44 protein-coding genes are annotated in these 51,290 nt (G+C 62.9%); 15 read left to right on the forward strand and 29 right to left on the reverse strand.

Annotation, left to right across the window (positions count from 1 at the left end; all coding sequences use genetic code 11):
• Nucleotides 1-13 precede the first annotated feature (13 nt).
• A complete protein-coding gene (locus tag EN943_RS05105) occupies nucleotides 14-532 on the forward strand; it encodes a GcrA family cell cycle regulator (RefSeq protein ID WP_023811342.1) in 519 nt (172 codons plus the stop codon).
• A 117-nt stretch (nucleotides 533-649) separates the two neighbouring features.
• Here EN943_RS05105 and EN943_RS05110 read toward each other — a convergent pair whose 3' ends face one another.
• The 3 genes from EN943_RS05110 to EN943_RS05120 all read right to left on the reverse strand — a co-directional run bounded on the left by EN943_RS05110 (nucleotide 650) and on the right by EN943_RS05120 (nucleotide 3,854).
• On the reverse strand, nucleotides 650-1,660 hold the full coding sequence (locus EN943_RS05110) for a magnesium and cobalt transport protein CorA (protein ID WP_127411750.1): 1,011 nt from the start codon (nucleotides 1,658-1,660) through the stop codon (nucleotides 650-652).
• Nucleotides 1,661-1,749: 89 nt separating this feature from the next.
• Nucleotides 1,750-2,475 (reverse strand): phosphate signaling complex protein PhoU, encoded by a 726-nt coding sequence (gene phoU / locus EN943_RS05115; RefSeq protein WP_013533646.1) that lies wholly within the window; start codon nucleotides 2,473-2,475, stop codon nucleotides 1,750-1,752.
• 113 nt (nucleotides 2,476-2,588) lie between these two features.
• Entirely contained in the window at nucleotides 2,589-3,854 is a 1,266-nt protein-coding gene (locus tag EN943_RS05120; RefSeq protein WP_127411751.1) for an ATP-binding protein, read from the reverse strand.
• A 222-nt stretch (nucleotides 3,855-4,076) separates the two neighbouring features.
• Here EN943_RS05120 and ppk2 point away from each other — a divergent pair, with 222 nt between their 5' ends.
• Nucleotides 4,077-4,985 (forward strand): polyphosphate kinase 2, encoded by a 909-nt coding sequence (gene ppk2 / locus EN943_RS05125; RefSeq protein WP_127411752.1) that lies wholly within the window; start codon nucleotides 4,077-4,079, stop codon nucleotides 4,983-4,985.
• A 53-nt stretch (nucleotides 4,986-5,038) separates the two neighbouring features.
• Here ppk2 and EN943_RS05130 read toward each other — a convergent pair whose 3' ends face one another.
• From EN943_RS05130 to EN943_RS05140, 3 genes are all read right to left on the reverse strand, one after another.
• Complete coding sequence (locus EN943_RS05130; RefSeq protein ID WP_127411753.1) at nucleotides 5,039-5,788, reverse strand: enoyl-CoA hydratase-related protein; 750 nt, start codon at nucleotides 5,786-5,788, stop codon at nucleotides 5,039-5,041.
• Between the two features lie 14 nt (nucleotides 5,789-5,802).
• A complete protein-coding gene (locus EN943_RS05135; protein WP_013533650.1) occupies nucleotides 5,803-6,441 on the reverse strand; it encodes an acyl-homoserine-lactone synthase in 639 nt (212 codons plus the stop codon).
• Between the two features lie 96 nt (nucleotides 6,442-6,537).
• Nucleotides 6,538-7,269 carry a LuxR family transcriptional regulator gene (locus EN943_RS05140; protein WP_127411754.1) on the reverse strand — a complete coding sequence of 244 codons (732 nt, stop codon included), beginning with the start codon at nucleotides 7,267-7,269 and terminating at the stop codon, nucleotides 6,538-6,540.
• Between the two features lie 248 nt (nucleotides 7,270-7,517).
• Here EN943_RS05140 and EN943_RS05145 point away from each other — a divergent pair, with 248 nt between their 5' ends.
• Nucleotides 7,518-8,366 (forward strand): transporter substrate-binding domain-containing protein, encoded by an 849-nt coding sequence (locus EN943_RS05145; RefSeq protein WP_127411755.1) that lies wholly within the window; start codon nucleotides 7,518-7,520, stop codon nucleotides 8,364-8,366.
• Between the two features lie 61 nt (nucleotides 8,367-8,427).
• On the opposite strand, the gene EN943_RS05150 is transcribed toward EN943_RS05145, so the two are convergent.
• Nucleotides 8,428-8,835, reverse strand: coding sequence for a tellurite resistance TerB family protein (locus tag EN943_RS05150; RefSeq protein ID WP_281060843.1), 408 nt, complete (start codon nucleotides 8,833-8,835; stop codon nucleotides 8,428-8,430).
• 165 nt (nucleotides 8,836-9,000) lie between these two features.
• Between EN943_RS05150 and EN943_RS05155 the strand changes: the two genes are divergently transcribed.
• Nucleotides 9,001-10,647, forward strand: coding sequence for a lysine--tRNA ligase (locus tag EN943_RS05155; RefSeq protein ID WP_127411757.1), 1,647 nt, complete (start codon nucleotides 9,001-9,003; stop codon nucleotides 10,645-10,647).
• Here EN943_RS05155 and EN943_RS05160 read toward each other — a convergent pair.
• The 7 genes from EN943_RS05160 to EN943_RS05190 form a co-directional block, all read right to left on the reverse strand.
• Nucleotides 10,613-11,464, reverse strand: coding sequence for a thermonuclease family protein (locus tag EN943_RS05160; RefSeq protein WP_348630102.1), 852 nt, complete (start codon nucleotides 11,462-11,464; stop codon nucleotides 10,613-10,615). The genes EN943_RS05155 and EN943_RS05160 overlap by 35 nt on opposite strands.
• Before the next feature lie 9 nt (nucleotides 11,465-11,473).
• Complete coding sequence (locus tag EN943_RS05165; protein ID WP_127411758.1) at nucleotides 11,474-12,124, reverse strand: helix-turn-helix transcriptional regulator; 651 nt, start codon at nucleotides 12,122-12,124, stop codon at nucleotides 11,474-11,476.
• Nucleotides 12,125-12,206: 82 nt separating this feature from the next.
• Nucleotides 12,207-14,426, reverse strand: a complete 2,220-nt coding sequence (locus EN943_RS05170) for a 3-hydroxyacyl-CoA dehydrogenase NAD-binding domain-containing protein (protein ID WP_127411759.1) — start codon at nucleotides 14,424-14,426, stop codon at nucleotides 12,207-12,209.
• Between the two features lie 14 nt (nucleotides 14,427-14,440).
• Nucleotides 14,441-15,649 carry an acetyl-CoA C-acetyltransferase gene (locus EN943_RS05175; RefSeq protein WP_127411760.1) on the reverse strand — a complete coding sequence of 403 codons (1,209 nt, stop codon included), beginning with the start codon at nucleotides 15,647-15,649 and terminating at the stop codon, nucleotides 14,441-14,443.
• 33 nt (nucleotides 15,650-15,682) lie between these two features.
• Nucleotides 15,683-16,852 carry an acyl-CoA dehydrogenase family protein gene (locus EN943_RS05180; RefSeq protein WP_127411761.1) on the reverse strand — a complete coding sequence of 390 codons (1,170 nt, stop codon included), beginning with the start codon at nucleotides 16,850-16,852 and terminating at the stop codon, nucleotides 15,683-15,685.
• A gap of 120 nt (nucleotides 16,853-16,972) precedes the next feature.
• A complete protein-coding gene (locus EN943_RS05185; RefSeq protein ID WP_127411762.1) occupies nucleotides 16,973-18,784 on the reverse strand; it encodes an acyl-CoA dehydrogenase in 1,812 nt (603 codons plus the stop codon).
• A 307-nt stretch (nucleotides 18,785-19,091) separates the two neighbouring features.
• Nucleotides 19,092-19,550: a MerR family DNA-binding transcriptional regulator gene (locus tag EN943_RS05190; protein ID WP_013533661.1), complete on the reverse strand. Its 459-nt coding sequence runs from the start codon at nucleotides 19,548-19,550 to the stop codon at nucleotides 19,092-19,094.
• 452 nt (nucleotides 19,551-20,002) lie between these two features.
• On the opposite strand from EN943_RS05190, the gene EN943_RS05195 reads away from it, so the two are divergent.
• The 4 genes from EN943_RS05195 to EN943_RS05210 all read left to right on the forward strand — a co-directional run bounded on the left by EN943_RS05195 (nucleotide 20,003) and on the right by EN943_RS05210 (nucleotide 27,487).
• A complete protein-coding gene (locus tag EN943_RS05195) occupies nucleotides 20,003-24,052 on the forward strand; it encodes a peptidoglycan-binding protein (RefSeq protein ID WP_127411763.1) in 4,050 nt (1,349 codons plus the stop codon).
• A gap of 192 nt (nucleotides 24,053-24,244) precedes the next feature.
• Nucleotides 24,245-25,168 (forward strand): sulfite exporter TauE/SafE family protein, encoded by a 924-nt coding sequence (locus tag EN943_RS05200; protein ID WP_023811359.1) that lies wholly within the window; start codon nucleotides 24,245-24,247, stop codon nucleotides 25,166-25,168.
• A complete protein-coding gene (locus EN943_RS05205; RefSeq protein WP_127411764.1) occupies nucleotides 25,168-25,959 on the forward strand; it encodes a TIGR02186 family protein in 792 nt (263 codons plus the stop codon). Before EN943_RS05200 ends, EN943_RS05205 begins: the two co-directional genes overlap by 1 nt.
• Nucleotides 25,960-26,230: 271 nt before the next feature.
• On the forward strand, nucleotides 26,231-27,487 hold the full coding sequence (locus tag EN943_RS05210) for an Hsp70 family protein (RefSeq protein WP_127411765.1): 1,257 nt from the start codon (nucleotides 26,231-26,233) through the stop codon (nucleotides 27,485-27,487).
• A 122-nt stretch (nucleotides 27,488-27,609) separates the two neighbouring features.
• Here the strand turns inward: EN943_RS05210 and EN943_RS05215 are convergent, their stop codons facing one another.
• Nucleotides 27,610-28,512 (reverse strand): LysR family transcriptional regulator, encoded by a 903-nt coding sequence (locus EN943_RS05215; RefSeq protein WP_127411766.1) that lies wholly within the window; start codon nucleotides 28,510-28,512, stop codon nucleotides 27,610-27,612.
• A 278-nt stretch (nucleotides 28,513-28,790) separates the two neighbouring features.
• Here EN943_RS05215 and EN943_RS05220 point away from each other — a divergent pair, with 278 nt between their 5' ends.
• Genes EN943_RS05220 through EN943_RS05230 form a run of 3 tightly spaced genes read left to right on the forward strand, consistent with a single transcriptional unit; the run spans nucleotide 28,791 to nucleotide 33,391 of the window.
• Nucleotides 28,791-31,721, forward strand: coding sequence for a molybdopterin oxidoreductase family protein (locus EN943_RS05220; protein ID WP_164778078.1), 2,931 nt, complete (start codon nucleotides 28,791-28,793; stop codon nucleotides 31,719-31,721).
• Complete coding sequence (locus tag EN943_RS05225) at nucleotides 31,718-32,452, forward strand: 4Fe-4S dicluster domain-containing protein (protein ID WP_127411767.1); 735 nt, start codon at nucleotides 31,718-31,720, stop codon at nucleotides 32,450-32,452. Before EN943_RS05220 ends, EN943_RS05225 begins: the two co-directional genes overlap by 4 nt.
• Before the next feature lie 3 nt (nucleotides 32,453-32,455).
• Complete coding sequence (locus EN943_RS05230; RefSeq protein ID WP_127411768.1) at nucleotides 32,456-33,391, forward strand: DmsC/YnfH family molybdoenzyme membrane anchor subunit; 936 nt, start codon at nucleotides 32,456-32,458, stop codon at nucleotides 33,389-33,391.
• 7 nt (nucleotides 33,392-33,398) lie between these two features.
• Here EN943_RS05230 and pdeM read toward each other — a convergent pair whose 3' ends face one another.
• From pdeM to EN943_RS05255, 5 genes are all read right to left on the reverse strand, one after another.
• Nucleotides 33,399-34,115, reverse strand: a complete 717-nt coding sequence (pdeM, locus tag EN943_RS05235; RefSeq protein ID WP_127411769.1) for a ligase-associated DNA damage response endonuclease PdeM — start codon at nucleotides 34,113-34,115, stop codon at nucleotides 33,399-33,401.
• Nucleotides 34,112-36,661, reverse strand: coding sequence for a ligase-associated DNA damage response DEXH box helicase (locus EN943_RS05240; RefSeq protein ID WP_127411770.1), 2,550 nt, complete (start codon nucleotides 36,659-36,661; stop codon nucleotides 34,112-34,114). Before EN943_RS05240 ends, pdeM begins: the two co-directional genes overlap by 4 nt.
• A gap of 67 nt (nucleotides 36,662-36,728) precedes the next feature.
• Nucleotides 36,729-37,589: an NlpC/P60 family protein gene (locus EN943_RS05245; protein WP_127411771.1), complete on the reverse strand. Its 861-nt coding sequence runs from the start codon at nucleotides 37,587-37,589 to the stop codon at nucleotides 36,729-36,731.
• A gap of 30 nt (nucleotides 37,590-37,619) precedes the next feature.
• Nucleotides 37,620-37,970, reverse strand: coding sequence for a MarR family winged helix-turn-helix transcriptional regulator (locus tag EN943_RS05250; protein WP_013533675.1), 351 nt, complete (start codon nucleotides 37,968-37,970; stop codon nucleotides 37,620-37,622).
• A gap of 72 nt (nucleotides 37,971-38,042) precedes the next feature.
• Nucleotides 38,043-39,407 (reverse strand): leucyl aminopeptidase family protein, encoded by a 1,365-nt coding sequence (locus EN943_RS05255; RefSeq protein ID WP_127411772.1) that lies wholly within the window; start codon nucleotides 39,405-39,407, stop codon nucleotides 38,043-38,045.
• 116 nt (nucleotides 39,408-39,523) lie between these two features.
• Here EN943_RS05255 and EN943_RS05260 point away from each other — a divergent pair, with 116 nt between their 5' ends.
• The gene (locus EN943_RS05260; RefSeq protein ID WP_127411773.1) at nucleotides 39,524-40,345 is read left to right on the forward strand and encodes a tetratricopeptide repeat protein; all 822 of its coding nucleotides are present in this window, start codon (nucleotides 39,524-39,526) and stop codon (nucleotides 40,343-40,345) included.
• 92 nt (nucleotides 40,346-40,437) lie between these two features.
• Here EN943_RS05260 and EN943_RS05265 read toward each other — a convergent pair whose 3' ends face one another.
• The 9 genes from EN943_RS05265 to EN943_RS05305 form a co-directional block, all read right to left on the reverse strand.
• Nucleotides 40,438-41,460 (reverse strand): type II secretion system F family protein, encoded by a 1,023-nt coding sequence (locus EN943_RS05265; protein WP_027039544.1) that lies wholly within the window; start codon nucleotides 41,458-41,460, stop codon nucleotides 40,438-40,440.
• 9 nt (nucleotides 41,461-41,469) lie between these two features.
• Nucleotides 41,470-42,483, reverse strand: a complete 1,014-nt coding sequence (locus EN943_RS05270; protein ID WP_127411774.1) for a type II secretion system F family protein — start codon at nucleotides 42,481-42,483, stop codon at nucleotides 41,470-41,472.
• Between the two features lie 29 nt (nucleotides 42,484-42,512).
• Nucleotides 42,513-44,015, reverse strand: coding sequence for a CpaF family protein (locus EN943_RS05275; RefSeq protein ID WP_127411775.1), 1,503 nt, complete (start codon nucleotides 44,013-44,015; stop codon nucleotides 42,513-42,515).
• A 29-nt stretch (nucleotides 44,016-44,044) separates the two neighbouring features.
• The gene (locus tag EN943_RS05280; protein WP_127411776.1) at nucleotides 44,045-45,328 is read right to left on the reverse strand and encodes a CpaE family protein; all 1,284 of its coding nucleotides are present in this window, start codon (nucleotides 45,326-45,328) and stop codon (nucleotides 44,045-44,047) included.
• 26 nt (nucleotides 45,329-45,354) lie between these two features.
• A complete protein-coding gene (locus tag EN943_RS05285; protein WP_127411777.1) occupies nucleotides 45,355-46,089 on the reverse strand; it encodes a CpaD family pilus assembly protein in 735 nt (244 codons plus the stop codon).
• A 14-nt stretch (nucleotides 46,090-46,103) separates the two neighbouring features.
• The gene (locus EN943_RS05290) at nucleotides 46,104-47,624 is read right to left on the reverse strand and encodes a type II and III secretion system protein family protein (protein ID WP_127411778.1); all 1,521 of its coding nucleotides are present in this window, start codon (nucleotides 47,622-47,624) and stop codon (nucleotides 46,104-46,106) included.
• Complete coding sequence (gene cpaB, locus EN943_RS05295) at nucleotides 47,621-48,433, reverse strand: Flp pilus assembly protein CpaB (protein ID WP_127411779.1); 813 nt, start codon at nucleotides 48,431-48,433, stop codon at nucleotides 47,621-47,623. Before cpaB ends, EN943_RS05290 begins: the two co-directional genes overlap by 4 nt.
• A 214-nt stretch (nucleotides 48,434-48,647) precedes the next feature.
• Nucleotides 48,648-49,166, reverse strand: coding sequence for a prepilin peptidase (locus tag EN943_RS05300; protein ID WP_127411780.1), 519 nt, complete (start codon nucleotides 49,164-49,166; stop codon nucleotides 48,648-48,650).
• A gap of 172 nt (nucleotides 49,167-49,338) precedes the next feature.
• The gene (locus EN943_RS05305) at nucleotides 49,339-49,521 is read right to left on the reverse strand and encodes a Flp family type IVb pilin (RefSeq protein WP_127256708.1); all 183 of its coding nucleotides are present in this window, start codon (nucleotides 49,519-49,521) and stop codon (nucleotides 49,339-49,341) included.
• Between the two features lie 333 nt (nucleotides 49,522-49,854).
• Here EN943_RS05305 and EN943_RS05310 point away from each other — a divergent pair, with 333 nt between their 5' ends.
• The 3 genes from EN943_RS05310 to EN943_RS05320 form a co-directional block, all read left to right on the forward strand.
• Entirely contained in the window at nucleotides 49,855-50,277 is a 423-nt protein-coding gene (locus tag EN943_RS05310; protein ID WP_127411781.1) for a pilus assembly protein N-terminal domain-containing protein, read from the forward strand.
• Nucleotides 50,278-50,414: 137 nt separating this feature from the next.
• Entirely contained in the window at nucleotides 50,415-50,996 is a 582-nt protein-coding gene (locus EN943_RS05315; protein ID WP_127411782.1) for a TadE/TadG family type IV pilus assembly protein, read from the forward strand.
• 38 nt (nucleotides 50,997-51,034) lie between these two features.
• Nucleotides 51,035-51,290 (forward strand): TadE/TadG family type IV pilus assembly protein (locus EN943_RS05320; RefSeq protein ID WP_164778080.1); only part of this gene is annotated, 256 nt, incomplete at its 3' end.

Consider the following 51,290-nt stretch of genomic DNA (forward strand, 5'->3'; position numbering starts at 1 on the left):
GGAGCGCGGTCTCATGAACTGGACTGACGAGCGGGTAGAACTCTTGAGAAAACTGTGGTCGGAGGGTCTGAGCGCAAGCCAGATTGCTGCGCAGCTTGGAGGGGTCAGCCGCAATGCGGTCATCGGGAAGGTGCATCGGCTGAAACTGTCGGGCCGCGGTCGCTCGACCGCCACGCCGGCACGCCAGAAGAAGGCAGCGCAAGGATCTACCGTCCAGAAATCGGTATCACGCGCAGCAACCACGGCACGCCATGTCACGACATCGATCGGCGCGACCGCTTTGCAGACGCAGTTCGACGCCGAACCCGTGGCACGCCATTACATCCGCCCGGTCGAAAATGTCGTGCTGCCGATCTCGCGGCATCTGCAGCTGGTCGAGCTGACCGAGCGGACCTGCAAATGGCCGAATGGCGACCCGCTTTCAGAGGACTTCCATTTCTGCGGCAACGATGCCGCCGAAACCGGTCCCTACTGCAAGTACCACGCCCGCGTGGCATTCCAGCCGGCATCGGAGCGGCGGCGGAGTCGCTGAGCGAATAGCGAATAGCGAATAGCGAATAGCGAATAGAAACGGCTTGCCTTCCGTGACAGGAAGCAAGCCGTTTTTGTGTTCGCTATTCGCTACTCCCTATTCGCTATTCGCTCTCTTTCACAGCCAGCCGTTCTTCCTGAACCGCCAGTAGAGAAACGTGCAGATCAGCACGATGGCGCCCAGAACCACCGGATAGCCGTATTCCATCTTCAGTTCCGGCATGTCGCTGAAGTTCATGCCGTAGATGCCGGCGAGCGCCGTCGGCACCGCCAGGATTGCGGCCCAGGAGGCGAGCTTCTTGGTGTTGGCCGTTTCCTGACTCTGGCCGACCAGCAAGCTCGCCTCGAAAGCGAATGCCAGCACCTCGCGCAGGCTGTCGATCTTCTCCTGGACGGTGCGGATGTGATCGGTGACGTCGCGGAACAGCGGATGCATGGCGGTATGGATCTGCGGCAGTTCGGCGCTGGTCAGCCGTCGGCAGACTTCGACCAGCGGAAGCGCGGCATTGCGCAGGCGCAAGAGATCGCGGCGCAGCATGTAGAGCCGCTCGATGTCGGGAGCGGTCATCGGCTTCAGCAGAACCTTGTCCTCGATCGCCTCGACCTCGTCCTCGATCTGCTCGAGCACCGGCATGTAATTGTCGACGATGAAATCGAGAATGGCATAGAGGACGAAATCCTCGCCCTTGGCCAGCGAGTGCGGGCAGCTTTCCCAGTGCTGACGAACGGCGGCATAGGACGTCGAGGGACCGTGCCTGACGCTGACGATGTAGCCTGAGCCGACGAACAAATGGGTCTCGCCGAAGGTGACCCGGCCGTCGATCAGCTGCGCGGTGCGGGCGACGATGAACAAGGCGTCGCCATATTGCTCGATCTTCGGCCGCTGGTGCGGGTGCTCGGCGTCCTCGATCGCCAGCTCATGCAGGTGAAACTGGGCCTGGACGCGCAGCAACAGGTTACGGTCGGGCTCCAACAGCCCGATCCAGACGACATGACCGGATTTTTTTGCCCATTCGCCGGCTTCCTCGATGGGAATGTCGGCGATGCGGCGCCCGGCCGTGTAGACGCCGCAAGCGATAATGCCGGATATCGGCCCAGGCACCGGGGTCAGGTTCCGAACATTTTCCATCACGACCCCCCGGAGCAAATCCACGGACGAGGATAGAGGCAAAGCCCGGAAAGCTTAGCGTAAATCGGATGGCGGTTCGAGAGGCGCGTTCACTTCACCGGCTGCGTCTCGGAAAGGCTGATTTTGTCGGTCTTGTCGCCCTTGGGCCGCTCAGCCGGCAACTGATCGCCGGTGACGATGTAGTAGATGGTCTCGGCTATGTTGGTGGCGTGATCACCGATACGCTCGATGTTCTTGGCGCAAAACAGCAGATGCGTGCAGGGCGTGATGTTGCGCGGATCTTCCATCATGTAGGTCAGCAATTCGCGAAACAGCGATGTGTACATGGCGTCGATCTGGTCGTCACGATCGCGCACGAAGCCGATTTTCTCCACCGAGCGAGACGCGTAGACGTCGAGCACTTCCTTGAGCTGGGTCAACGCCAAGTTGGACAGGGCCTCGAGGCCGCGGAACAGGCTGGTCGGCTGGCGTCCGTCGGTGACGGCGACCACCCGCTTGGCAACGTTCTTGGCGAGATCGCCAACCCGTTCGAGGTCGGCGGAGATGCGAATGGTCCCGACGATCTCGCGCAAATCCGCCGCCATCGGCTGACGCTTGGCAATGATGATGATCGCCTTGTCGTCGATTTCGCGCTGGCCCTCGTCCAGTACGGTGTCGTCGCGGATGACCTTCTGGGCAAGGCCTGGGTCGGCATTGACGAGAGCGGTGACCGCCTGTTCGACCATGCGCTCGGCATGGCCGCCCATCGCGGCGATGCGCTTCGACAGATATTTCAACTCCTCGTCATAAGCGCTGACGATGTGCACGGACTGCATGGCAAAATGCCTTCCCACGGGGTGTTTTGATTTTGAGTCGTTTCCTCGAATCCCCGCTGATACGCTAGCCGGATGACAGAAAAAAGAAACAGTTCCCTTGAATTAGGGCGATATCAGTGCGTCGGCAAATGAACCGAGAATGCCGCGCCGTTGCCGACTTCGGACTTGATCGAAAGCCGGGCGTTGTGGCGCGTCAGGATATGCTTGACGATCGACAGGCCGAGGCCGGTACCCTTCTGGGTCCGGCTGGTCTCGACGTCGACGCGGTAGAAGCGCTCGGTAATGCGCGGAATGTGCTCCTCGGGAATGCCAGGGCCAAAGTCCCTGATCGTCACGTCGATGCCCGGCTCTGATCCGGCATCGCTATGCGCTATGGATACAACCACACGCCCACCCGACTGCCCGTATTTGCAGGCGTTTTCCAGGAGGTTCTCGAAAACCTGGAAAAGCTCATCGCGATCGCCAGGCACATGAAGCGGCCCGTCGGCGTAGTGCCGCTCGATGGCAACGGCGTTTTCGCTGGCCAGCGGTCCGAGTGAGTCGATGACGCTGTCGACGGTCTGGCGCAGGTCCACTTCGGTTCCCGGCCTCAGATAGGGTTTCATCTCGAGCCGCGACAGCGACAACAAATCGTCGATCAGACGCGCCATGCGACCGGTCTGGCTCTGCATGATCTGCAGAAACTGGTCGCGAGCCGCCGGGTCGTTGCGGGCTGGTCCGCGCAGCGTTTCGATAAAGCCGGAGATGGAGGCGAGCGGCGTGCGCAGTTCGTGGCTGGCATTGGCGATGAAATCGGCACGCATGCGATCGATCCTGCGCGTTTCGCTCTGGTCCTTGAACACCAGCACATAGAGATCGGTGGCGTGACCGACCGAGGACACGCTCACCCGGTAAGCCCGTTCGACCGGCAGCTTCTCCATGTAGTCGACGACATCGGAGGCGATATCGCCCGACAGCACCCCATCCAGCAGGGTCTGCATTTCCGGCGCCCGGAATTTCAGCGACAGCGACATGCCTGGCGCGATGCCACCGAAAGCGGCGAAGGCGGCGGCATTGGCATGGACGATGGTGGCAGCCCGGTCGAAGATGATCAGCGGATCGGCGACGGCGGCGGCCAGATATTCGCCCGAGAGCCGCTGCAGGCCAATAGCCTCGATGGCAGCGCCGCTGCTGGTGGATTGGCGCGCGCCGGTGGCCGGCAGCATTGCCGCTGCAAGCAGCAACAGCAGCGCCGCGAGGACGACATAGGCTGAAATCCCGGCCAAGGCATAAACGGCGACGACCGCGACGACGCCGGCCGCAAGCAGCCAGCGGCTATTCCACAGCCGTGCGGCCATGGTTTGCGTGATGCCTCTCTGCTCTGTGTCCAGGTCAGCCATTCGCTCGTGGACCTGCCCCCATGTCTTCGCACCCGTCGCAGGGTGGCGGAAAACTTCCACTAGACCGCTTGCCGCATGACCCGGAAAAACGGGAATCGATTTTCGGAAAGGATCATGCGCAAATTAAAAGTGCTACAGCGTCCTTTGCGTATCCAAACGGACGCGCGGCGCTGCAGTGGCTCCCCATAGCATGAGTCCGGAAGCTGGAAAGGGTTCGTCTCGATGAAAAAAGCCAAGGAAAGTCCCGCCGCGCCAACTTCGGGGCCGCTGAAGATCAGGATCGGCGGCAAGGAGCGGGAGTTCGACATCGAAAATCCCGTGCTTCCCGCCTGGGTCGAGGACAACAAGCTGACCGCCGGCGGCTATCCCTACGACAAGAAGATGAAAAGCGACGAGTATGACGAGACGCTCGAGAAGTTGCAGATCGAGCTGGTCAAGGCGCAGGCCTGGCTGCAGTCGACCGGCAAACGGGTGATGGCGCTGTTCGAGGGCCGCGATGCTGCCGGCAAGGGCGGCACGATCTTCGTGGTGCGCCAGTACCTCAATCCGCGCACGGCACGCAACGTGGCGCTGACCAAGCCGACCCCGACCGAGCTTGGACAATGGTACTACCAGCGCTATGTCGACCACTTCCCGACTTCAGGCGAATTCGTCACCTTCGACCGCTCCTGGTACAACCGCGCCGGTGTCGAGCCGGTGATGGGTTTCTGCACGCCGCAGCAGCACGAGCAGTTTCTCGACGAGACGCCGCATTTCGAGCGGATGATCTCAAACGAGGGCATCCACTTTTTCAAATTCTGGCTGAACATCGGCCGGGAAACGCAGCTCGAGCGCTTCCATGACCGCCGCTACAGCCCGCTGAAGAGCTGGAAGTTTTCGCCCATCGACGTTGCAGGCATCACCAAGTGGGACGACTACACCAAGGTTCGCGACACAATGTTCGAGCGCACCCACAAGGAATTCGCGCCGTGGATCATCGTACGGGCCAATGACAAGCGGCGCGCGCGGTTGGCGGTCATGCGGCGCATCCTGTTGTCTTTGCCCTATGAGGGGCGCGATCTTGAAATCATCGGCAAGGAAGACAAGAAGATCATCGGCGAAGGGCCGTCATTCCTCGGCAAGCAGGATTGACGCTTCCGCGCCGCGCGGCCTTGGCCGCGCGGCGCGTTCCTTGATCCTTTCGCTCAGGCCGCGAGCCGGGCGATGCGCTGCAATCGCCGCAGCGTGGTGTCGTCCTGCAGCGCCTGCTGGAAAAGCGAAATCTCCTGATCGATGCGGTCGCAGAGGGCCTCGGTGTTCCCCTTCAGCAGGCCGCGCGTCTGCAGCAAGGCGGCGACCGGCTTCTTGACGAGCTGTCTTGCCCGACCAAGGGTTGCCTCCTCGACGGTGCCCCCCGGCACGATCTCCGCGACCAGGCCGAGCGCCCTGGCATCTTCGGCGCGAAGCGTGTCGCCAAGGCAGAAGAAGCGGAAGGCGCCAGCATAGCCAAGCTTCTGCGGCGCCAGGATGCTGGTCGCCGCGTCCGGCACCAGGCCGAAATCGACGAACGGCACCCTGAACGTGCTCTCATCGGACGCGATCACCATGTCGCAGTGGAACAGGATGGTGCAGCCGACACCGACGGCATCGCCATCGACGCAGGCAAGGATGGGCTTTGGAAACGTCGCCAGCGTGCGGAACAGGTCGGTGACGGCGGCGATCAGTTTCTGGTGCTTGGTGGCGTCGAGGAATTCGGAGAAGTCGCCGCCCAGACAGAAACAGCCTGCCAGGCCGCGCAGCACGACGACGCGAACCTCCTCATTGTCGGCGGCTTCATGGAAGGTCCTTGCCAGGCTTTCATAGGCCCTCCTGTCCAGCACCGGCCGGCCGTCACTCGACGACACGGTGACCACCAGCGTGTGGTTGCGAAGTTCAGGTTGCGGGTGTGTGCTCATGACTGTCCCCGATCTCATGACGCACGCCTTTGCCCGAGCATGTCGGGATATCCCCTGGCCAGCACGGGAGCAAAGTGATTGCGGCGCGACCGCACCACATCGAGGGTGTGCTCGTTGAAGGTCAGCAAGGTGGCGACCACCTGCTGGTTGCCATAGGTGCGCTGATAACCCAGCGGGGTCGCCAGGAAATGCAGTTGCAAGGCGCGCAGCACCCACATCGGCTCGAACTCGATGATCACCTTGTCGACGCCGCGCTTCAGCCCCCACTCGACGAAACCGGCAATCAGTTCGGTGCCGACAGTCGAAACGCCGCGACGACCATCACGAAAACCGGGAGCCACCGCGTAGCGGGTCAATTCCCAGATGTTTGGACCCGATGGCGGCGTTCCTTCGGAAAGATCGGTCAAGACCTCGGTCAGCAGATGTGGCCGCGTCGTCGGCAACATCCTCTGATAACCCGCCACTTCACCGCCCCTGATGACGATCTGATGGACCGCCTCGTCGTGATCGAACTGGTCGAGTTCGAGCCCGTCGGGGCGCCTGAGGTCATCCCACCCCATCTCCTCGACGAATATCTTGTAGCGCAAACGATGGACGGCCTCCCAAAGGTCGGGACGTTCCATCAATTCCTGGGTTGTAAGGGAAAAAAGCATTCCGCCGTCTCCTGCGTTCAGAGGAAGATACGGCCGTGCTTTGATGAGAAAATTGCGTGATCGCGTAGGCAAAAATTCCAGGTCGGCACGGCCGACCTAACTAATGTAGCCGCGCCGTATCGCTTCCGCGACGGCCTGCACCCTGTTGACGGCACCTAGTTTGCTTTTGGCGTTAAGAAGATGTTTCTCCGAGGTGTGTTCGGAAATGCCGAGGATTTGCGAAATCTCCCATTCGGACTTGCCGACGGCGGCCCATTGCAGGCATTCGCGCTCGCGCGGCGTCAGCACGATATGATCGATGGTCTTGTCCGCCATGGTGTGGAGTTGCATGGCGCGGCCGACCGCGTAGGTCGACACCAGCGACACCTGGCCGAATTCGGCGACGGACAATTCCACGGCCTCGCCGCCAAGCGACACCATGACGATCTGGCCGTCGAGCGTGATCAACGGAAAGGCCAACCCATCACGCAGTTTGAAGGCGCCGGCATCGCCCATCACCTCGCCGCTGCTCTTGTCTATGCGGATGCCCTGCGACGCCTCGTGCCACTGGAAGGGCGCCTGCAATTGTTTCATGTGGCTGACGACCGGGTCGTGGTCGACATAGTTGCGCGCGACATAGCGCTCCAGCCACTCGCCCGGCCAATCGCAGAGAAGCACATGCTGCTTTTGCTGGCCGGCCGGCGTGCCTGGCTGCGGTACGGTTCCCGCCATCAGTGCGGTGAGACCGAAATCCGATGTTATGCCCAGCAGCCTTTCACAGACCGCCGCCGCCGTCGCGGCGTGCTGCAGTTGGTCTATGTATTCCAGCGTGCGATCGAACTGACCCATCGCAACATCAACCCCATGTTGCCTCGTGCATTGCGGCCAATGATGCGTGCCTGATTTACACTTCGCCACCGACCACGGATTGCAAATCGCATACTTATTCTGTGGCTCCCCTCACCGAGGCGGCCGAAGCTGATTTGCAAACCGGCTAAATCATATCCTGAAATCCGCGTGTTGAAATCAAAAACCATTGTGCCTGTACCATTTTCGTACCAAAACCGGTTTGAGCACGACTGTGGCGGAGTTTTATCTTGGCGTTCCGTTGGAGGTCCTTCGCCTTTGCGATGCTGATCGGCTTGCTGTCGTTCGCCGACGGTGCGCGCGCCGCGGCGCCCCAGGTTCCGGTGCTGTGGGATGCCAAGGAGCGGCTGCCCAAGCCAGACCTTTCGACGCTGCCCCGGCTGAGATTCCTGACCACCACGGACTTCCCGCCCTTCAACTTCCTCGACGGTGCGGGAAAGCTGTCCGGCTTCCACATCGATCTGGCACGCGCCATCTGCGCCGAGCTTGGCATTGTCGAAAAATGCCAGATCCAGGCCCTGCCCTGGGCCGAGTTGGAAGGCGCACTGCGGAAAGGCGAAGGCGAGGCGATCATCGCCGGCATCGCCGCAACACCGGAATCGCGCGCGACCTACGCCTTCTCACGCTCCTATCTGCAGTTTCCGGCGCGCTTCATCATGCCGAAGAGCAAGGCGCTGACCGAACCCGTCTTTGACAAATTGCACGGCAAGCGTGTCGGCGTGATATCAGGCTCGGCGCATGAGCGCATGCTGCGCGAATATTTCAACACGGTTCAGGTCGTCCCTTTCGACGGGCCGGAAGACCTCTATGCCGACCTCAAGGCCGGCAAGGTCGACGCCGCCTTCGGCGACGGCATGCGCCTGGCTTTCTGGCTGGGCGGCTCGGACGCGGCGGGCTGCTGCCGCTTTGCCGGCGGGCCCTATCTGGCGCCGGAATATCTGGGCTCGGGCATGGCCATCGCCACCAAAGCGGACAATCCGGCGCTGGCCGCCGCGATCGATTACGCGCTACAGGAGATTTCGATGAAAGGCACGTTCGCCGAATTTTATCTGCGCTATTTCCCGGTCAGCTTTTTCTGATCCGGTTCCGGTCAGCTTTTGCCGGCCTGACCTGAATCTCAACAGCGTCCGGCCAAGGACTTCAGGTCAGCGTGCGCAGCCGGGCCTTGGCCGCGCGGCCTATGGCAGCGACCGTCAGCGTGTCGAGATCGAGCTGACGACGGATCAGCTGCAGCACCCGCACTTCTTCCATGCGCATTTCGAGATCGACGGCGGCAACCTCGAAGGTGGCGGCATAGGCGGTGTCGCGCAACCGCTCAGGGAGAACCTCAGCGACTTCAGCCAGCACGCCCTCCAGCCCATCCTTTTCGTGCAGGCGCTTCTGGCAGTCCTGGGCAACGCCGACCAGCCTGTCGTGGTTGAAGTCCTCGAACACCGGCCAGGAGCGGACGACCTCGCCGATCCGCGCCAGTTCGACATCGGTCATGTCGCGGTCGGAGGCCGAGGTGATGACCATCAGATAGATCAGGGCTTCATGAGGTGTCGGCAATTTTTTCTCCTTGAACCGGGCCTCGAAGTTAGGAACGCCCATTCTGCACCGCAAGGAAAAAGCGCCGCACGCGTTGACGCTCCGGCGCTGCACGCCTAGAGACCGGTTGAAAAACCCTTGCTGCGGCCCGCCTTCGGGCCGGCAAATGATTTGGAAAACTGTGACATGGCGGGATCAAACATCATCGATCTCAACCCCGAGCTGCTGGCGGCCGCGACCGAAAGCAAGGCGTGGCCCTTCGAGGAAGCCAAAAAGATCATCGAGCGCTACAAAGGCGCCGACTTCCCGCAAACAGTCCTGTTCGAGACTGGTTACGGACCGTCCGGCCTGCCGCATATCGGCACGTTCGGCGAGGTGGCGCGCACCTCGATGGTGCGCCATGCCTTCCGCGTCCTGACGCAGGACAAGGTCGCGACCAAGCTGCTGTGCTTTTCCGACGATATGGACGGCATGCGCAAGATACCTGACAGCGTGCCGGACCGCGCCGCACTCGAGCCGCATCTGCACAAGCCGCTGTCGTCGGTCCCCAACCCCTTCGGCGGCGACTATGCGAGCTTCGCCGACCACAACAATGCGATGCTTTGCCGCTTCCTCGACACGTTCGGCTTCGACTACGAGTTTGCCAGCGCGACGCAATACTACAAGTCCGGCCGCTTCGATGCGATGCTCAAGCGCGCCGCCGAACGCTATGACCAGATCATGGCGGTGATGCTGCCGACGCTCGGGCCCGAGCGGCAGGCGACCTACAGCCCGTTCCTGCCGATCTCGCCGAAGAGCGGCCGGGTGCTTTACGTGCCGATGAAGCATGTCGACGCCAAGGCCGGCACCATCACCTTCGACGACGAGGGCACCGAGACCACGCTTTCGATCACCGGCGGCCGCGTGAAGCTGCAGTGGAAGCCGGATTTCGGCATGCGCTGGGCAGCCCTTGGCGTCGATTTCGAGATGTTCGGCAAGGACCACCAGACCAATGCCGTGGTCTACGACCGCATCTGCAACATTCTGGGCGGACGGGCGCCGGAGCATTTCGTCTACGAACTGTTCCTCGACGAGAACGGCCAGAAGATCTCGAAGTCGAAGGGCAATGGGCTGACCATCGACGAGTGGCTGACCTATGCGCCGACCGAAAGCCTCGGGCTCTACATGTACCAGCGGCCGCGGCAGGCCAAGAAGCTGTATTTCGACGTCATCCCGCGGGCCGTGGACGAATACTATACGTTCCTGGCCGCCTATCCCCGCCAGGACTGGAAGGAACGGCTGGGCAATCCGGTCTGGCATATGCATGACGGCAACCCGCCCGCGATCGACATGCCGGTGCCGTTCTCGCTGCTGCTCAATCTGGTCAGCGCCTCCAACGCGCAGAACAAGGATGTGCTGTGGGGTTTCATCTCGCGCCATACGCAGGGCGTTACGCCAGCGACGCACCCCGAACTCGACCGGCTGGTCGGCCATGCGATCCGCTATTTCGACGATTTCGTGAAGCCGACGAAAACCTTCCGGCCCGCCGACGAGGTCGAGCGCGAGGCGCTGGCAGCCCTCGACGAAGCACTTGGCGCGCTGCCGGCGGACGCCAGCGGCGAAGCGATCCAGAACGCCTCGCTCAACGTCGCACGCAGGATCGAGCGCTATCAGGACCATTCCAAGCAGAGCCCGGAAGGCGGCCCCGGCGTATCGGGCGCCTTCTTCCAGATGATCTACCAGGTGCTGATCGGCCAGGAGCGCGGCCCGCGCTTCGGCTCGTTCGCAGCACTCTATGGCGTTGCCGAGACGCGTGCGCTCATTGAGCGGGCGCTGGCTGGTCAGTTGGCTTGAGCACGCCATCGACCTCTTCCAGGATCGAACCCGGCGCCTGAGGCGCCGGGCCTGGCGCGGCCGGCATCGCCGGCATGCCGGACAGATCGGGCGCCGATCCGAAAATGCCCTTCTTCGCCGTGCGCGCCTTGTCGCTGGCCTCGACATAGGGTCCGCCCTTGGCGGCGCGCGCCCAGCCGTTGTCGACCAGCCATTGGCCGACATCCTGCTTGCCGATCCGGCATTCGGCGGCGATCAGGTCACGGCCGCCCTGCGGCGGCACCGTGCAGACCACCGCGCGGCCGCGCAGGAAGGCGCGGAACGCCGTCCGCGCCCGGACGCCGCACGGCCAGGACTTGCCGTCCTCGCTGCAGGTCTCGTCCTGCCTGACGATGTCGATGCCGGAAACCGCGACCGAATAGCCCTTCGCCTCGATCAGGCCGGCGGCCGGCGCAACCGGCTGGAACAGCTTTGTGCCGTTCCAATCGTCGGGCATTTTCGGCCTGGGCGGCACAGCCAGCGCAAGCTTGCTCAGCGGCTCGCGCGGCTCGACCCGTTCAAGCCCGTCGGCGGGCAGTTCCGGTGGCGCGACAATTTGGGGATCTATCGCCCTTGAATGCGGCGCCGGCTTCGGTGGCTGTGGGGCTGCGATCGCGGATGTGGCCGGCTCCTGCGGCACCGTTCCGGCAGCCTGCTGCGCCATCGTATCGGCGCCCGGATCAAGCTGGTCCACCGTAATGACGCTTTCACTTCCTTTCAGCGCGCGACCGCCAGTGACGACGATGGCTGCCATCACAGGGACCATCAGAACCGCCAGCGCATGATGGAGAAGCCGCACCAGCTTGGCCTATTGGCTTGCCCAGACAATCCGCGCCACCCATTCGACATCGCGCATGGGAATATCGCGGTCGGGATGATCGGGATTGAGCGAGACCAGCGCAATCGACCTGACGGTCTGGCGCTCGAGCACCTTGGCCATCACCTCGCCTGATGTGGTCTTGACGACGACGCGATCGCCCTTGCGGGTGACCGCGCCCGGCTCGACGATGAGGACATCGCCATTGCGGTAGAGCGGCAACATGGAATCGCCCTGCACCTGCAGCGCGTAGGAGCTCTCGGTCGATTGCGCTGGCAGTTCGACCAGATCCCAGCCCTGACCCGCCGGGAAGCCGGCATCGTCGAAGAAGCCGCCAGCGCCGGCCTGGGCAAAGCCGAGCAGCGGCACTGAGCTTCGGCGGGCAATCGAAGCGGCATGGCCGGCCCCGGCCCGACCTTCAATCAAACCTGTGAATTCGTCGAGGGAAGCGCCTGTCGCCTCGATGATCTTGGCCAGTGATTCGGTCGAGGGCCAGCGCGGCCGGCCGTCCGACGACAGGCGCTTCGACTTGTTGAAGGCGGTGGAATCGAGCCCCGCACGCTTGGCCAGCCCCGAGGCCGAAAGCGAATAGCGCTCGGCAAGAGCATCGATGGCAGCCCAGACACGGTCATGCGAGAGCATGTGTCGCTCTCCTTCGAACAGGAAAAAATACCTGCCCCGTTCTACCCCCGGACCACCATCTTGTCCACAGTGCAAGGCTTACTCACGCCGCTTTCCTGGCCTCGCCTTTCGCGTGGGGATCAAAGCGCTGGTAGAAGCTCTCATCCTTCTCGGCCATATCGAGCAGCAGCTTGGGCGCCTTGAAGTCCGCGCCGTATTTCTTCTGCAGGTTCCTGGCGATCTTGACGAACGCCTTGGCGCCGATGCCGTCGATGTAGGACAGCGCACCGCCGGTGTAGGGAGCGAAGCCGAAAGCGAGGATCGAGCCGACATCGGCCTCGCGCGGGTCGGTGACGATGCCTTCTTCCATCACTCGGGCGGCTTCCAGCGCGATGGTGACCAGAAGCCGCTGCTGCAGTTCCTCATAATCGACCTTCTCGGGCGCAAGCTGCGGATAGAGCTCCCTGAGGCCCGGCCACAGCTTCTTCTTGGCGGGCTTTGCCGGGTAATCATAAAAACCCTTGCCGTTCTTGCGGCCGAAGCGGCCGTGATCGTCGACCATGGTGTTTATCAGCGCCATCTGCTTGGGATCGACCGCCTTGTCGCCCAAATCCCTGATGGTCTGCTTCATGATCTTCTGGGCAAGGTCGATGGCCGTCTCGTCGGTCAGCGCCAAGGGGCCGACCGGCATGCCGGCAGCCTTCGCCGCATTCTCGATCATCGGCGCGGGAACGCCTTCGATCAGCATCTTGTAGGCTTCCGACATGTAGCGCAGCACGCAGCGGTTGACGTAGAAGCCGCGCGTGTCGTTGACGACGATCGGCGTCTTCTTGATGGCGCGGACGAAGTCGATCGCGGTGGCCAGCGCCTTGTCGCCGGTCTTCTTGCCCAAAATGATCTCGACCAGCATCATCTTGTCGACCGGCGAGAAGAAATGAATGCCGATGAAATTCTTCGGCCGCGCCGAATTCTTGGCCAGCGACGAGATCGGGATGGTGGAGGTGTTCGACGCGAAGATCGCCGATGGCTTCAACACGGCTTCCGCCTGTTCGGTGGCGCCCTTCTTGACACCCGAATCCTCGAACACCGCCTCGACCACCAGATCGCAGCCGGCAAGGTCGGCATAGTCTGCCGTCGGCGTGATCAGCGACAGCAGTTTGTCCTTGTCCTCCGGCTTGGCGCGGCCCTTCTTGACCTGATCCGAGATCAGGCTGTCGGAATGCGCCTTGCCCTTGGCGGCCGATTCCAGATCACGGTCGAGCAGCACCACCGGGATGCCGGCCTTGGCGGTGACATAGGCGATGCCGGCGCCCATGAAGCCGGCGCCGAGAATGCCGATCTTCTTGAATTTGGTTTCGGGCACGCCGGCGGGGCGGCGGGCGCCCTTGTTCAGTTCCTGCAGCGATACGAACAGCGAGCGGATCATCGCCGCCGCTTCCCTGGTCTGCATGATCTCGGTGAAGTAGCGCTGCTCGATGCGCAAGGCGGTGTCGAACGGCACCAGCAGGCCTTCATAGACGCATTTGAGGATCGCGGCGGCGGCCGGATAGTTGCCGTAAGTCTCGCGACGCAGGATGGCGATGGCCGGCGGCCACAGATTAAAGCCGGCGGGCGAATAGATCTGGCCGCCGGGCAGCTTGAAACCTTTCTCGTCCCATGGCGCCACTGGCTTCAGGCCATTCCTGATCATCGCCTTGGCGGTCTCGACCAGCCTGGCCGGCTCGGCGATCTCATGGATCAGGCCCATCGACTTGGCTTTCTGCGGCGACAGCGTCTGGCCGGAGGTCAGCATCTGCAGCGCCTGCTGCTGATCGGTCAGCCGCGGCACGCGCTGAGTGCCGCCGGCGCCCGGGAAGATTCCGATCTTCACCTCGGGAAGCGCCATCTTCACCTTGTCGCTATCGGCGGCGACACGGCCGTGGCAGGCCAGCGACAATTCGAAGGCGCCGCCCATGCAGGTGCCGTTGATCGCCGACACCCACGGCTTTCCGCAAGTTTCCAGCTTGCGGAACAGGCCGGTCATCATGCCGGCATTGTCGAACAGCGCCTTGGTCGCCTTTTCGGCGTCCTTGCCCTTTTCCGCGGCGAAGGTCGTCAGCATCTTCTGCAGCAGGGTGATGTCGGCACCGCCGGAGAAGGTGTCCTTGCCGGAGGTGATCACGGCGCCCTTGATGGCGGCGTCACCAGCCACCTTGTCGACGATGGCGTTCAATTCCCGCATCGCCTCTTCGGTGAACACGTTCATCGAGCGGCCAGGCATGTCCCAGGTGATCAGCGCAATGCCGTCGGCGTCGATGTCGAGGGTGAAATTGGTGTAGCTCATCGTTTCTCTCCCCGTCAGACGCGTTCGATGATGGTTGCCGTGCCCATGCCGGCGCCGATGCACAGCGTCACCAGAGCGGTGTTGAGATCGCGGCGCTCGAGTTCGTCCAGCACCGTGCCGAAGATCATCGCGCCGGTGGCGCCGAGCGGATGACCCAGGGCGATGGCACCGCCGTTGACGTTGATCCTGTCGTGATCGATGTCGAACGCCTGCATGTAGCGCAGCACCACCGAAGCGAAGGCTTCGTTGAGCTCGAACAGGTCGATGTCGGAGAGCTTCATCTTGGCGCGCTTCAACAACTTCTCGGTGACGTCGACCGGGCCGGTCAGCATCAGCACCGGCTCGGAGCCAATGTTGGCGAAGGTGCGGATGCGGGCGCGCGGCTTCAGCCCCATCGCCTTGCCGGCCTTTTTCGAACCGAGCAGCACGGCCGCCGCGCCATCGACGATGCCGGACGAATTGCCGGCATGATGGACGTGGTTGACCTCTTCCACCTCGGGATGCTTCTGCACGGCAACCGCGTCGAAGCCGCCCATTTCGCCGGGCATGACGAAGGACGGGTTGAGCGAGGCCAGCGACTGCATGTCGGTCGACGGGCGCATATGCTCGTCATGGTCGAGGATGGTCAGGCCGTTCTGGTCCTTGATCGGGATGACGGACTTCTTGAAACGGCCATCGGCCCAGGATTTGGCGGCGCGCTTCTGGCTCTCGACCGCATAGGCGTCGACGTCGTCTCTGCTGAAGCCGTATTTGGTGGCGATCAGGTCGGCCGAGATGCCTTGCGGCACAAACCAGCCGGGCAGGCCGACCGAAGGATCCATGAACCAGGCACCGCCGGAAGCGCCCATGCCGACGCGCGACATCGATTCGACGCCGCCGGCAATGACGATCTCATCGGCGCCCTGCGCGATCTTGGCGGCGCCGAAATTGATGGCGTCGAGCCCCGAAGCGCAGAAGCGTGAGATCTGCATGCCGGGCGCCTTGGTGTCGTAGCCGGCCTCGAAGGCGGCGGCGCGCGGAATGACCGAACCCGCCTCGCCGACCGGATCGACGCAGCCGAAGATGATGTCGTCGACAGTGCCGGTATCCAGCCCATTGCGGTCGCGCAGCGCTTCGAGCGTCTTGGCGGCAAGCCGCACCGCCGGCACCTCATGCAGCGATCCGTCCTTCTTGCCCTTGCCGCGCGGCGTGCGCACGGCGTCATAGACATAAGCTTCAGCCATTTGCTTGCTCCTTGGGTTTGCCTGATGTCGCTCTCAGAGAGAGCGGCCGATCAGCAATTTCATGATCTCGTTGGTGCCGCCGTAGATGCGCTGGACGCGGGCGTCGCGGAACATGCGGGCGATCGGGTATTCATTCATGTAGCCATAGCCGCCATGCAGTTGAAGGCATTCGTCGACGACTTTTCCCTGCAGGTCGCTGAGCCAGTACTTGGCCATCGACGCGGTCACAGGATCGAGGCCGCCCGCGATGTGGCGGGTGACGCAATCATTGTAGAAGACGCGGCCGATGGTGGCCTCGGTCTTGAGTTCGGCCAGCTTGAACTGGGTGTTCTGGAAATCGATGATCGCCTTGCCGAACGCCTTGCGCTCCTTGACGTAGTCAATGGTCAGCGCCAGCGCCCGCTCGATCATGGCGATAGCGCCGGTGCCGATCTGCAGCCGCTCCTGCGGCAGTTGCTGCATCAGCTGGACGAAGCCCTGCCCTTCCTCATGGCCGAGCAGGTTGGAGGTCGGCACGCGCATGTCGTTGAAGAACAGCTCCGAAGTGTCGTTGGCCTTGAGCCCGATCTTGTCGAGGTTGCGGCCGCGCTGAAAACCTTCGACCTCGTCGGTCTCGACGACGATCAGCGAGGTGCCCTTGGCGCCCTTCTCCGGATCGGTCTTGGTGACGACGATGATGAAGTTCGCAAGCTGGCCGTTGGTGATGAAGGTCTTGGAGCCGTTGATCTTGTACTGGTTGCCATCCTTCTGCGCCCGCGTCTTGACGCCCTGCAGGTCGGAGCCGGCGCCCGGCTCGGTCATGGCAATGGCGCCGATCAGCTCGCCGGTCGCCAGCTTCGGCAGCCATTTCTTCTTCTGCTCGTCGGAGCCGTAGTGGAGGATGTAAGGGGCGACGATCGAATTGTGCAGGCCGATGCCGAAACCGTCGACGCCGACATGGCCGATGGCCTCGATGATGGCGCTCTCATGCGCGAAGGTGCCGCCCGAGCCGCCATATTCTTCCGGCATCGAGGCGCAGAGCAGACCGGCGGAACCTGCCTTCAGCCAGCTCTCGCGATCGACCATCTCGTTCTTCTCGAACTCGTCGTAGCGCGGTGCGATCTCCTCCGACATGAAGCGATGTGCCATGTCGTAGAGCATGCCGACCTCGTCCGCCGCCCAGGCGGGCTTCGGAAGGCCAAGGATTTCAGCTGGGTTGGTCATGCTGGTATGATACTCCTCCCGAGATGCATCATCGAAACTGAGGCCGGCGCACTGCCGCAGCGACCCCTCCCGGCCCTTCGGGCCACCTCCCCTCAAGGGGGAGGAGGACGCCGATCATCTTTAGAACGCTTCCGCCGGCAGTGCCATCAATGTGTCGGCACCGCTCGAAATGCGGGCGAGATGCGCCGACGTCTCCGGCATGATCCGCTCCATGAAGAAGCGCCCCGTCACGACCTTGTTGTCGTAGAAAGCCAGGTTGTTTTCATAGGAAGATTGCGCGCCAATGGCGTCCGTCTTACCAAGTGCCACCTTGGCCATCTGCGCCCACATGTAGCCCAGAGCGACCAGGCCGAAGAGATGCATGTAGTCGGTCGAGGCGGCACCCGCATTGTCGGGCTTGGCCATGCCGTTCTGCACCAGCCACATGGTCGCCGCCTGCAAATCGTTGAGACCTTTCTTCAACGCCTTGGTGAACGGCGCCATCTTCTCGTTAGCGCGGTTCTCCTCGCAGAATTCGCCGACCTCCTTGAAGAAGGCCTGCACGGCGCGGCCGCCATGCAAACCAAGCTTGCGGCCGACGAGGTCGAGCGCCTGGATGCCATTGGCGCCTTCATAGATCATGGCGATGCGGGCATCGCGCACGAACTGGCTCATGCCGTGCTCTTCGATATAACCGTGACCGCCGAACACCTGCTGCGCCATGACGGCGTGGTCAAAGCCCTTGTCGGTGAGCACGCCCTTGACCACCGGCGTCATCAGGCCGGTGTAATCGTCGGCGGCCTGGCGGTCCTTGTCATCGCCGGAGCGGTGGGCAATGTCGGACTTGATCGCCGTCCACAGCGCCAGCGCGCGGCCGGCCTCGTTGAAGGCTTTCATGGTCATCAGGCTGCGGCGGATGTCGGGATGGACGATGATCGGGTCGGCCTTCTTGTCCGGCGCCTTCGGCCCCGACAATGAGCGGCCCTGCAAACGGTCCTTGGCGTAGCCGACAGCGTTCTGATAGGCGATCTCCGACAGCGAAAGTCCCTGCAGGCCGACACCGAGGCGCGCCTCGTTCATCATCGTGAACATCGCCTTCAGGCCGCCATTGGCCTCGCCGAGCAGCATGCCCTCAGCCTCGTCATAGTTCATGACGCAGGTCGAATTGCCATGGATGCCCATCTTCTCCTCGATCGAGCCGCAGGAGACGGTGTTCCTGGCGCCTGGATTGCCCGATGCGTCGAGCTTGAGCTTCGGCACGATGAACAGCGAGATGCCCTTGACGCCTTCCGGCGCGCCCTCGATGCGGGCCAGTACCAGATGGACGATGTTGTCCGACATGTCGTGTTCGCCGGCCGAGATGAAGATCTTCTGGCCTGAAATTTTATAGGTGCCATCGCCGTTCGGCACCGCCTTGGTGCGCAACAGGCCGAGATCCGTGCCGCAATGCGGCTCGGTCAGGTTCATGGTGCCGGTCCAGGCACCCTCGATCATCCTCGGCAACCATGTTGCCTTCTGCTCGTCGGTGCCGTGGGTGATGATCGCGGCGATCGCACCCTGCGTCAGGCCCGGATACATCATCAAGGACATATTGGCCGAGACCATATATTCGGCGACGGCGGTATGCACGGCATAGGGCAGGCCCTGGCCGCCGAACTCGACGGGTGCGGCCAATCCCATCCAGCCGCCCTCGCGATACTGGTCGAAGGCCTCCTTGAAGCCTTTCGGCGTGGTCACCGAGCCATCGTCGTGGCGCACACAGCCTTCCATGTCGCCGACACGGTTCAGCGGATGCATGACGTTTTCGGCGAGCTTGGCGCCTTCGGCCAGGATCGCCTCGAGCACATCGGGCGTGGCGTCGGCAAATCCGGGAAGGTTCGAATAACGCTGATAACCCAGAACCTCGTTGAGCACGAACAGAGTATCCTGGACCGGAGCCCTGTATGTCGGCATGCTTTTTCTCCACCCTGCAAACCCGGTCCGAATGCCCCGAAGACAAGCCAGGGGCGGCATGCGGACCCATATTGGGAGCGGGATAGCAAAAATTGACGTTTGCGTAAACGTCAATTTTTTCGATGCGACAAGATTTCCGCCCACTGGAGCAATGAGCGTAGCGGCGCGACGTTGCGCAAGCCAGCGCCCAAAGGCCATAAGAGTGGGCCAGGACAACGAAAAGCCGCGTGGCAGGCCACGCGGCTCGACAGAACTCAGACAATCCGCAGACGACTTGGTGTCTGGCGCAATTCCGGACGGAATTGCTTTAGCTGGCGGCGCTCGCCTGCGGCGCCGAACGCTCGCTCAGCATCTGGCGCACCGCCGACATCGAGCCGCTCAGCTCGTTGATGGCGTCGTCGATCAGCGCCCGTTGCTTCTGCAGGCGGGCAAGCTGCTTTTCCGACTTGTCCAGCGCGAGCTTGAGCTGCTTGGTGTTTGAACCGGTCGGATCGTAGAGATCCATCATCTGCTTGACGTCGCGCAGCGAGAATCCAACCTTGCGGCCAAGCAGGATCAGCTTGAGGCGGGCCTTGTCGCGGCGCGTGTAGAGACGGGTCGAACCGTCGCGCTGCGGGTTGAGCAGGCCCTTGTCTTCGTAGAAACGCAGCGTGCGCAGCGTCACTCCATATTTCTTCGCCATCTCGCCGATGCGGACGAGGTCCTCGCCGGCTTCGGCAGACATATTGGTATTGGCCGCGGTCTCGCCGGCCGAGATAAGCTTCATGGTCACTGGCTTTCCCCGTCTGGTGGCGTCGCGGTCCCGGACCGTGCGTCGCCTGACTGGAAGCGGGGGCCTGCTTCCAGTCGTGGTTTCAACAAACAAATCGCAAACATGCGCTCAATGCGCCTTTTACGTTTACGTCAATTCTATACCGATTGCCGCATGATGACGCAAGGGCGTTCTGCGCGCCGCCCTTTATGCCGCACCGTCAGGCCGGCTAGCATCCTTTCAATTTCTTAAGTTTGGTTAACGCGTTGTTTACCACGTTGGGGGAAATGTGGGCGCGTCGGCTACCCGTGTTTATCCTGTATCGAATTTTTCACGGTTTTTCGGAGCGCGGGCGAGAGCCTGGGAAGCTCGTCTTCCGCCGCGGCATAGCCGCAGGTCGCCTTCGTTCCGGCAGGGACTTGGGGGAACTGGCCACGAGCCAGCCATTCTGAAAGACGGACGCACCTATGAACAGCAAGCGGTCCTATCTCGATACACTCAACGCCGGCAGGCAGCGCAGGCCGCAGACCACGCTCGAGCAGTTGAACCAGTCGCTGGAGACATTGGAGCAGCGCCTGGAGCGGACGCGCGAGGATCCGATGGCACGTCCCGAACTCCGCCAACCCGATCCCCGCCAATATGGCGCCGACGCGCGCTACCCCGCCGCCCGGCCCGCTGCCCAGCAGCGCTGGTATGAGGACCCGCAGCCCGCGCCGCGTTCGAAGAGCCCGATGCAGGGAGCCGCCGCTTTCGAGCAGAATTACCAGGCCATTGCCCGCGATATCGATCGCGTGCGCGGCCAGGAGGATGGCGTTGCCATGGTCGGCAAGATCGCCGGCGAATTGCGCGGCATGCGCGAGGAATTGCGCCACCAGATGACCGCGGGTCTGCAGCGGGAATTCGAAGCGCTGCGCAATGACATCGAGCGGGCTTTCCAGTCAGGCGCAAAGCCCGGTGCTTCGGCCAAGGGCAGTGCTGAACTCGGCCTTGAGTTCGAGCGGCTTTCGGGCGCCATCCAGACCCTGGCCGAGAAGAGCGACGACAGAAGCGTCAACATGCTGCGGCTCGAGCTCGAACAGGTCAAAGCCGCACTCGAAACGCTGGCACGCGAAGAGAGCGTGCAGAAGGTCGACCGCCGCTGGGACGATTTCGATCGCCGCTGGACGGCGTTCGAAGACCGCGTCGACGCCGACCAGCGCAAGCGCTCGGACGACCCCGGCCTGTCTGCTCTCACCGCACGGCTGGAGCAGATCAGCAATGCCGTCAACAATTTGCCGGAATCGTTGTCGCTGCGCTCGCTGGAGGAGAAGGTGCGCACGCTTGCCGGCGCTGTCGACCATTTCGCCAGCCAGCAGGACAATCGCGGCAGCGACACGCTTGGCATGATCGACGAGCGGCTGGACGAGATTTCCCGCGCCATCGTTGCATCCACGGTCGCCGCGCAAGCCAATTCATTCGACCACGAGGCATTCGAGCGCATCGAGAAGCGGATCGACTCGCTTGCCCGACAGATCGAGGAAGTGGCGCAGGATCGTCCGGGCAACGCGGTCATGGACCGGTTGAGCACGCTGTCGGGCCGGGTCGACGAACTCGCCGGCCGCGCCAATCTGCCGGAGCAGGCGATGGAGCGCCTTGCCAAGCAGATCGCACTCATCGCCGACAAGATCGACCAGGCACCCGCCATGCCTGACGCCGACTACATCTTCCATGGGCTGGAGCAACGCTTCGACGTGCTGTCGAGCATGATGGAACGCCGCCAGGGTGACGCCATCGAACAGGGCAACATGCTGTTCCGCGATCTCGAGCGCAGACTGGACGAGGTTGCCGACAGGCTCGACCAGCGCATGCCGCAGGTCGACAGCGCCGGCATCATGGAAGCCATCGATGCCCGCTTCACCGCTTTGGCCAAGCGCATGGAAACGCGTGTTCCCGATCCCGCGGGCGAAGCCGCGATCCGCGGCCTGGAGAGCCGGCTCGAAGACATTTCAAGCCGGCTGGACGCGTCGGCCGCACAGGTCGCCGGCATCGATCCGGCGCTGATCCGTAGCCTGGAAGCACAGGTTGCCGGCCTGTCCGCCCATCTTTCCAAGCCCAGCACTCCGCTGCCGGAATTCGAGGACATCAGCCCGCGTCTCAACGAAATTGAAAAGTCGCTCGCAGGAACCCGCGATTCCATCCTTGGCGCGGCGCGCGAAGCGGCCGAGAACGCAGTGCAATCGCTGGCCGGTTCGAGTGCCAATACGACTGCGGTTTCCGGCCTCGCCCAGGATTTGAAGACGCTTGAAACGCTGACGCGGCGCTCCGACGAGCGCAATTCGAGAACGTTCGAGGCCATCCACGACACGTTGCTCAAGATCGTCGACCGGCTGGGTTCGCTCGAACCCGGCGAGCCGGTCGAGGCGATGAGCGAATTGCTGGATGCGGCACCGGCCGAGCCTAGCAACTGGCGCGGCGTGCGCCGACCCAAGATGGCCGTCGACGCGCCGTCAATGGATATCGATCAGCCCCTGCCATTGACTGGGGACATGGCCGATCTCGATGGCCGTGCCGCCGCCATCCTGCGCAACGACCTGGGTACGCGTGGCGACCTGGGTACGCGTGGCGACCTGGGTACGCGTGGCGACCTGGGTATTGGTATCGGCACGCGCACGCCGGCCGAGGCTGCCGCGGCGGCGGCCATGGCAGCGCTCGGTTCGGACACGATCCCCGAGAAAGGCGAACAGGCCGGCGGCCGCAAATCGTTGTTCGGCGGGCTGGCCCGCGCCTTCAAGGGCAAGAAGGAGGCGGACATGCCGCCACTGGCCGGCTCAGCGCCGAGTGCCCCAATCCCGAGCGTCGATCTCGACGAGCCGCTCGATCCGAAAATGGCCAACCGGCCGCTGGAGCCCGGCTCCGGCGCACCGGATCTCAATGCCATCATGAAGCGCGTGCGTGACGAGCGCGGCCAGCCGGCCAAGCCCAGCGACACCGACGCCGCGAAATCGGATTTCATCGCCGCTGCCCGGCGTGCGGCGCAGGCCGCGGCCGCCGAGGCCGATGCGCTGAAGCGCCAGTCGACGATGACCGGACCGGTGAAGGCACTGCGGATCGGCGACCTGCTCAAGGCACGGCGCAAGCCGATCCTGATGGGGACAACCGCGATCCTGCTGGCACTGGGCGCCCTGCAACTGGGCAAGGCCTTCTTCGCCGATCCCGCCCAGCTGGCAAGCAACGACGTCGCGCCGATCGTAGCCTCGCAGCCGGTGCAGACCGCCTCGCTCGATGCCGCGAGCCAGCCAAAGACGGACGCGCAGCCCGCGGCAGTGGAAAGCGCGCCTGACCGCACCGTCAGACAGGCCGAGCCGTCCGCACCGCCATCCAAGGACGACATGGCCGCGCAAAGCATGATTGCCACGCCGCCAGGCGCCGAGCCGCCGATGGGTGCCGCGCCGACCGCAGAACCGGTTCCCGCCCCCGTCGCCTTGGCTACATCGGCCGATGCGAACCCAGCGGTGTCCGAGACGACGACAGCCTCGGCTGCGCCCGCCTCGACCGTTCCGGTCGCCGCGGAAGCTGCCGATACCGACACCGGCATCCAGCCTGTGGCGGCAGAGCCAACCACTGCCAAGGACACCACGGGCGCGGTTCCGCCGGTGGACGCGTCGCCGGCGATGACGGCAAAGTTCGACATTCCCGCTGACGCCGGCCCGCCCGCCTTGCGGGATGCCGCCGCCGGCGGCGACGCCAAGGCGCTGTTCGAAATCGGCTCGCGCTATGCCGAGTCGCGCGGCGTCAAGGAAGACATGGCGGCAGCAGCCAAATGGTACGAGAAATCGGCGGAACTCGGCTTTGCGCCGGCCGAATACCGCATCGGAAATTTCTACGAAAAGGGCATCGGCGTCGCGCGCGACATCAAGAAAGCGAAGACCTGGTACCAGCTTTCCGCAGCACAGGGCAACGCCAGCGGCATGCACAATCTGGCCGTCCTGTTCGCCATGGCGGCAGACGGCGTGACCGACAATGAATCGGCCGCGCACTGGTTCCAGGCGGCGGCCGACGTCGGCGTCAAGGATAGCCAGTTCAATCTCGGCATCCTCGCCGCCAAGGGCGTCGGCATGAAGCAGAACCTCGAGGAATCCTACAAATGGTTCGCGCTCGTCGCCAAGACCGGCGACAAGGATGCGGCGGCCAAGCGTGACGAGATCGCCAATGCGCTGCGGCCCGAGCAACTGGAACGCGCCCGCGCCGCGACCGCGCTGTGGAAGGCCAAGCCACTGGATGCGACAGCCAATTCGGCCGACATTCCCGAGTCCTGGCAGGACGGCGCGCCGCAGACGACCGCCAGCATCGACATGAAGAAAGCCGTCCAGAACATCCAGCGCATTCTCAACAAGAACGGCTACGACGCCGGCGGCGCCGACGGCAAGATGGGCCAGAAGACGAAGACCGCGATCATGGCTTTCCAGACCGACAACAAGATGGCGGCGACCGGCGAAGTCGACGAAAACCTGGTCAAGGCGCTGCTGGCGCGCAAATAACGGCAGAGGCGTCGTTTCCACGACGCCCTTGCCACACATTCGCCTGTTAACTGATTGAGATGTTTTTTGTTTCGGCGGCGTAGCGCGGTTTGACTTCGCAGCACCTCCGGCGCAAGAACGAATTGGCTTGTCGGTCCAAGATGCCCGCAACGGTTGCATTCGCCGACAGGCAGAACTGATCGAGACTGACGGGTGGGCATCTATCTCCCGATCGCGGAAATTTCCGTCAATATCTTCGTCCTGCTGGCCATGGGCGCGGCGGTAGGTTTCCTGTCGGGCATGTTCGGCGTCGGCGGCGGCTTCCTCATCACGCCGCTCTTGATCTTCTACAACATACCCCCGGCGATCGCGGTCGCCACCGGCGCCAACCAGGTCATTGCCTCCTCCGTCTCCGGCGTCCTTTCGCACATGAAGCGAGGGACGCTCGACTTCAAGCTCGGCGGGGTGTTGCTGGCCGGCGGCATTGTCGGTTCCACCGGCGGCATCTACGTCTTCGCCTTCCTGCGCAGGCTCGGCCAGCTCGACCTGTTCATCTCGTTGCTCTACGTCGTGCTGCTCGGCACCGTCGGCGGGCTGATGCTGGTCGAAAGCGTCAATGCGCTGCGCGCCACGCGCAGCGGTGCGGCGCCGGTGCTGAAGAAATCCGGCCAGCACAACTGGATCCACCGCTTGCCGCTGAAGATGCGCTTCAGGGCGTCAAAACTGTTCGTCAGCGTCATCCCCGTCCTTGGCCTTGGCGCCGGCATCGGCTTCCTGTCGTCGATCATGGGCGTCGGCGGCGGCTTCATCATGGTGCCGGCACTGATCTATCTGCTGAAAGTGCCGACCAACGTCGTCATCGGCACCTCGCTGTTCCAGATCATCTTCACCTCCGCCTATACGACGCTGGTCCACGCCACCACCAACCAGACGGTCGACGTCGTGCTGGCCTTCCTGCTGATGGCGGGCGGGGTCGCCGGCGCGCAGTACGGCGCCAAGGCCGGCCAGAGGCTGCGAGGCGAGCAGCTCAGGGCCTTGCTGGCGCTGCTGGTTCTGGCGGTGGCGATACGATTGGCGATCGATCTGTTCGTCACCCCGCCCAATCTCTATTCGCTGTCTGCCGCGGGCCTCAACTGATGAGGGCTCGCAACACATTCGCAACCGCCATTGTCCTGTCGCTGCTTGCGGCCGCCGCGCCGGCGAAGGCACAAGTCCCGCTGACCGAAGGCATCCAGATCGGGCTCTCCACCGACAACGTCTCGATCACCGCCGGCTTTTCCGGGGCCGACCTGACCATCTTCGGTTCGCTGGAAAACCCGGATCCACTCGTCGCGCGCCAAGGCCGTTACGACGTCATCGTCGTGCTCGAAGGTCCGCCCAAACCGGTGGTGGTGCGCCGCAAGGACAGGGTGCTCGGCGTCTGGGTCAATCTGGACTCCGAGACCTTCGAAAACGTGCCGGTCTCCTATTCGGTGGCGACGACGCGGCCGCTGCAGGACATCACCGAACCCAACAGCTACAAGCAGCTGTCGCTCGGCGCCTCCAACCTCTACATGCAGCCCGCCGATGCCGGCGACAGCCCGGCGACGATCGAGGAGTTCACGGCGGCGCTGCGGGAGCGCAAGTCGGCGACCGGCCTCTACAGCGAGAATGTCGGCGGCGTGCAATTCCTGTCGCAGAACCTGTTCCGCGCCACAGTGAGGCTGGCGCCAAATGTGCCAGTTGGAACCCATAAGGCCCGCGCGTTCCTGTTCAAGAGCGGCCTGTTCATCAAGGAAAGCTCGGCCCAGCTCGAAATCCGCAAATCCGGTTTCGAACAGTCGATCTTCCGTGTCGCGCACAATTATTCCTTCCTCTATGGCGTGTTCGCTATCTCGCTGGCCATGCTGACCGGCTGGCTCGGAAGGCTGATCTTCCGGCGGGATTAATGCATGTCGCCCAAAAGTGGCCCCGGATTTGGGGGAACGACATGCATCGAATCAAAGACCTGAAGTGGGTCGCGTGAATCCGCTCAAACGCGATGCACTTCAGAACTTTTCCCGAAAGGTGGTTTCCCTTTACCGGAGCATGCGGTAGACCGCGCTCCCCAGCCAAATGGCGGACACAAACAATTCGGTTCGGCAGAGCAGCCCGTCCCGGGCAGCGCGCGATTTCTTATGGCGCCTCTCGGCTCGCCGACGACAAATACAGGAACTTGTCATGCGACCAGCCTTCGGCGGCATCGACTTCGGGACTTCGAACTCCACCGTGGGCGTGGTCCGCAACGGGCAGCCGCGGCTCGTCGTGCTTGAGGACGGCCAGGTGACGCTGCCCAGCGCCGTGTTCTTCAACTTCGAGGACAACCGCACCTGCTTTGGCCGCCACGCCATCGCCAACTACACCGACAGCATCGAAGGCCGGCTGATGCGTTCTCTGAAGAGCGTGCTCGGCAGTTCGCTGGCCCATGAAAAGACCCGCATCAAATCGCGGTCGATCGGCTTCATGGAGATCGTCGGCATGTTCCTCGGCCATCTCAAGAAGAGGCTGGAAGCAGATGCCGGCGATACGGTCGAGACCGTCGTGCTTGGCCGGCCGGTGCAATTCGTCGACGACGATGCCGAGGCCGACGCGAAGGCGCAAAGCGAACTCGAGAACGCCGCCCGCGCCCAGGGCTTCAAGCATATCGCTTTCCAGTTCGAGCCGATCGCGGCGGCGCTCGACTACGAGCAGAAGGTGACACGCGAGGAATTGGCGCTGATCATCGACATGGGCGGCGGCACGTCGGACTTCTCGATCGTGCGCGTTTCACCGCAGCGCTCCCGTTCGCTCGACCGCAAGGACGACATCCTGGCCAGCCGAGGCGTCCATATCGGCGGCACGGATTTCGACCGGCTGCTGAGCATCGCCCATGTGATGCCGCAGCTCGGCTATTTGACGCCAACCAAGGACGGCAAGCGCAATCTGCCGGCAAGCTACTTCATCGATCTGGCGACATGGCAGCGCATCAATCTGGTCTACACCGCCAAGGCGATGACGCATCTGCGCCAGATCCGCTACGAGGCCGAGCGCGCCGACCTGGTCGACCGCTTCATCCACATCGTCGAACACCGCTATGGACATGCCCTGGCGGCACTTGTGGAAAAGGCCAAGATCCAGCTGACCGATGGCTCGTCCGCCCATGTAGCCGTGAAGCTGCCAGGTGCGGAGTTCGCCGCCGAAATCACGCGCAACGGGCTGGACGCCACGATTGCCAGGGACATCGAGCGGGTCACGGCAACGGTGGCGCAGACCATCCGCGACGCTGAGGTGGAGCCATCCGACATCACCGCGGTGTTCCTGACCGGCGGATCGACCGCGATCCCGCTGGCAAGGCGAGAAATTCTGTCGCTGGTGCCGCAGGCATCCGTCATCGAAGGCGACATGTTCGGCTCGGTCGGACTTGGCCTGGCGCTGGATGCGCAGCGAAAGTTCGGCTGATTCACCGCACCAACAGATGTAATCGCCGCAGAGGATGCGGAGATTACATCTGCTATTCTCCGCATCAAATATCTGGTCGGCCTTGAGCCGACGACGTAGGCTGGTCGGATTCTGAAGTGGCACTACACCAGACCGCTTCCAACGGTTTCGTCGCCCAGATGCGCCTTGAGCGCCATCTGGGCCAGGCTTGCCTGGCGATCGCGGTGGGTGATCATGGCGAAGTCGCGTTTCGGCAGTTCGAGCGACACCGATCTCAGACTGCCTTCGGCCACGGCGCGAGCCACGACAAGCTCCGAGATGATGGTGGCGCCGGCCCCCGCCTCGACCGCCTGGCGGATAGCTTCATTGCTCGGCAGCACCAGGAATATCTGGAGGTCGGCGAGCGAAATCCCTTCTTGGCGCGCCAGATCCTCCAGCACCTCGCGCGTACCCGAACCACCCTCGCGGATGATCCAGCGCAGGCCCTTGATGTCAGGGCGGCCGGGCGCAATCTCAGGGATCTCAGGATGCGCGCTGGCAACCACCAGCATCAGCCTGTCGACGTCGACCTTGGTGCGGCGCAGGATATCGGACTCGGTGCGGCCTTCGACCAGGCCGAGATCCGCCGCGCCATCGAGGACATTGGCCTCGACCTGCCTGGTGTTGCCGATGGAGACGCTCAGCCTGACGGCCGGATAGGCTTCGTGGAAGGAAGCCAGCCGGCGCGGCAGCCAGTAGCTGGCGATGGTCTGGCTGGCGGCGATCGAGAGGCTGCCGGTGACGGTCTGTGAGACATGCTCCAGCACATTGCGCGCGGTGGCGGCCCGCTCGAGCACGGCCTTGGCCTCCGGCAGGAACCGGTGGCCGGTCTGGGCAAGCTCGATGTTGCGGCCGACCCGGTTGAACAGGTGGACGCCGTGCTGTTCTTCAAGCGCCCGGATGGCGGCCGATGCGGCCGACTGCGAAATGCCCAGCAGTTCCGCTGCCTTGGTCATATGGCCGCGCTCGGCGACGGCAACGAAAATCCGCAACTGGTCCAGGGTCATGTCCGCATTAAGAACCAATATCGATCGAATTTACAAGAACAACTGATTAGACGGATCGATAGCTTTATTCTAAGTTTTCGAGTGAAGTTAGAAAAAATTCGCCGAGAGATCGCAGAGAGCAGAATGATCGGGCGGTTCAGATCCCTGCTTGCGCATTGGACCCGCGGCATAAGGCGGCGGCTTGCCGGTGATCGATATCACCCGGAAGAGCATTACATGCGCGGCCCCGGGCCGAAGACGCGGGCCAAATCCATGGGCCGTACAGGCACCACCGGATCATGATGCAGGGACCGCCGCGCGGCGCGAATTCGGCACCATCGCAACGCCGGCTTGCCGACACGCGAGCGCCTGACGAAGGCGACGGCGTCGACACCTCGCCTGATGTTTCCGACAGCATCGCCAGGACGACCTGCTATATGTGCGCCTGCCGCTGCGGCATCGATGTGCACATCAAGGATGGCAAGGTCCGCTACATCAACGGCAACAGGGACCACCCGGTCAATCGCGGCGTGATCTGCGGCAAGGGCAGCTCCGGCATCATGCAGCACTACAGCCCGGCCAGGCTGAAGAAGCCGTTGCTGCGCAGCGGGCCGCGCGGCTCGGGGGAGTTCCGCGAGATCGAGTGGGAGGAGGCGTTTTCGATCGCCACTGAACGGCTCTCGGCCATCCGCCAGACCGACCCCAGGAAACTGGCCTTCTTCACCGGCCGCGATCAATCCCAATCCTTGACCGGCTGGTGGGCGAGCCAGTTCGGCACCCCGAATTTCGCCGCCCATGGCGGCTTCTGTTCGGTCAACATGGCAGCTGGCGGCCTCTATACGATCGGCGGCTCCTTCTGGGAGTTCGGCGAGCCCGACTGGGACAACACCCGGTATTTCATGCTGTTCGGGGTTGCCGAAGACCATGATTCCAACCCGATCAAGATCGGCCTCGGCAAACTCAAGGCGCGCGGCGCCAAGGTCGTCTCGATCAACCCGTGCCGCACCGGCTACAATGCCATTGCCGACGACTGGATCGGCATCCGGCCCGGCACCGACGGCCTGTTCGTGTTCGCGCTTATCCACGAATTGCTCAAGGCGGGCCGCGTCGATCTCGATTATCTGCTGCGCTACACCAATGCCCATTCGCTCGTCATCCAGGAGCCGGGTGCCGCCGATGACGGTCTGTTCGTGCGCGGTGCCGACGGAAATCCGCTGGCGTGGGACAGGGTTGCGAAGACGCCTGTCGGCGCCGCCGATGCCGGTGCGAAGCCGGCGCTGACCGGCAGCTTCACGATCGGCGGGCGCCGCTGCGTCCCGGTGTTCCAGCTCATCGCCGATCGCTACCTTGATGAGAGCTATGCGCCGGACGCGGTCGCCGAGCGCTGCGGCATTGCCGCCGATACGATCCGCAGGATCGCCGCCGAACTTGCGCATGTCGCCTTCGAACAGACGATCGAACTGCCAATCGCCTGGACCGACTGGGCCGGGCGCCGGCACGAGACCATCAAAGGGCGGCCTGTCTCGATGCACGCCATGCGCGGCATCTCGGCCCATTCGAACGGCTTTCACACCTGCCGCGCCATCCATCTCCTCCAGGTGTTGCTGGGCACGGTGGATGTTCCCGGCGGTTTCCGTTTCAAGCCGCCCTACCCCCGCTCCGCTCCGCCCGGTCCCAAGCCAGCCGGCAAAACCGTCAAGCCGATGACGCCGCTTGACGGCATGCCACTCGGTTTCGTCTGTGGGCCGGACGATTTGCTGGTCGATGAGGCCGGCACGCCGCTTCGCATCGACAAGGCCTATTCCTGGGACGCACCGCTGGCGGCACACGGCCTGATGCACACCGTCATCCGCAATGCCTGGGCCGGCGATCCGTACCCGATCGATACGCTGATGATGTACATGTCGAACATGGCGTGGAATTCCTCGATGAACACCGTCGAGACCATTGCCATGCTGACCGACCATGACGATGCGGGCAACTACAAGATCCCCTTCATCATCTATTCCGACGCGTACTATTCCGAGACCGTGCCGTTCGCCGACCTCGTGCTGCCGGACACCACCTATCTCGAGCGGCATGATTGCATCAGCCTGCTCGACCGGCCTATCAGCCACGCCGACGGACCCGGCGACGCCATCCGCCATCCCGTCGTCGAGCCCGACCGCGACGTCAGGCCGTTCCAGTCGGTGCTGATCGAACTCGGTGCGCGGCTCCGCCTGCCCGGTTTCGTCAACGACGATGGTTCGGCCAAATATGCCGACTACGCCGACTACATCGTCAATCATGAGCGCACGCCGGGCATAGGCCCGCTCGCCGGCTGGCGCGGCAAGGACGGGACTTCGACCGGCAGGGGCGAGGCCAACCCGGACCAGTTGCAGCGCTACATCGACAATGGTGGCTTCTGGCACCACGATTTCTCCGACGACCAGCGCTACTACAAGATGGCCAACCGCTCCTATCTCGACTTCGCCGAAAGCATGGGCTTCATCCCGAAGGCTGAGCCGATCGTCTTCCAGCTCTACTCCGAGCCGCTGCAGCGTTTCCGCCTTGCCGCGCGTGGGCATGGCCCTGTCTTGCCACCAAAGGGTGATCGCCAGCGCATCGAGACCTACATGGACCCGCTGCCCTTCTGGCACATGCCCTTCGAGGAAGCGGCTGTCGACCTCGAAAAATATCCGCTGCATGCGCTGACGCAACGGCCGATGCACATGTACCATTCCTGGGGTTCGCAGAATGCGTGGCTGAGGCAGATCACCAGCCAGAACCGGCTGTTCGTGCATCACCGGACGGCAGCCGGTTTCGGTCTTGTCGATGACGACTGGGTGTGGATCGAGAGCATCAACGGCAGGGTGAAGGGGCAGATCAAGCTGATCGACGGGGTGAACGAAAGCACGGTCTGGACCTGGAACGCGATCGGCAAAAGGCGCGGCAGTTGGGGGCTGAAGGACGACGCGGCCGAGAGCAACCGTGGCTTCCTGCTCAACCATATCATCGGCGACCAGACCTCGGCCGACGCTCAGGGCAAGCGCTATTCGAACTCCGATCCTGTGACCGGCCAGGCGGCATGGTTCGACCTGCGCGTGCGCATCGTCAAATGCGCTGTTGAGGAAGCCGGCTTCACCGAACCGCAGTTCGAGCGTTTCCAGCAGCCGCCGCATTTCGAACCCTCGCCCGACAGGCTGACTTTCGGCGCCGAATTCCGCCGGGCAAGAGAGGCGACTGAATGACCTGTCTGCCAAGTCAAAGCGGCAAGAAGCTCGGCCTCGTCATCGACCTCGATACGTGCGTGGGCTGCCAAGCCTGTGTCACCGCCTGCAAGGAATGGAACACCGGCGGCCACATGGCGCCGCTGACCGACATCGACCCCTATGGCGGCCACGTCGACGGCGTCTGGTTCAACCGCGTGCACAGCTATGAGCACACCACCGAGATGGGCGGTCGGACGGTGAACTTCCCGCGCTCCTGCCTGCATTGCGAAACGCCGGCGTGCGTCACCGTCTGCCCCACCGGTGCCTCGTACAAAAGGGCCTCGGACGGCATCGTGCTGATCGACGAGGACAAGTGCATCGGCTGCAAATTGTGCAGTTGGGCCTGCCCTTACGGCGCACGCGAGTTCGACACCGATGTCGGGGTGATGAAGAAGTGCACGCTGTGCGTCGACCGCATCTACAATGACAATCTGGCCGAGGAAGACCGTGTGCCGGCCTGCGTCGCCGCTTGCCCGACCAGCGCCCGGCATTTCGGCGACCTCGGCGATCCCCTGTCGGCTGTCTCGCAACTGGTGGCGGAGCGTGGCGGCGTCGACCTGATGCCTGAGCTCGGCTATCGCCCGACCAACAAATATTTGCCGCCACGCGCCCACACCGCGCGCGCCGCATCGGTGGCCGCGCCGGCATTGGAAACGGTGCGGGCCGAAGGCGGCTTCCTCGGCTGGGTCGACCGCATGCTTTCGAACTGACCCATGCATCCAGCCTTCTCCGTCGTCTTTTTCACCACCGCCACCGGCGCCGGCTACGGCCTGCTCGCGCTGCTGGGCGTGCTCGGCGGCTTCCAGATCATCCCAGCCGATTTCTGGCTGGGCTTCATCGGCATGGGGCTGGCACTCGGCCTGATCGTGGCCGGCCTGTTGTCCTCAACGGGTCATCTCGGCCGCCCCGAACGCGCCTGGCGGGCATTCTCGCAATGGCGCAGTTCATGGCTGTCGCGCGAAGGTGTTGCCTCGGTCATCACCTTCATTCCGGCGGGACTGTTCGGCATCGGTTGGATATTCTTCGGCAAGACCGATGGCTGGGTCGGCATCGCCGGATCTCTGGCCGCCATCGGCGCAATCATCACCGTCTGCACCACCGGCATGATCTATGCGTCGCTGAAGCCGATCGCCCAATGGCACAGCCGCTTCACCCTGCCCGGCTATCTCATCTTCTCAGCGATGACCGGCAGCGTGCTGCTGAACGCGCTGCTGCAGGGCTTTGCGCTTGGTTCGAAGGTGCAGTTGGCGGCTTGCCTGCTGCTGACCTTGTTCGGCTGGAGTTGGAAGCTGGCGACCTGGCGCTACAACGACCGTTTGGAGATCTCAACCACGGCCAACACCGCAACGGGGTTGGCCGGCGGCACAGTGCGGTCGCTGGAATGGCCGCATACCGAGGAAAATTATCTGCTCAAGGAAATGGGTTTCCGCATCGCGCGCAAGCACGGCGCGCGGCTACGCCAGATCACGCAGGCGCTGGCCTTTGCCTTGCCCGTCGTGTTGCTTGCCATTGGGCTCGCTCTGCCATGGCCGCTAGCGGCGTTGCTGTCGGTGCTCGCCGCGATCGTGCAATTCGCCGGCATGCTGGTCGAAAGATGGCTGTTCTTCGCCGAGGCGAAGCACACGGTGACGCTCTATTACGGCAGATAGGGCAGTTTCAGCCCGGCCTGAGCATCGAGCGCGAGATGGCGAAGATGCGGTCCGTGCCAAGCATATAGGCCATCAGCGTATCCAGCCGAAACAGGCCGGCATAGGCGCGGTCGAGGACGTTGAGCGAACCGGTATAGGCGCCGAAGGCCGGCATGATCATGCGGCCGCCATCGCCGGCAAAGCAGCGCCGCCGCACCGAGCGGCCCTGCTGGACTATGCGGGCGCAGGGATGCAGATGGCCCGCTATTTCACCTTCGACGCGCTGCTTCGAGGGCTCATGCCGGAACAGCAGCGAGCCAATGGCCAGTTCGCGCACCGTCTCACCGGGCAGATCGGCTGGCGCTTCCGGATCGTGGTTGCCGGCAACCCAGAACCAGTCGCGGCCGGCCATCAGCGCTTCCAGCCGCTCTCGGAAACTTGCGTGCATGCGTTGGGCGCCGCCGCCATCGTGAAAGCTGTCGCCCAGGCTGATGACGATCGACGGCTGGTAGTCCGATATCACGGCCTGAAGCCGCAGCAGGGTCGCGCCGGTGTCGTAGGGCGGAATCAGCGTGCCGCGCCGTGCCAGCGATGAGCCCTTTTCCAGATGCAGGTCGGACACGGCCAGAAGCCGCAGATCCGGAAAATAGAGCACGCCGCGCGGGTCGCAGACGGCGCGCTCGCCGGCGATGCCGACAAGGTCGGCCTCGGCGATCAGCGATGTGCGCGCCAGCGAAAAATTCATTCCTCAGCCATTCCCGGCCCCATGGCCTCCTCGACCAGTGTCGCCGCGTCCATCAAAAGCGTTTCATCGGCTTCGCCATTCACCGGCATCTTGCCGATTTCGAGCATGATCGGCACGGCGAGCGGCGATATCTGTTCGAGTGCCTTATGCACGATTCGACCCTGGATGCGCGAGAGCATGTCGGCAAGTCTGCTGACATCGAGGAGGCCGGTCGCCGCGTCGGCACGCGTCGCCTGAAGCAGGATGTGGTCCGGTTCATAGCTGCGCAGCACGTCATAGATCAGGTCGGTCGAGACTGTGACCTGGCGGCCGCTCTTCTCCTGGCCCGGATGACGTTTCTCGATCAGCCCCGAAATCAGCGCGCAGTTGCGGAAGGTGCGTTTGAGCAGCCAGCTGTCGGCCAGCCAAGCTTCGAGGTCGTCGCCCAGCATGTCCTGGTCGAAAAGGGCGCTCAGCGAAGGTTTCCTGGCTTTGAACATCGCGCCCATGTCGCCCAGTGACCATATCGCCAAGGCATAGTCGGTGGCGACGAAGCCGAGCGGCCTGGCTCCCGCCCTGTCCAAACGGCGGGTGAGCAGCATGCCGAGCGTCTGGTGCGCCAGCCTCCCTTCGAAAGGATAAGCCACCAGATAGTGGCGGTTGCCGCGCGGAAAGGTCTCGATCAACAGGTCATCGCGCTTCGGCAGCACGGATTTGTCGGCCTGGAACCGCAGCCAGTCGGCGACTTGCTCGGGAAGCTTCTTCCAGCGCTGCGGGTCGTCCAGCATGATGCGGACCTGTTCGGCGAGATAGGTCGAAAGCGGGAACTTTCCGCCGCCATAGTAAGGCACCTTGGCATCGCTGCCGGGCGCGTTCGACACGAAGCATTCATTCTCGCGGATGCCTTCGAAGCGCAGCACCTTGCCGGCGAACATGAAGGTGTCGCCATGCGTCAACGTTTCGAGGAAGGCCTCCTCGATCTTGCCGAGGACCCTGCCACCGCGTGAAGCCGAGCCTTTGCTGCCGGCCTGCACGTACCGCACATTGAGCGCCGGCACCTCGATGATGGTGCCGACATTCAACCTGTATTGCTGGGCAATGCGAGGATTGGACACCCGCCACAACCCATCCTTGTTCAGGCGTATACGGGCATAGCGCTCGTAATTCCTCAGCGCATAGCCGCCGGTGGCGACGAAATCGATGACGCGATCGAATGTCGGCCGCTCGAGGCTGGCATAGGGTGCTGCCGTTCGCACCTCCTCGTACAGATCATCGGCACGGAACGGCGCGCCGCAGGCGCAGCCGAGCACGTGCTGGGCCAGTACATCGAGCCCACCATCGATCAAGGGCGGCGTGTCCTGCGCGCCGAGATAGTTGGCGTCGAGGGCGGCCCGGCATTCCAGCACCTCGAAGCGGTTGGCGGGGATCAATATCGCTTTCGACGGCTCGTCCATGCGGTGGTTGGCGCGGCCGATGCGTTGCGCCAGCCGGCTCGCCCCCTTCGGCGCACCGACATGCACAACCAGATCGACATCGCCCCAGTCGATGCCGAGGTCGAGCGTCGAGGTGGCGACGATGGCGCGCAGTGCGTTTTCCCCCATCGCCTTTTCGACGCGCCGGCGCTGGGCGACGTCGAGCGAACCGTGATGCAGCGCGATCGGCAACGTATCCTCATTGACCCGCCACAATTCCTGGAACAGCAGCTCCGCCTGGCTGCGCGTGTTGACGAACAGCAGGGTGGTCTTGTGGCGCTTGATCTCGCGATAGATTTCCGGCGTGGCGTAGCGCGCCGAATGTCCGGCCCATGGCACCCGCTCTTCGGAATCGAGGATGGAAATCTCGGGTTTCGCGCCCCCGGTGACGACGATCAGTTCGGCCATGTCACTGCCTGTCGAACCCTTGGGCGGATTTTGGCTGACCAGCCAGCGCCGCAACTCGTCAGGTTCGGCCACCGTCGCCGACAGGCCGATCGTCTGCAGGCCGGGGACAAAGCTGCGCAGCCGCGCCAGGCCGAGCGCCAGCAGATGCCCGCGTTTCGACGTCACCAGCGAGTGCAGTTCGTCGAGCACGACGTAGCGCAGATCCTCGAAGAAACGTTTTGCATCGCCTGCCGCTATCAGCAGCGCCAGTTGCTCGGGCGTGGTCAGCAGGATGTCGGGCGGCACCAGCTTCTGGCGCTGGCGCTTGTGCGCCGGCGTGTCTCCGGTGCGCGTTTCGATGGTGACGGGCAGCCCGATCTCTTCCACCGGCTTGCCGAGATTGCGCTCGATATCGACGGCAAGCGCCTTCAGCGGTGAGATGTAGAGCGTGTGGATACCGCGACGCGCCTGACCTGGCTTTCTCTTTGGCCGGTTGGCCAGTTCGGTCAGCGAAGGCAGGAAGCCGGCAAGTGTCTTGCCGGCGCCGGTCGGCGCGATCAGCAGGACTGATTGCCCGGCCTGGGCCTTCGCCAGAAGTTCGATCTGATGGGCGCGCGGCGACCAGCCTTTCTCGCCAAACCATCTGATGAATGGTTCGGGCAGGGCCACGGCGGCATTCTGTTCGGCAAGGCGCGGCTGCTCTGTCACCTGCCAGAGGTAGCGCGACGGCAGTCAATCGCCAAGAAGAATCGGAACAAAAGGGGATCGTTCTTCCCTACGGCCGCCGAAACCCTGTTGGGCCGCCATAGAGGTAGCCGATGCGGGCGACGGCGTCCTTCAACCCTTCGCGTGACACCAGCATGGTGTGGCCGTTGGCGTGGATCATCGTGTCGGCGTCGGTCATGACGGCGACATGGCCCTTCCAGAACACCAGATCGCCGCGTCGCAACCCTGAGAAATCAGGTCCTGGTTCCAGCGGCTCGCCAAGTGTCGCCGCCTGCATGTCGGAATCGCGCAGCACGTCTCTGCCGGCCATGCGCATCGCCAGTTGCACCAGCCCCGAACAGTCGATGCCGAAACCGGAAGTACCGCCCCAAAGATAAGGTGTTCCCAGAAACGCCTCGGCAACCGCGACATAGTCGGAGGCAGCTTCACTGAGCGGCCGCAGGTGACCTGCGATCAGCGCCTCGCCGGAAGGCAGGACCGCATAGTGCGTACCGCGCGTCTCGGCGGCCTCCGTCACTGTCACCGTCGATCCCATCGACAATTGTCCGGCGATCGGAAAGCCCAGATCCGGTCCGGGATAGAGGAAGGTGCGCGGCACGCAGACGATGTGCGTCGGCGCATGGTCCCGTTTGCCCAACATCGTGTCGGCGACATAGCCGACATAGCCGTCGCGTTCGGCCTGGACCCAGGCCCAGCCTTCAGCGACATCGAAGACCAGGACATCGTCGCCGAACAGCGCTTGCGTGTTGACGCCGGCATCCGGCCGCGGCGCCTTGCGCATATCGGCCACTGACGCGGCGACCCGCGCCGGCCGGCCGGCGACGAAGCGCTCGGCGGCGACCTCGCCCTTCAGCCGTGCATCGGCGAGATCGGAGCGAAAAGCGTGAAGGCGGGCATCCCTGGCAGTCAAATCGAACACTCTGTTGAAAAGGTAATGCGCTCACATCGGCAGTTCGAGCGCCTTGGCGATGATACCATCGCCGAAGCGCTCGACAAAGAGCGCCCCCTCCACCGTGCGCCTGATCAGAACATTGCGCTTGTCGAGTTCGTCGCGATGGCGCGAGACGAGTTTCAAAGCCCCCATCGTGTCGAGGGCGCGGGTGATCACCGGCTTGGTGACATTGAGGCGCGCGGCGAGCCCGCGCACGGTGTGCGGCGGCGGATCGAGATAGATGGTGAACAGGATCGCCGTCTGGCGCATGGTCAGATCGGGCGCGTCGTCGCGCACCTGCGACAGCATCACCTGCTGCCACAGTCGCAAGGCCTGGCTCGGGCGCATCGCAATCGACATCGCGCCAGCATGACGGCAAATTGTTTCGGTTCCGTTTCAGTCAAAGCGATTGCCGTCTCTCGCCTGCGACAGTCAGCCGTAGCGTTTCGCGATGATCCGCTCCAGAGCGCGGATGCCTTGTGCCTCGCCGCCGGCGGGGCCATGCGGACGGTCAGCCGGGTTCCAGGCGAAGATGTCGAAATGCGCCCAGCCCGCGGTTTTTTCGACGAAGCGCTTGAGGAAAAGCGCCGCCGTGATCGAGCCGGCGAAACCATCCGGGGTGACATTGTTTATGTCGGCGATCTTGGACGACAGTTTTGCATCGTACGGCTGCCACAGCGGCATGCGCCACAGTGGGTCCTCGGCCGCGACGGAAGCCGCCGCAAGGTCGGATGCCAGCGTCTCGTCGCCGGTGTAGAACGGTGGCAGATCGGGGCCGAGCGCGACACGGGCAGCCCCGGTCAGCGTCGCCATGTCGACCAGAAGCTGCGGCTCCTCCTCGTCGGCCAGCGCCAGCGCGTCGGCCAGCACCAGCCGTCCCTCGGCATCCGTGTTGCCGATCTCGACAGTGATGCCCTTGCGGCTCGCCAGCACGTCGCCAGGCCGGAAGGCGTTGCCGGCAATCGAATTCTCCACTGCGGGAATGAGCACGCGCAGCCGCACATTCAGCCCGGCAGCCATGATCATCGAGGCGAGGCCAAGCACATTGGCGGCACCGCCCATGTCTTTCTTCATCAACAGCATGCCGGACGATGGCTTGATGTCGAGACCGCCCGTATCGAAGCAGACGCCCTTGCCGACCAGCGTCACCTTCGGTGCCCCTTGCTGCCCCCATTGCATATCGATCAGGCGCGGCGCGCCCGCCGACGCACGGCCGACAGCATGGATCATCGGGAAATTCCGGTCGAGGAGATCGTCACCCTTGACCACCGAGACTTCGGCCTTGTGCCTGGCGGCCAGGGTCCGCACCGCCTGCTCCAAATCTTCCGGACCCATATCGCTGGTCGGCGTGTTGACCAGATCGCGTGTCAGGAAGACGCCATCGGCAATGCGGCGAACGCGCCCGGCATCGACGCCTGCCGGCAGGCCGAAGCGCAGCGCCCTGCCTGACTTCTTGCCGTAACGGGTGAAGACATAGCCGCCGAGCACCAGTGCGATCGCCGCGAGGTCCGGCTCGGCCGGCGTCGAGGCGAAATGCCAGTCGCCTTCCGGCAAGGCTTTCGACAGTGCGCCGAGGGCGAGCGCGCCTTCGCCTTCGCCGACACCGAACAACGCGCCGCCGAGCGCCCCGTTTTCGCCGGGCACGACCAGCGTCCTGCCTGCCTCGCCGGAAAAGCCGTTGGCCCTGGCCCAGGCGACGGCGGCCGGCGCAAGACCGGCCGCGTCCAGACCGTCTCTGGCGACCAGATGGACCGGCAACGCGCCCGGCAATGTCTTCCCGACGAGTTCGACAGGCATGCGATGTTCTCCGTGTGAGTCGCCGTTCTTAACCGTCCGTTAGGGTTAACAGAATATTTCTGCGGGAGGGAAGACGGCCACGCAATGGCCGCGCATGAATGGAGGCTTAGGGTGCCATGCCGACCAACCGCAGGATCAATGCCAGGGGAAAACGGCTCATCACCACGGCTCTTGTGCTGGCGCTGACGGCGGGCGTCGCCGGTTGCGGAACCGACAAGCTCTCCACCGGCTCTATCGCACGCACCAGCGGCAAACCGCTGGAAAGCATGTCGGCCGGCGAACTTCACAATGCCACCGGCGCACTTGGCCAATCCTACGCGAAGAACCCCAATGACAAGCGGATAGCGACGAATTATGCGGCGGCATTGCAGATGGATGGCGACGCCGATCAGTCGCTGGCCGTGATGCGCAAGCTCGCCATCGCTTTGCCCAAGGATCGTGACGTGCTTGCCTCCTATGGCAAGGCGCTGGCCGCCAATGGCCAGTTCGAGGCGGCGCTTGACGCCGTGCGCCGTGCTCAGACACCGGAATATCCCGACTGGAAACTGGTGTCGGCCGAAGCGGCCATTCTCGACCAGACGGGTCAGAAGGACGATGCGCGCCGGCTTTACCGCAAGGCACTCGATCTCAAGCCGAACGAGCCTTCCGTGCTCTCCAATCTTGGCATGTCCTATGTGCTGGAAGGTGACCTGCGCACCGCCGAAACCTATATGCGCTCGGCCGCCCAACAACCGAATGCGGACAGCCGCGTCCGCCAGAACCTGGCACTGGTCGTCGGCCTGCAAGGCCGCTTCGACGAGGCCGAGAAGATCGCCTCACAGGAACTGTCGCCCGAACAGGCGCAGGCAAATGTCGCCTATCTCAGGCAGATGCTGGCCCAGCAGAATGCCTGGAGCCAGCTCAAGGATCGGGACAAGCCGAAGTCCGCGACCAACTGAGATCACAATCCCAACAACCTCAAAAGAAGAGGCCGCGCTGCATGCAGCGCGGCCTCTTCTTTTGAGGTTGAATGCAGGAACTTGCCTTGCCGCTACTGGGCGTTTGTTGCCGGCGCCGCATGATCGCCGAAGATACCGCGCTGGCTGACCTGAATGCCGGCGGGACCCAGGATGATGGCGAAAAGCACCGGCAGGAAAAACAGGATCATCGGCACGGTAAGTTTTGGCGGCAGGGCGGCCGCCTTCTTCTCGGCCGCATTCATGCGCATGTCGCGGCTTTCGGCGGCAAGCACGCGCAGTGCATGCGCCACCGGCGTGCCGTAACGCTCGGCCTGGACGAGCGCCTGCGACACCGACTTGACCGAATCCAGGCCGGTGCGGCTTGCCAGGTTCTCGTAGGCCTGCTTGCGCTCCGGCAGGTAGGAAAGCTCGGCGTTGGTGAGGATGAACTCTTCCGCCAGCGCCACCGATTGCGCGCCGATCTCGTCGGCGACCTTGCGCAGTGCTGCTTCCACCGACATGCCCGATTCGACGCAGATCAGCATCAGATCGAGCCCATCCGGCCATGCCATCTGGATCGACTGCTTGCGCTTGGTGGCGCGGTTGTTGACGTAGACGACTGGCGCGTAGAAGCCGCCGTAAGCAACGAGGATGCAGACGAACAGCCTGATGACCAATGGCTTGTCGGGCAGTCCTCCGAGCACGAAGATGTAGATTGCGGCCAGCGCGAAACCGACAAAAGGAAGCACGAGACGGAAGAAAAGAAACCGCGTCAGCGGATTCTGTCCACGAAAGCCGGCCACCTTGAGTTTCTGCAAGGTGCCTTCATCGGCGAGCGCGCGTCTCAGATCCAGCCGGTCGACAATGTTGCGCATGCCGACCGACTGTTCCTCGCGCAAGCCCTTGCGACGGCGGTCGGCCTCGACCGCAAGCCGGGCGCGCTGTTGCGCACGCAGTTCGTCGCGTTCCAGCGCAACGGATTTCATGCGTGACTTGAGCTGGTTTCCGCCAAACGCCGGCAGCAAGGTAAAGACGGTCGCAAACACCGCTATCGCGACCAGCATCGCGATCAGGAAGCTCGGATCCGTCAGGGTCTTGATGACTTGCTCGGTCATGCCAGCATCCTAGACTTCGAAATTCATCATCTTGCGCATCACCAGGATGCCGATCGACATCCAGACCGCAGAGCAACCAAGGATCAGGTTTCCGACGCTGGTGTTGAAGAGCGGCATCAGGTAGGCCGGGCTCGACAGGTAGACGAGAAAGGCGACGATGAAGGGCAGCGCACCGATGATCGCGGCGGACGCCTTCGCTTCCATCGACAGCGCCGCGACCTTGGCTTTCATCTTCTTGCGATCGCGAAGCACGCGCGAAAGATTGCCCAGCGCCTCGGAGAGATTGCCGCCGGCCTGCGATTGAATCTGGATAACGATGCCGAAGAAGCTTGCCTCGGTGCAAGGCATGGTTTCGGGCATGCGCAAGGTCGCGTCGGGGATAGAGAGGCCCATCTGCTGTGAATCGACGATGCGGCGAAACTCGGTCTTCACGGGTTCGGGCGATTCGTTGGCGATCAGGCGCACGGCGTCGTTCAGCGGCAGGCCGGATTTGACCGCGCGCACGATGATGTCGAGCGCGTTTGGAAATTCGTTGAGGAATGCCTTGACCCGGCGGGCGCGACGAAACGTGACGAACCAGCGCGGCAGGCCCAGCCCCCCGGCCAGCAGCACGCCCGGCAAGGCGATCAGCGGGGCTCCGGCCACAAAGGCGACAATCGTCAAAACGATGCCGCATATTGCGGAATATATGTAGAAACGCTCGATGGTGGTCTTGAGGCCGGCCTGACGAAGCTGGGCTTTCAGCGGCGGTTTCTTGACGCGGCTGTCCTTGGTTTTCTGCTTGGCGTCGAGTTCGTTAAGAGAATCCTGAACCGATTTGCGCCGTTTGACGGCTTCCGCCACGCGGTCGCGCGAGGCTTTGACGACGGAGCGATCCGTCTCGGCGGTCCTGATCGTTTCGAGCCGCTTGCCGACCTGTTTCTCGTTGCTGATCCGGGTGAACAGAAATGCATAAGCGACGGCGCCGGCGCTGAAGCCGGCGAGCACGACAAACGCCAGTACTGTGCCGTCAATTCCAAACATTGGCCCGAACCCTTACACCCCAGCATACGTCAGTCAGCGCGTTTCTCCATCGCCTCGAGCGCAATGGCGAGACGCTGCTCTTCGCCGTAATAGCGTGCACGCTCCCAGAAATGCGGACGGCCGATGCCGGTCGATACGTGCTCACCCAACAGCCGGCCGTTGGCGTCCTCACCCTTGATGTTGTAGAGGACGATATCCTGCGTGATGATGACGTCGCCTTCCATCCCGATCACCTCGGTGATGTGGGTGATGCGGCGCGATCCGTCGCGCAGGCGCGCCGCCTGGATGATCACGTCGATGGAGCCGACGACGATTTCGCGCACTGTCTTCTGCGGCAGCGAATAACCTCCCATGGCAATCATGGATTCGATACGGTTCAGGCATTCGCGCGGGCTGTTCGAGTGGATCGTGCCCATCGAGCCGTCATGGCCGGTGTTCATCGCCTGCAGAAGATCGAACACTTCGGGTCCGCGCACTTCGCCGACGATGATGCGCTCGGGCCGCATGCGCAGGCAGTTCTTGACCAGGTCGCGCATCGTCACCTCACCCTCGCCCTCCAGATTGGGCGGGCGGGTTTCGAGGCGCACCACATGCGGCTGCTGCAATTGCAGCTCGGCCGAGTCTTCGCAGGTGATGACGCGCTCCTCGCGGTCGATATAGTTGGTCAGGCAATTGAGCAGCGTGGTCTTGCCCGAACCGGTACCGCCCGAGATCACGATGTTGCAGCGAACACGACTGATGATCTTGAGAACTTCGGCGCCCTGCGGCGAGATGGCGCCGAACTTGACCAGTTGATCGAGCGTCAGCTTGTCCTTCTTGAATTTGCGGATGGTGAGCGTGGCGCCGTCGATGGAGAGCGGCGGCGCGATGACGTTGACGCGGGAGCCGTCGGGAAGGCGCGCGTCGCAGATCGGGCTGGATTCGTCGACGCGGCGGCCAACCTGGCTGACGATACGCTGGCAGATGTTGAGGAGCTGCTGATTGTCACGAAAGCGAATGCCGGTCTGTTCGACCTTGCCGTTGACTTCGATGTAGACGTTCCTGGAGCCGTTGACCATGATGTCGGCGATGTCGTCGCGGGCGAGCAGCGGCTCGAGCGGACCATAGCCGAGCACGTCGTTGCAGATGTCCTCGAGCAGCTCTTCCTGCTCGGCGATCGTCATTGCGAAGTTCTTGATCGCGATGATGTCGTTGACGATGTCGCGGATTTCCTCGCGCGCGCTTTCAGGGTCAAGCTTGGAAAGCTGCGACAGATCGATGGTGTCGATGAGCGCGGAGAAGACCTGGCTCTTGGTATCGTAGTAAGTTTCGCTCTTTTCGCGCTGTGCCCGCTTCGGCTCAGGCGCCAATGGTGGTGCCTCGACCGCACGGCGCGCCGGCGGCGCGACAGGTGCGCCTGGGGCCGCCGCGGGCCGGGCCAGAACCGCCGTGTCCATGGAACCCGCAGCCGGCGGCGCAACAGGCGCCGATGCTGGCTGGCGAAATTCCGGCGAGAACCGGTTGCCGTCGTCGCTGCCTCTTTTACCAAACATGATCGACTACCGATTCCACTGCTGAAGCGTCACTTCTTGTTGCGCGAGAGTTTGCCGAGCAGGCTGCCGAGCCCGGCCTTCTTCTTGATCTTGATTTCGCTGCGCCCGGTCAGCACATGCGCCATTTCGTTGATCATTGCGACGACCGGGTTCTTGGCATCCATTTCGCCAAGCATGCGTCCGTTGTTGGCGGCATTGCCGAACAGCAACGGATCAAAAGCAATGACCGACATTGGCGACAGACCGAGCGGCTCGGCGAAATCGGCCGGCGAAATCTCCGGGCGCTTCGGGACGCCGGCCTGGTTGATGATCAGCTTGGGCGGCGGATCATTAGGACGAAGCCGCTTGAGCATATCGACCAGGTTCTTGGTGTTGCGCAGATTGGCAAGTTCCGGTGTCGCGGTGATGACGATCTCGTCGGCCTTGACCAGGGTGTTCTTGGTCCAACCCGTCCAGGCATGGGGGACGTCGAGCACCAGAAGCGGCACGCTGCGCTGGGCGGTGTCGATGAGTTGAACGAAGGCCTCGGGATCGAAATCATAGACCCGTTCGAGCGTCGAAGGCGCTGCCAGCAACGACAGATGCTCGGCGCACTGGGTCAGCAGCCGGTCGAGATAGACTTCATCGATGCGTTCCGGTGAAAACACCGCCTCGGCGATGCCTTGCGCCGGGTCCTGGTCGAAATTGATATTGGCGGTGCCGAAAGCCAGATCGAGATCGGCGACGACCACTTCGGATTTGAACAGGGAGGACATCGCCCAAGCCACATTGTGGGCGATCGTCGAGGAGCCGACACCGCCCTTGGCGCCGACGAAGGCGATCGAGCGGCCGAGCGGCTCGGCTTCCGGATCGATGAAAATCGACGACACCACGCTGACGATGTCGGCCATCGAGACCGGAGCGATCACATATTCGGAAATGCCGTTGCGGATGAGTTCCCGGTAGAGGCCGACATCATTGTAGTGGCCGATCACCACCACCTTCGATGTCGGATCGCAATATTCCGAAAGCTGGGCGAGTTGTTCCAGCAATTGCTTGGGCTCGCTGCGCGATTCCAGCAGGATCAGGTTGGGCGTCGGCGCCGATTGGTAGAATTCGATGGCAGTGGGGACGCCGCCCATATGGACCTTGAGATGCGCCTTCGTCATGCGGCGGTCCTCACCGGCGCGCTCGACCGGGTTGGCAACACCCTCGGTCTCGCAGAATGCCTGGATCGAGATGCGCGGGATCGGCCGCAACGCCTGCATCGCGGCGATGTCCTGCTGCGAGGTATCGCTGCCGTCTACAGGAGTGTCATAGGCCAGATTGTTCATGTCCGTGTGCTCCGGAACTGCGCTCGTTAGTAGCTAACTTCGCCTTCTGCTTGCCAATCAAAGAAGGGTTGATTTCGGTACCCATCAATGACTTTCCCACGCTGCTCGGCGTCGATAGGCGCCTGCTTGCGCGGTCCGAGAAGGTCGGCCGGATTGGCCATCTGGGCGGCGAGGTTGTTCTGATACGAGCAGCCGAAATCGGCGTAGTGCTTGTTTTCCGATGTCTCCACGAGATCTTCAGGCCAGCGCCCGCATTTATCGGTCTGGGCTTTCACCGAGATATAAGCAACGCGAATGGGGGCCGAGGCCTCGGCGGAAGCGGACTGATAGGAGGTCATGACGATCCGGTTGCGCTTGATGCCGCTGGCAACCGCCAGCCGGGCGAAATCACGCCCGGCTGCGGCCGCCGCGACCTCGTTGGCGGAGCCTGCTGGGATAGCGATCGTCAGCGCCGGAGCGGCGCTCCTGTCGTAGCCGTCGAGAAAGCCCGAAAGTGTGTCACGCTGAGAGCCCGTCATGCCACGGTCACCGGCGCCCACCGGCAGGTCTATCTTCTGGTTCTTCTCCGCGATCACGATCGGATGATTGGTGCGATAATCGTCCGGGATGGCGCCGACCGTGATGCTGTCGCGCTGGGCGCAGCCGGCGAGCAGCGCCGCCACCGCAACCGCCAGGACAGGAACGAACCGCCGGCAGACCCGCGAGCGGCCAAAGCGCATCGGCGCGGCGATGGTGCTTGCCTTCAATGCTGATTGAGACATGTCCGCTTCCCCGCTTATTTGTAGATGAAGCCGACAACGCCATGGTAGCGGCCGTTGGGCTTGTCGGTCTGCATGGTGCCGTAGACACGATTGACGCGGCCAAGGAACATGGCGGCGCCATCGCTGGCCGCGTTGAAATTGTCGTCCGGCTTGGCAAGGTCGTTGCGCGCCACCGGCTTCACCAGATAGGGCGTGATGATGATGACGAGTTCGGTCTCGTTGCGCACGAAATCCCTGCTGCGGAAGAGCGCGCCGAGCACCGGGATCTTTGTCAGTCCGGGCAACCCGTTGACGGCTTGCCTGACATCGTCGCGAACCAGGCCGGCGATCATCATGGAGCCGCCCGAGGGCAGTTCAACGGTCGTATCGGCAAGACGCTTGCGCAGCGAAAGGGCGTTCATGCCGGAACTCGTCACGCCTTCGGACAACGACACGGATCCCTCGGTTGTCGGCTCGGAAACCGAGGTTCGGACTTTCAGGCTTATGCGGCCGGGAGACAACACCACCGGCTGGAATTCCAGGCCGATGCCGTACTCGATCTTTTCGACACTGTAGGTCTTCAACCCAGTCCGGTTGTCGTCGGATACCTTCTGGTCGACATTTGTGACCATGTTGTATTCACCACCGACCTTGAAGGTCGCCTTCTCGCCGGATACGGCGGTCAAGGTCGGCTCGGCCAAGGTCTTCATCACCCCGGACTGCTCCATGGCGTTGACATAGGCCTGCAGCCCCGACGCGCCGACCTGGAGGCCCGAGTTCGATAGCTGCTTGCCGAGACCCATGAAATTATCGCTGATCGCGCCGTAGCTAATGCCGTTGCTGCCCCCGCTGCCGACCATGTTGACGCCGAGCTGCTTCATCACCGAGCGGCTGACTTCGGCGACCGTGACCTTCAGCGTGACCTGGTCGTCGCCAATGATCTGCAGCAGATTGACGATCTTGCTGGTGCGGCGCTCCTGGTCCGGATTGTCGATGTCGACACCGCTTTGGGCCGAACCGCCGGCGGCGGTCTGCGAATATTGTCCGGTCGTTGCTTCACCACCCGAAACGAAGATCGTCGCCAGGTCGACCGCGCGCTTTGCGTCCAGCGGCGTGTCGACCGTTCCGGTCAGGACGACGTTGTCGTTCAGCAGTTCCACCTTGACATCCGACGTCGGCAGGAAGCGTCTGATATAATCCTCAAGGCCGGCAACGTCGCGTTCGACCGCCAGGTCCAGACTGACGATCTGCTCGCCATTCGGGCCAAAGACAAAGATGTTCGTCTCGCCGACCGCCTTGCCGAAAAGATAGATGCGCCTTGCGGTGCGGGTCACCGCGTCGGCAACCGCCGGGTTGGCGACGAGAATGTCGTAGGCATCGCTCGGCAGGTCGATGACCACCGACTTGTTGAGGCCGAGCTTGACGCGCTGGGTGGCTGTCGATGCCGTGACCTGCGCGTTCTTTGCCTCGACGACGCTGCCTTGCACGTTCGTTCCGACGAGCAGCAGGCCGAATGCCGCAGCTACGATTGCCGGCAGTTTGCCACCTAGCTTCATTTCCTTGCTCCCACTTCGGAAACTTCGCCCGACTTGATCAACCTCACCGTTCCCCTGCGGCCATTGCCGGAAACGAGATAGTCGGCCTCACCCACATTCTTTTCCTGCGTGTCCGCGACCGCCCGCAGCGCCAGGGTCAGGCGATCCGCCATCTGCTGGGCGACGGTGATGATCTCCGCCTGCTTGGGCGTCAGTTCCAGTGTGGCGGTCTGGCCGACCCTGGTCTTCTTGCCTTCCTCGTCCTCCTGAATGGTCTGGTCGATGGCCAGGACGCGGATGTTCTTGAGGATGGTCTCGGTGTTGAAGCCGGCGGAGCCGCTGGCGGCATCGGCCCTGCGGGTCATGATGACATCGACGAAATCGTTGGGAAGAATGAAGCCGCCGGCCGACGTATCGGCCGAGATGGCCGTGGCGACCGCCCGCATGCCGGAAGGCAGGATCGACGACATGAAGCTCTGACCCTCGCCGATCAGCTTGGAGCGCCGCAGGGGTTCTCCGGCATACATCGCCACACGGGCAATGGAACCCTTCAGCTTGTCCAGTGCCTCGGGCTCGGCGGTGCGGGTGATGAAATTCGCGTTGACGCCGTCGGCGGGCCAGGACTGCCAGGCGATGTTGTTTAGGATCGGGCTGCCCATCGGAACGTCGCCTGAAAGCACAAGCACATCCTGGAGTGCCACTGCCGGGGCCTGGGGAGCGGAATCGACGACGACCTGGGGCGGCGGTGCCACCATGTTCTTCGCAACATAGCCAGCGCCACCCGCCGCGGCCACCGCCACGCTCAGAATTATCAATCGCGATGCTGGCATCTGTCCGAACCCTTGCCCTGGCAAACCACGTAGCCAAGCCGGACTTTGCAGCGGCAATCGTCAAAACAAGGTTAATGTAATGCTTACGATCGTGATTAATTTAAGGTTTACATAAATTAGCCGGAATGTGGTCCGGACGGCCAAAATGGCCGGGCCGGCCCTGTTGAGAACGGGGTTTCGGCAATGCTGACAGACAATAAAAATAAGATCGTGCTCAAGCCGCCAGCCTGGCAAGCGCCCATACCATCAAAGGCGAATCCGGATAGGTCAGCAACCCGCCAAGGCCGAGGGCGACGCCATAGGGGACACCTTTTGCCTCGTCGGCGAAATGGCGCAGAAACGGATTTTGGCCGGTAACGGCCGCAAGCAGCGACTTCCGGTAGAGGATGATCGCCAGCGTCAGCAGGCCGCCGATGATTGTCGAGGCGACAAGATACTCGACGAGATTGATATTGAGGCCCATCCACATCGCGGTGGCAGCCAGAAGCTTGGCGTCGCCGCCGCCCATGCCGCCCATTGCAAACATGCCGAACGTCACGGCCAGGACCAGGGCGCCGGCGGCGAAGTGTCCGCCATAGGCCGCCCAGTCCATGCCTGTCAGGGGCGCGACCAGCGCGAAAACGACGACGAGCAGCACCGGCACGCGGTTGGCGATCGTCATCGACAGCATGTCGGAGATCGCGGCAAACAGCATGCAGAACGGAAAAACGACGAAGATCAGGGCTTCAAGCATCGGCGCTATGCCTATTGTCCGATTTCACGGGGCTCAATCTAAGTATGTTCGATTAACGATTGATGAGGCCAGGAGCGAAAAGACGACCTATATTGACTGCGGCATAGAAAAAGGGCCGCCACGCGGCGGCCCTTTTCCAGAAATGCGATGCAAGTGCTCGGCGATAAGCCGATCAGCTGCCGCCCGGCGCCGAATTCAGGGTGGTGCCGATGTTGGTGAACTTGGCGTTCAGCGCATTGCCGAGTGTGCCGGCGCCGGTGATGATGGCGAGCGCGATGAGAGCGGCGATCAGACCATATTCGATAGCGGTCGCGCCGGATTCGTCCTTCACAAAACGTGCGATGAGATTAGACATTCGAGAGCTCCTACTCCACGTGTTACAGCACTTCCGTCAACTTCTGTGATGGTTGATCGGATGTTGCCAATCTAGGGAGAAGCTCTTTCGATCGGCTTAAGAAACAGCCTTACCGATTCCTTTCCCGGTTCGAACATATTGCGTGGTTAACTTCGGGCTAAAGTACCGCCGAGTCTTCCAGTCCCGGGTTTGGCAGGCTTGCGACCCGACCTGACCGCGCCTCGCAGGCACCCTTGTCGGTCATTGCACGATTGGCGACATCGCATGCTTAACCGTTGGTTCACCAATCTCCTTCATGTTCCGTTGATCAGTCCGCCTGCGTGGAGCGCCTCAATGGCCCAGCCGAGATCGTCAATCCTGATTGCCGCGCTTCTTGCCGTCTCGAGCTTCGTCGCGCCCGCCATGGCCGGTGCCGGCATCGAGGTCACGATGAACCAGGCCAAGATCGTCAAACTGTCGCGTCCCGCCGACACCATCGTGGTCGGCAACCCGGCAATCGCCGACGCTTCCGTGCAGGACGCTTCGACGATCGTGCTCACCGGCAAGGGCTTCGGCGTCACCAATCTGGTTGTGCTCGATACCGACGGCAGCCCCATCGTCGATGAGCAGGTTACCGTCGTTCGGCAGGCCGCATCGTCGGTTCGCATCTATCGGCGCGCCGAAATCCAGACGATGTCCTGCACGCCCTATTGCGAAAGTTCCTACAAGAGCGAGGCGGAGAAGTCTTCCGAAGCGGAGATGAGCATCAGCCGATAGGTGGCGTGACCGGCTGCCGGTGCGGTTATTGGCTGGTTAAGAGACCTGCGCCGACTTTAACGATCATCCAAACCGGACCTCAATCGGTTTGCGATAATGCTCCTTCCGAGACCGCATAGAGATCGGCAGGATCGGACATGAGCAAGGAATACGGCCGCCCAGGCGACCACAAAGTGAGACGCCCAAGGTTTTTCGCCCGCTTCCTTCGTGACCGGCGCGGCGCCACGGCAATCGAATTCGCGATCCTTTCAGTTCCCTTCGCGCTGCTTGTCTTTGCCATTCTGGAAAGCTGCATCTCGTTTGCCGCGCAGGAAGTGATGGCCAACATCACCGACGATGTCGCGCGCCAGTTGCGCACCGGCCAGTTAAAGGCGGCCACCGTCACTGAAGACGGGTTGAAGACCACGATCTGCAACAAACTGCAGATCATTGTCGCCCAGGATTGCAAGCTTCAGTTGATGGTGGATCTTCGCCAATACACGGCCTTCGCAGACGCGGCGGCGGCCGGCTTCAAGATCAAGAACAACGATGTCCAGTTGACGAACGGCACCACCGAAGTGCCCTTTTCCACCAAGGCGGGTGCGGCGGAGACAAGGAACATGCTGCGGGTCTTTTACAAATGGCCGATCATGACCGACCTGCTGGCCAAATCGATGGGCGGCAACAAGACCCTGCATTTCGCATCGGTGACCTGGCAGAACGAGCCGTTCGACAACTGAGCGGAATGCACGAGCAGTATAAGAAAAGGGCAATGGGCATGATGCGTGCGGGGGCACATCTTATGATTACGGGAGTTTGGCGGAAAGCAAGTCGATTCTGGTCCGATCGCCGCGGCATCGCGGCGGTCGAATTCGCTTTGATCATGCCAATTCTGCTGATCATGTATTTCCTCACAATGGAAGCGTCGCAAGCCATCGAGGCCAGCAAGAAGGTCAGTCGTATCGGCAGCATGGTGGCCGATCTCGTCACCCAGCAGACAAGCGTCCTCAAAGCGGATGTCGACGCCATCATGC

Origin of the sequence: Mesorhizobium sp. M7A.F.Ca.US.006.01.1.1, assembly GCF_003997935.1 — a bacterium.
GTDB lineage: Bacteria > Pseudomonadota > Alphaproteobacteria > Rhizobiales > Rhizobiaceae > Mesorhizobium.

Coding starts and splice junctions, on each gene's coding strand:
- EN943_RS05105 (WP_023811342.1), top strand. CDS start 14: ATGAACTGGACTGACGAGCGGGTAGAACTCTTGAGAAAACTGTGGTCG.
- EN943_RS05110 (WP_127411750.1), bottom strand. CDS start 1,660: ATGGAAAATGTTCGGAACCTGACCCCGGTGCCTGGGCCGATATCCGGC.
- phoU (WP_013533646.1), bottom strand. CDS start 2,475: ATGCAGTCCGTGCACATCGTCAGCGCTTATGACGAGGAGTTGAAATAT.
- EN943_RS05120 (WP_127411751.1), bottom strand. CDS start 3,854: ATGGCTGACCTGGACACAGAGCAGAGAGGCATCACGCAAACCATGGCC.
- ppk2 (WP_127411752.1), top strand. CDS start 4,077: ATGAAAAAAGCCAAGGAAAGTCCCGCCGCGCCAACTTCGGGGCCGCTG.
- EN943_RS05130 (WP_127411753.1), bottom strand. CDS start 5,788: ATGAGCACACACCCGCAACCTGAACTTCGCAACCACACGCTGGTGGTC.
- EN943_RS05135 (WP_013533650.1), bottom strand. CDS start 6,441: ATGCTTTTTTCCCTTACAACCCAGGAATTGATGGAACGTCCCGACCTT.
- EN943_RS05140 (WP_127411754.1), bottom strand. CDS start 7,269: ATGGGTCAGTTCGATCGCACGCTGGAATACATAGACCAACTGCAGCAC.
- EN943_RS05155 (WP_127411757.1), top strand. CDS start 9,001: ATGGCGGGATCAAACATCATCGATCTCAACCCCGAGCTGCTGGCGGCC.
- EN943_RS05165 (WP_127411758.1), bottom strand. CDS start 12,124: ATGCTCTCGCATGACCGTGTCTGGGCTGCCATCGATGCTCTTGCCGAG.
- EN943_RS05170 (WP_127411759.1), bottom strand. CDS start 14,426: ATGAGCTACACCAATTTCACCCTCGACATCGACGCCGACGGCATTGCG.
- EN943_RS05175 (WP_127411760.1), bottom strand. CDS start 15,649: ATGGCTGAAGCTTATGTCTATGACGCCGTGCGCACGCCGCGCGGCAAG.
- EN943_RS05180 (WP_127411761.1), bottom strand. CDS start 16,852: ATGACCAACCCAGCTGAAATCCTTGGCCTTCCGAAGCCCGCCTGGGCG.
- EN943_RS05185 (WP_127411762.1), bottom strand. CDS start 18,784: ATGCCGACATACAGGGCTCCGGTCCAGGATACTCTGTTCGTGCTCAAC.
- EN943_RS05190 (WP_013533661.1), bottom strand. CDS start 19,550: ATGAAGCTTATCTCGGCCGGCGAGACCGCGGCCAATACCAATATGTCT.
- EN943_RS05195 (WP_127411763.1), top strand. CDS start 20,003: ATGAACAGCAAGCGGTCCTATCTCGATACACTCAACGCCGGCAGGCAG.
- EN943_RS05205 (WP_127411764.1), top strand. CDS start 25,168: ATGAGGGCTCGCAACACATTCGCAACCGCCATTGTCCTGTCGCTGCTT.
- EN943_RS05210 (WP_127411765.1), top strand. CDS start 26,231: ATGCGACCAGCCTTCGGCGGCATCGACTTCGGGACTTCGAACTCCACC.
- EN943_RS05215 (WP_127411766.1), bottom strand. CDS start 28,512: ATGACCCTGGACCAGTTGCGGATTTTCGTTGCCGTCGCCGAGCGCGGC.
- EN943_RS05220 (WP_164778078.1), top strand. CDS start 28,791: ATGATGCAGGGACCGCCGCGCGGCGCGAATTCGGCACCATCGCAACGC.
- EN943_RS05225 (WP_127411767.1), top strand. CDS start 31,718: ATGACCTGTCTGCCAAGTCAAAGCGGCAAGAAGCTCGGCCTCGTCATC.
- EN943_RS05230 (WP_127411768.1), top strand. CDS start 32,456: ATGCATCCAGCCTTCTCCGTCGTCTTTTTCACCACCGCCACCGGCGCC.
- pdeM (WP_127411769.1), bottom strand. CDS start 34,115: ATGAATTTTTCGCTGGCGCGCACATCGCTGATCGCCGAGGCCGACCTT.
- EN943_RS05250 (WP_013533675.1), bottom strand. CDS start 37,970: ATGTCGATTGCGATGCGCCCGAGCCAGGCCTTGCGACTGTGGCAGCAG.
- EN943_RS05255 (WP_127411772.1), bottom strand. CDS start 39,407: ATGCCTGTCGAACTCGTCGGGAAGACATTGCCGGGCGCGTTGCCGGTC.
- EN943_RS05260 (WP_127411773.1), top strand. CDS start 39,524: ATGCCGACCAACCGCAGGATCAATGCCAGGGGAAAACGGCTCATCACC.
- EN943_RS05265 (WP_027039544.1), bottom strand. CDS start 41,460: ATGACCGAGCAAGTCATCAAGACCCTGACGGATCCGAGCTTCCTGATC.
- EN943_RS05270 (WP_127411774.1), bottom strand. CDS start 42,483: ATGTTTGGAATTGACGGCACAGTACTGGCGTTTGTCGTGCTCGCCGGC.
- EN943_RS05275 (WP_127411775.1), bottom strand. CDS start 44,015: ATGTTTGGTAAAAGAGGCAGCGACGACGGCAACCGGTTCTCGCCGGAA.
- EN943_RS05280 (WP_127411776.1), bottom strand. CDS start 45,328: ATGAACAATCTGGCCTATGACACTCCTGTAGACGGCAGCGATACCTCG.
- EN943_RS05285 (WP_127411777.1), bottom strand. CDS start 46,089: ATGTCTCAATCAGCATTGAAGGCAAGCACCATCGCCGCGCCGATGCGC.
- EN943_RS05290 (WP_127411778.1), bottom strand. CDS start 47,624: ATGAAGCTAGGTGGCAAACTGCCGGCAATCGTAGCTGCGGCATTCGGC.
- cpaB (WP_127411779.1), bottom strand. CDS start 48,433: ATGCCAGCATCGCGATTGATAATTCTGAGCGTGGCGGTGGCCGCGGCG.
- EN943_RS05300 (WP_127411780.1), bottom strand. CDS start 49,166: ATGCTTGAAGCCCTGATCTTCGTCGTTTTTCCGTTCTGCATGCTGTTT.
- EN943_RS05305 (WP_127256708.1), bottom strand. CDS start 49,521: ATGTCTAATCTCATCGCACGTTTTGTGAAGGACGAATCCGGCGCGACC.
- EN943_RS05310 (WP_127411781.1), top strand. CDS start 49,855: ATGGCCCAGCCGAGATCGTCAATCCTGATTGCCGCGCTTCTTGCCGTC.
- EN943_RS05315 (WP_127411782.1), top strand. CDS start 50,415: ATGAGCAAGGAATACGGCCGCCCAGGCGACCACAAAGTGAGACGCCCA.